At 69.0% G+C, this 57,671-nt stretch carries 45 protein-coding genes (2 of these 45 only partly in view); 24 read left to right on the top strand and 21 right to left on the bottom strand.

From position 1 onward, the window contains the following. On the top strand, positions 1–847 hold the 3' portion of the coding sequence (locus tag BO221_RS06125) for a hypothetical protein (RefSeq protein ID WP_143195280.1). 434 nt of this gene lie to the left of the window's left edge; 847 of the gene's 1,281 nt are visible here — the last part of the coding sequence; its start codon lies off the left edge, out of view; its stop codon occupies positions 845–847. A 44-nt stretch (positions 848–891) separates the two neighbouring features. Here the strand turns inward: BO221_RS06125 and BO221_RS06120 are convergent, their stop codons facing one another. Next, positions 892–1,758 carry a hypothetical protein gene (locus BO221_RS06120; protein ID WP_073559301.1) on the bottom strand — a complete coding sequence of 289 codons (867 nt, stop codon included), beginning with the start codon at positions 1,756–1,758 and terminating at the stop codon, positions 892–894. A 25-nt stretch (positions 1,759–1,783) separates the two neighbouring features. Continuing rightward, positions 1,784–2,866 (bottom strand): hypothetical protein, encoded by a 1,083-nt coding sequence (locus BO221_RS06115; RefSeq protein WP_233165701.1) that lies wholly within the window; start codon positions 2,864–2,866, stop codon positions 1,784–1,786. Between the two features lie 232 nt (positions 2,867–3,098). Between BO221_RS06115 and BO221_RS06110 the strand changes: the two genes are divergently transcribed. Next, the gene (locus tag BO221_RS06110) at positions 3,099–4,118 is read left to right on the top strand and encodes a CHAP domain-containing protein (protein ID WP_073559300.1); all 1,020 of its coding nucleotides are present in this window, start codon (positions 3,099–3,101) and stop codon (positions 4,116–4,118) included. A gap of 21 nt (positions 4,119–4,139) precedes the next feature. Continuing rightward, positions 4,140–4,571 carry an NUDIX hydrolase gene (locus BO221_RS06105; RefSeq protein ID WP_073559299.1) on the top strand — a complete coding sequence of 144 codons (432 nt, stop codon included), beginning with the start codon at positions 4,140–4,142 and terminating at the stop codon, positions 4,569–4,571. Positions 4,572–4,769: 198 nt separating this feature from the next. Here the strand turns inward: BO221_RS06105 and BO221_RS06100 are convergent, their stop codons facing one another. Beyond that, complete coding sequence (locus BO221_RS06100) at positions 4,770–6,563, bottom strand: hypothetical protein (RefSeq protein WP_073559298.1); 1,794 nt, start codon at positions 6,561–6,563, stop codon at positions 4,770–4,772. A gap of 550 nt (positions 6,564–7,113) precedes the next feature. On the opposite strand from BO221_RS06100, the gene BO221_RS06095 reads away from it, so the two are divergent. The 12 genes from BO221_RS06095 to BO221_RS06040 are packed head-to-tail and all read left to right on the top strand — an operon-like array spanning position 7,114 to position 16,946. Continuing rightward, positions 7,114–7,962 carry a CoA ester lyase gene (locus tag BO221_RS06095; RefSeq protein WP_073559297.1) on the top strand — a complete coding sequence of 283 codons (849 nt, stop codon included), beginning with the start codon at positions 7,114–7,116 and terminating at the stop codon, positions 7,960–7,962. A gap of 58 nt (positions 7,963–8,020) precedes the next feature. After that, positions 8,021–9,253: an aminotransferase class I/II-fold pyridoxal phosphate-dependent enzyme gene (locus tag BO221_RS06090; protein WP_073559296.1), complete on the top strand. Its 1,233-nt coding sequence runs from the start codon at positions 8,021–8,023 to the stop codon at positions 9,251–9,253. A gap of 33 nt (positions 9,254–9,286) precedes the next feature. Beyond that, a complete protein-coding gene (locus BO221_RS06085) occupies positions 9,287–9,817 on the top strand; it encodes a MaoC family dehydratase (RefSeq protein WP_073559295.1) in 531 nt (176 codons plus the stop codon). A 5-nt stretch (positions 9,818–9,822) separates the two neighbouring features. Beyond that, positions 9,823–10,803: an NAD(P)H-quinone oxidoreductase gene (locus BO221_RS06080; protein WP_073559294.1), complete on the top strand. Its 981-nt coding sequence runs from the start codon at positions 9,823–9,825 to the stop codon at positions 10,801–10,803. Then, positions 10,796–11,254, top strand: coding sequence for an aminoacyl-tRNA deacylase (locus tag BO221_RS06075; protein ID WP_073559293.1), 459 nt, complete (start codon positions 10,796–10,798; stop codon positions 11,252–11,254). The genes BO221_RS06080 and BO221_RS06075 overlap by 8 nt, the downstream gene beginning before the upstream one ends. 25 nt (positions 11,255–11,279) lie before the next feature. Next, on the top strand, positions 11,280–11,549 hold the full coding sequence (locus BO221_RS06070) for an acyl carrier protein (RefSeq protein WP_073559292.1): 270 nt from the start codon (positions 11,280–11,282) through the stop codon (positions 11,547–11,549). After that, positions 11,546–12,943 carry an aminotransferase class III-fold pyridoxal phosphate-dependent enzyme gene (locus tag BO221_RS06065; RefSeq protein WP_073559291.1) on the top strand — a complete coding sequence of 466 codons (1,398 nt, stop codon included), beginning with the start codon at positions 11,546–11,548 and terminating at the stop codon, positions 12,941–12,943. Before BO221_RS06070 ends, BO221_RS06065 begins: the two co-directional genes overlap by 4 nt. Next, entirely contained in the window at positions 12,943–13,356 is a 414-nt protein-coding gene (locus tag BO221_RS06060; RefSeq protein ID WP_073559290.1) for a thioesterase family protein, read from the top strand. The genes BO221_RS06065 and BO221_RS06060 overlap by 1 nt, the downstream gene beginning before the upstream one ends. Further along, positions 13,353–13,847 (top strand): 3-hydroxyacyl-ACP dehydratase FabZ family protein, encoded by a 495-nt coding sequence (locus tag BO221_RS06055; protein ID WP_073559289.1) that lies wholly within the window; start codon positions 13,353–13,355, stop codon positions 13,845–13,847. The genes BO221_RS06060 and BO221_RS06055 overlap by 4 nt, the downstream gene beginning before the upstream one ends. After that, on the top strand, positions 13,841–14,962 hold the full coding sequence (locus tag BO221_RS06050; RefSeq protein ID WP_073559288.1) for a beta-ketoacyl-[acyl-carrier-protein] synthase family protein: 1,122 nt from the start codon (positions 13,841–13,843) through the stop codon (positions 14,960–14,962). Before BO221_RS06055 ends, BO221_RS06050 begins: the two co-directional genes overlap by 7 nt. Next, positions 14,959–15,537, top strand: coding sequence for a coronafacic acid synthetase (locus BO221_RS06045; RefSeq protein ID WP_073559287.1), 579 nt, complete (start codon positions 14,959–14,961; stop codon positions 15,535–15,537). Before BO221_RS06050 ends, BO221_RS06045 begins: the two co-directional genes overlap by 4 nt. 2 nt (positions 15,538–15,539) lie before the next feature. Next, a complete protein-coding gene (locus BO221_RS06040) occupies positions 15,540–16,946 on the top strand; it encodes a class I adenylate-forming enzyme family protein (protein ID WP_073559286.1) in 1,407 nt (468 codons plus the stop codon). Between the two features lie 105 nt (positions 16,947–17,051). Here the strand turns inward: BO221_RS06040 and BO221_RS52365 are convergent, their stop codons facing one another. Both BO221_RS52365 and BO221_RS06025 read right to left on the bottom strand, forming a co-directional pair. Next, entirely contained in the window at positions 17,052–24,800 is a 7,749-nt protein-coding gene (locus tag BO221_RS52365) for an amino acid adenylation domain-containing protein (RefSeq protein ID WP_083680761.1), read from the bottom strand. A gap of 121 nt (positions 24,801–24,921) precedes the next feature. Continuing rightward, positions 24,922–25,461: a DUF1697 domain-containing protein gene (locus BO221_RS06025; RefSeq protein WP_073559285.1), complete on the bottom strand. Its 540-nt coding sequence runs from the start codon at positions 25,459–25,461 to the stop codon at positions 24,922–24,924. 49 nt (positions 25,462–25,510) lie between these two features. On the opposite strand from BO221_RS06025, the gene BO221_RS06020 reads away from it, so the two are divergent. The 5 genes from BO221_RS06020 to BO221_RS06000 are packed head-to-tail and all read left to right on the top strand — an operon-like array spanning position 25,511 to position 32,192. Next, positions 25,511–26,446 carry a pirin family protein gene (locus tag BO221_RS06020; RefSeq protein ID WP_143195279.1) on the top strand — a complete coding sequence of 312 codons (936 nt, stop codon included), beginning with the start codon at positions 25,511–25,513 and terminating at the stop codon, positions 26,444–26,446. 39 nt (positions 26,447–26,485) lie between these two features. Continuing rightward, positions 26,486–28,102: a hypothetical protein gene (locus tag BO221_RS06015; RefSeq protein ID WP_073559283.1), complete on the top strand. Its 1,617-nt coding sequence runs from the start codon at positions 26,486–26,488 to the stop codon at positions 28,100–28,102. A 56-nt stretch (positions 28,103–28,158) separates the two neighbouring features. Then, a complete protein-coding gene (locus BO221_RS06010; RefSeq protein ID WP_233165699.1) occupies positions 28,159–29,193 on the top strand; it encodes an SIS domain-containing protein in 1,035 nt (344 codons plus the stop codon). Further along, a complete protein-coding gene (gene nagA / locus BO221_RS06005) occupies positions 29,193–30,356 on the top strand; it encodes an N-acetylglucosamine-6-phosphate deacetylase (RefSeq protein ID WP_073559281.1) in 1,164 nt (387 codons plus the stop codon). Before BO221_RS06010 ends, nagA begins: the two co-directional genes overlap by 1 nt. 51 nt (positions 30,357–30,407) lie before the next feature. After that, complete coding sequence (locus BO221_RS06000; RefSeq protein ID WP_073559280.1) at positions 30,408–32,192, top strand: hypothetical protein; 1,785 nt, start codon at positions 30,408–30,410, stop codon at positions 32,190–32,192. A 59-nt stretch (positions 32,193–32,251) separates the two neighbouring features. Here BO221_RS06000 and BO221_RS05995 read toward each other — a convergent pair whose 3' ends face one another. Next, positions 32,252–32,839: a superoxide dismutase family protein gene (locus BO221_RS05995; protein ID WP_083680791.1), complete on the bottom strand. Its 588-nt coding sequence runs from the start codon at positions 32,837–32,839 to the stop codon at positions 32,252–32,254. Between the two features lie 87 nt (positions 32,840–32,926). Next, on the bottom strand, positions 32,927–34,585 hold the full coding sequence (locus BO221_RS05990; protein WP_073559279.1) for an N-6 DNA methylase: 1,659 nt from the start codon (positions 34,583–34,585) through the stop codon (positions 32,927–32,929). A gap of 70 nt (positions 34,586–34,655) precedes the next feature. Between BO221_RS05990 and BO221_RS05985 the strand changes: the two genes are divergently transcribed. Then, entirely contained in the window at positions 34,656–35,561 is a 906-nt protein-coding gene (locus BO221_RS05985) for a hypothetical protein (protein WP_143195278.1), read from the top strand. 38 nt (positions 35,562–35,599) lie between these two features. After that, positions 35,600–36,283 (top strand): hypothetical protein, encoded by a 684-nt coding sequence (locus tag BO221_RS53490; RefSeq protein ID WP_073559277.1) that lies wholly within the window; start codon positions 35,600–35,602, stop codon positions 36,281–36,283. Between the two features lie 15 nt (positions 36,284–36,298). Here BO221_RS53490 and BO221_RS05975 read toward each other — a convergent pair whose 3' ends face one another. From BO221_RS05975 to tssJ, 14 genes are all read right to left on the bottom strand, one after another. Beyond that, positions 36,299–37,300, bottom strand: a complete 1,002-nt coding sequence (locus BO221_RS05975) for a hypothetical protein (protein ID WP_073559276.1) — start codon at positions 37,298–37,300, stop codon at positions 36,299–36,301. A gap of 8 nt (positions 37,301–37,308) precedes the next feature. After that, on the bottom strand, positions 37,309–39,960 hold the full coding sequence (tssH, locus tag BO221_RS05970) for a type VI secretion system ATPase TssH (RefSeq protein ID WP_073559275.1): 2,652 nt from the start codon (positions 39,958–39,960) through the stop codon (positions 37,309–37,311). A gap of 68 nt (positions 39,961–40,028) precedes the next feature. Then, entirely contained in the window at positions 40,029–41,009 is a 981-nt protein-coding gene (gene tssG, locus BO221_RS05965; protein WP_073559274.1) for a type VI secretion system baseplate subunit TssG, read from the bottom strand. Between the two features lie 23 nt (positions 41,010–41,032). After that, positions 41,033–42,784, bottom strand: coding sequence for a type VI secretion system baseplate subunit TssF (gene tssF, locus BO221_RS05960; protein ID WP_073559273.1), 1,752 nt, complete (start codon positions 42,782–42,784; stop codon positions 41,033–41,035). 10 nt (positions 42,785–42,794) lie between these two features. Continuing rightward, a complete protein-coding gene (gene tssE, locus BO221_RS05955) occupies positions 42,795–43,193 on the bottom strand; it encodes a type VI secretion system baseplate subunit TssE (protein WP_073559272.1) in 399 nt (132 codons plus the stop codon). Positions 43,194–43,255: 62 nt separating this feature from the next. Beyond that, positions 43,256–43,747 carry a type VI secretion system tube protein TssD gene (gene tssD / locus BO221_RS05950; protein ID WP_073559271.1) on the bottom strand — a complete coding sequence of 164 codons (492 nt, stop codon included), beginning with the start codon at positions 43,745–43,747 and terminating at the stop codon, positions 43,256–43,258. A 113-nt stretch (positions 43,748–43,860) separates the two neighbouring features. Then, positions 43,861–45,345, bottom strand: a complete 1,485-nt coding sequence (tssC, locus tag BO221_RS05945; RefSeq protein ID WP_073559270.1) for a type VI secretion system contractile sheath large subunit — start codon at positions 45,343–45,345, stop codon at positions 43,861–43,863. A 21-nt stretch (positions 45,346–45,366) separates the two neighbouring features. After that, positions 45,367–45,864: a type VI secretion system contractile sheath small subunit gene (gene tssB / locus BO221_RS05940; protein WP_043392293.1), complete on the bottom strand. Its 498-nt coding sequence runs from the start codon at positions 45,862–45,864 to the stop codon at positions 45,367–45,369. Positions 45,865–45,946: 82 nt separating this feature from the next. Beyond that, complete coding sequence (gene tssA, locus BO221_RS05935) at positions 45,947–47,668, bottom strand: type VI secretion system protein TssA (protein WP_073559269.1); 1,722 nt, start codon at positions 47,666–47,668, stop codon at positions 45,947–45,949. 13 nt (positions 47,669–47,681) lie between these two features. Then, positions 47,682–48,611 (bottom strand): type VI secretion system-associated protein TagF, encoded by a 930-nt coding sequence (gene tagF, locus BO221_RS05930; protein WP_073559268.1) that lies wholly within the window; start codon positions 48,609–48,611, stop codon positions 47,682–47,684. A gap of 2 nt (positions 48,612–48,613) precedes the next feature. Beyond that, the gene (gene tssM / locus BO221_RS05925) at positions 48,614–52,240 is read right to left on the bottom strand and encodes a type VI secretion system membrane subunit TssM (protein ID WP_073559267.1); all 3,627 of its coding nucleotides are present in this window, start codon (positions 52,238–52,240) and stop codon (positions 48,614–48,616) included. After that, on the bottom strand, positions 52,237–52,929 hold the full coding sequence (locus BO221_RS05920) for a DotU family type IV/VI secretion system protein (protein WP_073559266.1): 693 nt from the start codon (positions 52,927–52,929) through the stop codon (positions 52,237–52,239). Before BO221_RS05920 ends, tssM begins: the two co-directional genes overlap by 4 nt. Before the next feature lie 9 nt (positions 52,930–52,938). Then, positions 52,939–54,306 (bottom strand): type VI secretion system baseplate subunit TssK, encoded by a 1,368-nt coding sequence (gene tssK / locus BO221_RS05915; protein ID WP_073559265.1) that lies wholly within the window; start codon positions 54,304–54,306, stop codon positions 52,939–52,941. Beyond that, on the bottom strand, positions 54,303–54,920 hold the full coding sequence (gene tssJ, locus BO221_RS05910; protein ID WP_233165692.1) for a type VI secretion system lipoprotein TssJ: 618 nt from the start codon (positions 54,918–54,920) through the stop codon (positions 54,303–54,305). The genes tssK and tssJ overlap by 4 nt, the downstream gene beginning before the upstream one ends. Before the next feature lie 359 nt (positions 54,921–55,279). Here tssJ and BO221_RS05905 point away from each other — a divergent pair, with 359 nt between their 5' ends. Both BO221_RS05905 and BO221_RS05900 read left to right on the top strand, forming a co-directional pair. After that, positions 55,280–57,100 carry an OmpA family protein gene (locus BO221_RS05905; protein WP_073559263.1) on the top strand — a complete coding sequence of 607 codons (1,821 nt, stop codon included), beginning with the start codon at positions 55,280–55,282 and terminating at the stop codon, positions 57,098–57,100. A 16-nt stretch (positions 57,101–57,116) separates the two neighbouring features. Next, positions 57,117–57,671, top strand: the 5' portion of a protein-coding gene (locus tag BO221_RS05900; RefSeq protein WP_143195277.1) for an Ig-like domain-containing protein. It continues 5,163 nt past the right edge of the window; the window shows 555 of its 5,718 coding nt (coding positions 1–555); the start codon lies at positions 57,117–57,119; the stop codon falls past the right edge of the window.

Raw genomic sequence — 57,671 nt, 5'->3', positions numbered from 1 at the left:
GTTCCGCTCGCGGGATGGCGGGGAGACGTGGACGCCCACCGCGCTGAGCCGTGAGGCCGTCTTCTCCGCGGTGCGCGTGGCTCACTCCGACCCGAAGCGCCTCTACCTCAGTGGCTGGAAGGGCTACGCCATGTACCTCTTCCGCAGCGGTGACGAGGGCGAGACGTGGGAGGACCTGCCCCAGACATTCCCCGCGGGGCTCGAGGGCGCGTATGACTTGAAGCTGCTGGCGGTGAGCCCGGCCAATCCAGACGTGCTGTGGATGCGCGTGTCCTCACGGACTCCGGCGGGCGGCATCCTCTACACCGTGCTGCGCAGTGACGATGGGGGCCGCACGCTCACGACCGTGCTGGCGCAGGAGGACCCGCTCGTCAACATGGACGTCTCGGCCGATGGCCGGACCACCTGGGTGGCGACCTACAATCACCTGTTCCGGGGCCGCGAGGGAGAGTCCATGCTCCCGTTGCCGCTGCCCACGGGCAACGCGTGCGTGACGCGTGAGGGCGGCACCCTCTTCGCTTGCGGCTCCACCTGGGTGCACGAGTGGGCCCTGGCGCGCAGCACCGACGAGGGCACTTCCTGGGAGCCTCTCTTCAGCCTTCGCGACCTCCAGGGCGTCCACCAATGTCCAGCGGGGACGCCTGTGAAGGATCTGTGCACGCCCCTCTGGCCCCAGCTCGCGCAGCAGCTCGGTGCACCCGTCTACCCCGTGCCACCGGACGCTGGAACGCCAGACGGGGAAGTGCCTCCGAAGTCAGACGGGTGCGGCGCCACGGCCGGGAGCGCGGGGATGGCCCCGCTGCTCCTCTCCATCCTGCTGCGCCGGCGTGGGCGGCGCGCGCGGTGAGCGCCGCGCTCCAGGTGAGTCCTGGAGCGCGGGTCCTTCAATCGCTACGGGCAGGGCGAGCCCAACACGTAGCCCGCCTTGCAGATACACCGGCAGAACGCATCCTCCCCGGGCACGTTGCAGGCGGGACGTACCATGAGGGTCTTCTGGAGGACCTTCTGGCCCAGACGATCCTTGAGGATGACGATGAGCTCGTAGTTCTGATCGTATATGTCCTTGTTGGACCACTGGTTGGGACACAGCGTCACGTTGGAGAACGAGGCGTCGTCCAGGTCGATGTTCGATCCCCGGCCGTCCGGACCTCGCTGCAGGTTGGCGGTCCGTGAGTCGAGCGTGAGCCTGCCGGTCTCGGGATTCTTCAGCGCGCCCAGGATGCTCACACCACAGGGATCGATGTTGATCACGTCGTACACTCCGACGAACGACACCCGCCCGCCCTGGATCGGTTCGATGACCGTGAGGGTGCTCCCCGTGGTGAGCGGATAGGACGTCCAGTCAGGCCCCAGCGCCTTGATCTTGAAGTCGAGCGCCCCATTGGGATCCCCCAGGTAGGGGACGCCGCATGGTGTGTCGGGAATGGTCCCCGCGTCGGGCGTCGTGCCCGCATCCGGAGTCGTTCCCGCGTCGGGGGTGGAAGTCCCCGCGTCAGGAGCCGTGCCCGCGTCAGGAGCCGTCCCAGCGTCGGGGATGCCCGCGTCCTCGGCCGTGCCCGAGTCGGGAGCCGTGCCCGAATCGGGGATGCCCGCGTCCTGGTTCGTGCCCGAGTCGGGGATGCCCGAATCGGGGATGCCCGCGTCCTCGGTCGTGCCGGCGTCCTGACTGGTCCCCGCGTCCGGCGTGGGGTCGCCGCCATCCGGGTCACAGCTCATGACCAGACAGAGCGACAGCAGGACGACGGGGATGGACTTCATGAGATGCACTCGCATTGCGGCCCTGTCAGAAGCAGTTCACGTTGTCCTGCTTCGGGTAGTAATAGATGAAGGCATTGCAGTGCTCGTTCTGATCCACCTGCGGTCCGAAGGTGTAGCAGCAGTCGAGCAGCCGGTCGGGCGTCGAGTACTTCTCCTTGTCGAACGCATCCAGGGCCGCGCATCCAATGGGAGGAGGCGTCCACTCGTAGTTGCACGTGTACCAGATGCCTCCGCCCGCGGGCAGCGTGCGGTCCAGCTCGGGCGAACGCGTCATGGGCGGATCGTCCCACACATCCGAGGTGTAGAAGCGCTGATCCTCCGGGGGCCGCTCGAGGCTCATGCCATCCCAGGCGTAGATGCGGAACTGCTTGCCCCGGCTGTGGAAGTGGCCGTTGGCCCCGATGATCTGCACGGGGTTCGTGTTGTTGAGATTGCAGGTCCCATCGAAGGTGGGCGTGGGGTTCTTCGTGCAGACGCGGATGGACTGCTTGGTGGCGAAGATGGTCCCCAGCTCGTGCTTCACCTGCTCCTTGGGGATGGCCCAGAAGTTCACCCACACCCGGCCGTAGTTCTGCGGCGTCTTCTGGGTGGAGGCGTTGACGAAGTGCGACTGCAACATCAGCCACTCTTCCGGCTGGATGACATTGGCCACCCCCTCCGGATACGTCCAGTCGATGGTTCCATCCTGCTGTGTGTTGGCCAGCAGCGGCCAGTCCGCCCAGTTGGCGCTGTTGAAGCAGGGACCCGAGCCGTTGGAGGCCGGCTGGAACTCACCGTTGGCCGGATCCAGCCCGAAGATGGTGCGCACCCGGTAGATGTTCATGTGGTGCGAGCCATCCCGCTGGGAGATCTGGATGCGGTGCAGGTTGATGGGCTCGTTCGCCGGCATGCCGTTGGCCGCGGCGATGTCTCCCGCCTTGAAGAAGTAGCAGTCCTGCTGCTCGATGCCCTGGGGGACCTCGGTCTCCCGGGTGATGTACTGGAACCCCTGACCCGACGGGACAGGGTCCAGGGCGAAGTCATCCCTCGGCTCCGGAGGATCGACGGTGCCGGGACAGGCCGTGTTCGTCAGGGCGAGCAGCGAGAGCAGGGCGAGCGGTCTTCTCATGGGGCTCCTTCGGGTAGAAGCGGTCGGATCGACCCACGAGCATCCTGCACTTCCCCTCGAAAAGCACCCCCACACGGGGCTGGAGTGCTTCCGAGCGGGCAGCCTCCTCCCCGGTCCACCGAGGCCATGGACGGGGACTCTCGCGAATTGGGAAAAGCATATCCCAACTTGGGAATCGCTGGCATCCTGGAAAGCCCCGCTTCCGACCTCGCGGGCCAGGAGAGAACACGCCATGTCACGCTCCAGCACCCTCTTCAGTGCGATCGCCGCGCTCGTGTGTGGATGCACCACGGATCCGCGAGAGCTTCCCAACGCGCCCCTGGAGACGGGTGGCAACGCGGCGGCCCTGAGCTCGCCGGAGCTGGTCGTCTACGGCTGTCCACCCGGCGCGGTGGGCGTCGTGGGCGCCACGTTCAAGGGGATTCCCGCCTACTGTCAGCCCTCGGGCGGCGGCTTCTACCAGTGCGATGAGCTGGGCAACCGCTTCATGCGGGACGCCTACCAGCACCCCAACCTCGACAATGTCGTCACCGACCTCGCGGACGCGATGTGCCCGAACGCGGCGGCCATGCCCCAGTACAGCGTCTGGGGCCCCGGCTACCGCGATACCCGGGGCAAGGCGCCGCTCCCCGGTGATCTGATCGTCTTCTCGGGTCAACTGAACGGCCTGGCCATCGCGCATGTCGCGGTGGTCACCGGTATGGACGCCGGCAACGTCTACTACATGCAGCAGAACATGAACGACCCCACCGGCAGCACCGGCTGGGATGCCAGGAAGTCGTGGTTCTCCAAGTCGAAGGTGCTCTGCTGGATCCACCCCGAGCCGGTGGCGAGCCCCCCGCCGGCCAACCCGCCCGACTGTGGCTGTTTCGATGGCGAGGGGGACTACTGCGGACTCGCGATCGCCGACCACCAGGCGTGGTTCGGCTGCGGCGCCAACGTCACCGCCCCGCTGAGCTACGACAACGTCTACAACTGCCGCGGCGGCGTGTTCAGCCTGAAGTCCACGTGCTCCAACTGCGTGACCCAGCGCTACACCTCGACGGTGGGGGGTTACTGCGCCGATGGCAACCCCTGTGGCCACGTCTTCCGCTATACGAACGGCACCTATTGCGGCTCCTCGACGGACAACGGCTTCTCCGGCGGGGCGGCGGACACGCTCTACACCTGCACGGACGGCCTCGTGACCGCCACCTCCGCCTGCTCGGAGGGCTGCACGCCCCAGAAGGGTGGCTCCGACAAGTGTGACTGAGCGTCACGAGGGGGTGCGCACATGAGCCAGAAACCGGAGCACCCGGCCGTCGGGCTCGGGGTCATCATCCAACGGGGGGAGGAGATCCTGCTGGGCCAGCGCAAGGGCTGGCAGGGGGGCTTCTACTCCATTCCTGGCGGGCTGCTGGAGGTGGGAGAGAGCTTCGAGGAGGGCGCCATCCGGGAGGTCCGGGAGGAGACGGGCCTGGAGTTGATCGACCCGAGGGTCATCGCCGTCACCAACAACCTCGAGACCTTCCGGCGGACGGGCAAGCACCACGTCTCGGTCATCCTGTACACCCAGTGGTTCCGTGGAGAGCCCGTGGTGATGGAGCCCGGCAAGTGCGCGGGCTGGGGCTGGTACGATCCGCGCCAGCTTCCCGAGCCCCACTTCGAGGCGAGCCGGCGTGGGGTGGCGTGCCTTCTCCGGGGGAACTTCTACGAGCGCGAGTGACCCCGCAACGCACCGAGGCGCCAGCGGGCGGTGTACCGTCCGCTGGCGCCTCGATCAACCGCGTGGCTCGCGGCTTCAGGCCAGGACGTAGTCGCGGCAGTTGCCACCACCGAAATAGCCACCAGAGCTAGCCAGACCGCCGCGGATGTTCGTCTTGATCTTCATTTGTGTGTTCCTCGTGGGTTATCGACTTCATTCCTATTGAGAGCGGGTGGGCGCGGTTGTGATGCGCGTGGTTTCCTCCGTATTTTCGACGGTGATTTCCAGCGCATCCCGGAGCAGCTCCATGAGGTCGGGCAGCGGGCGCGTGATGCCGATGCGCAGCCGGTGGCTGAGGGAGAGAGCCGCACTGGAGAACTTCCGCTCCGGGTGGGGGCGCTGGAGCAACGCATTGACCTGGCTCTGAATACCCTCGAGGGCGCGCAGCACGGGGCGCTCGATGGACAGGTACTCCGCCAGCGCGTCCGCGATGGCCTCCAGGACGTCACTCCGGGCCTCCGGGGCCGCGTCCGCGCGTGAGCGGAGCAACTCGCGGAGCCTCAGACGCGCCCGCGCATCCACCGCGTCGTGCGCGGGGATGAAGGCGTCCTGGAGGTGCCGCGGCGTGTCCTCCCGGAAGCCCTTCAGGATGTGCAAGGCGTTCTCGTACTGCTCGACGCGGCGGGACTCGACCTGAGCCCGGGTGGAGGGCTGGTTCAGTCCCAGGGTCTCGATCATCCGCCAGTCGATCTCGACCCGGGCGCGCAGCCGCCCCAGGAGTCCATCAGGCTCGTCCTCCACCGGGAGGAGCGCCGAGCGGAGCGCGTCGTAGGCTCCGCACATGCGGCCCCAGAGGTTGAACTGGAGCGAATAGAGCAGGAGCCCCAGCATCGCGTAGTCCACGGCGGCGGGGATGTCCGCGGCCCACTCCGGCAGGGGCACGGGAGGACCCTCCACGGGCTTGCCATCCATCAACGTCGCGAAGAACTCCTCCACCATGTGCGGGGGGCCGGCGCAGACGCCGCGGCTGGAGAGGAACTGGTTCTCATGCTCGCTGATGCGGTACAGCTCGGCGGGCGTGATGGGCGTGTCGTACGGCCTCGGCTCTTCCGGGTGGTAGAGCAGATAGGCCGCCACCATCCGCACTCCATCCGTCACCCGGAACATGGAGGACAGCACGGGATCCAGCTCGCCATTGGGGACGGGGTTGTTGCCGCGCATCAGCAACAGTGTGGGGAGGGCCAGCACGGCCACGCAGAAGGCGTGGAGATCCCCGACCCGCCAGCGTCCATCCGGGAGCAGGGGACGGCGGCGCAGGTATTCCTCCCGGACCGCGAGCACTCCCCGCAGCACGGACTTCCAGTGCCGTGTCATCGACCGGAGCGCCGTCACGTTCATCATCGCCTCGTCCCGGAAGCGGCTGCCCGGGTAGGGGCACGGCTTCCACTCCGTCGGAAGCTTCATGCGCATGGCCACGGGGAAGACGTTCATCTCCCCGACATGGCGTCCCTCCGCGTCGAGCGCCGGGTGGGCGATGCGATGCAACGGGAGCACCGCCTCGAGGAAGCCCAGCTCCAACGGACGTCCCGTCAACCGCTCCATCACGCGGGGACAGTCCGGGTTCCACCACAGGGGCTCGGTGGGGGCTTCTCTCAGGGCCTCGGCTTCCAGGAACCGCTGATGGATGTCTCCCCGCGACGAGGGCTTCGGGGCCTCGCGCGAGAGGATCTCCTCGGACAGGAGGGCCTCGAGCAGTTCCCTCACGCGCTCCCAGGGATAGGGCTCTCCGCCGCTCCAGGTGGTGGCGCTGCCGGCCATGAACTGGTCCTGCTGGAGCAGGGCCTCTCCGAAGGAGTGCAGGTCCGGCTCGTCGATGGTGATCTCCTTGATGCCGAAGAAGAGATGCAGCTCCCGGTTGCCCTCGGGGGTGGTGATGTACTCGCGCGTGAAGCGACGCCGCATGGGCACGTACAGCGTCTCGTGGGGATCAACGGGTACGGCTTCCTGACTCATTCGAGGGCTCCTGGGAGCAAGCCCGGGAGCTCCAGGCGCGGAGGGGCTGCTCCGTCTGGGTGTGGTTCATGCGGAGGGAGCGCGGGCGAGCCGTTCGTGATGAGCGCGGGGCCACCTTCTCAACGCCTGCCTGGAGGGCGGGCGGCAGGGCATGCGCTTGTGCGTCCAATGGGGCAACCGCTCAAACCAGACACAGACATCGTTCAGCCATCGCTCGCCGCTCGATGTCTGCATTTACAGCGCCGCGTGTCGTGAGCGACGGCGCATACCACAACTGCCTCGGCCCAGGTCAATGCGCGGTGCGTTGGCCGAGGGGGGCCGCACCCTGCGGAGAGCGCTGTCTGGAAGTGTAAAATTATATCAATACGTCACGGCGTGGACGTGCCTGAAGGAGGCTTGGGGCGTCCTTGACGCCGCGCGAAATGAAGGGTAGCCAGACAATCGGCAATTCAACGAATGCCCGGTAACCACCGCGCCGCGTATTCTCCGGCGGCTCCTGCCCTGGGGGGCGGGCAAGGCGGGGGCAGTCCTCTCACCCTCGGAGGCAGCCATGAGATTCACCACGTATTGCCGCTCCATCCTGTTCACTCCGGCGCTGGCGGTCGAACGCTTCGCCCGGGGGCAGCAGTCCGGTGCAGACATGTCCCTGGTGGATCTGGAGGACTCGGTGGCCGCGCCCTTCAAGGACGCCGCGCGGAGCAAGGCGGAGGCGTTCTTCACCGCGCCGCGCACCGCTCGCGGCCGCCGGGCCATCCGCATCAACTCCATCACCAAGCCCGAGGGCATGCGCGACCTGCTCGCCATCCGCGACTACGCCTCCAAGCCGGACGTCATCATGCTGCCCAAGACGGAGTCGCCGCGGGACCTGGAGATCGTCGAGCAGGTGCTCGGCTCCGAGTGTGCCCAGGTGGACCTGCTCGCCCTGGTGGAGACGGCGCGGGGCATCGAGAACGTCGACGCCATCTCCCGCGCCACGCCGCGGCTCAAGGGTTTCGTCTTCGGCTCGGCGGACTTCTCCTTCAACATCGGCGCGTCCCTGTCCTGGGAGCCCCTGTACTACGCGCGTGCGCGGCTCGTCACCGCCGCGCGTGCCGCCAACCTGCACGTCATCGACTCGCCCTTCTTCGACATCCCCAACGTGGAGGAGCTGCGCCGCGAGGTCTCGCTCGCCCGGAACATGGGCTTCAGCGGCAAGGTGGCCATCCACCCGGGGCAGATTGAAATCATCCAGCCCGGTTTCTCCCCGGACGAGCGCATGCTGGCGAAGGCCCGGAAGATCCTCGCCGAGAGCCAGGCGAAGGACTTCAACATCGCCGTCGTGGATGGGACCATGATGGGGACCCCGTTCATCGAGGCGGCCCGGCGGATGCTCGAGGAGTTCGGCAATCGCGAGGGCTGAGCCCCGCGCACCCTGGCAGCACCACACATACGTCAGCCAACCCGTGAGAGGAGTCTCCATGGAGTCGAGCACCGCCCAGAACGTCGTGGGCCCCCGGCAGTACCGCAACAACGAGAAGATGATCGCCCTGGGCGACCGCGGTTGGTTGCGCGCCGCCGAGGACGGGCTCATTGGCATCAAGGTGGACTTCGACTCCAACAACCGGCTCATCGACCGGCAGCACGACCATGAGTTCATGGTGCTGTGCTCGTGCTCGTACCTCGGGCTCAACCACCACCCGAAGATCATCCAGGGCGCCATCGACGCGCTGAAGGAGTGCGGCACCACCAGCCTGTCCCTGTCCACCGTGCGCATCCGGCCGAACCTGCTGGTGCGCCTGGAGGAGGAGCTGAGCTCGCTCTACGGCGGCCCGGCGGTGCTCGGCGCCACGTGCAGCGCGCTGTCCGCCGGCATCCTGCCGCTGATCGCCTCGGGCCACCTCACCGAGGATGGCAAGCCGCGCGTCATGGTCTTCGACCGCTTCTGTCACTTCTCCATGGCCTACATCAAGCCCATCTGCGGCGATGAGAGCCTGGTGCTGACGAGCCCCCACAACGATCTCAACTTCCTGGAGGACGTCTGCAAGAAGTACCCGCGCGTGGCCTACGTGGCCGATGGCGCCTACTCCATGGGCGGGTTGACCGCGCTCGAGGGGCTGCTCCAGCTCCAGGAGCGCTACGGGCTCTTCCTCTACTTCGACGACTCGCACTCGCTGTCCATCACCGGCAAGAACGGTGAGGGCTACGTGCGCTCGCGCATCAAGATGAACCCGCTGACGCTCATCGTCGCCTCGCTGGCCAAGGCGTTCGGTACGTCCGGTGGCGTGGCCATGCTGGGCAGCGACAAGATCTTCGACTTCGTCAACCGCAACGGCGGTCCGCTGGCCTGGTCGCAGAACATGCAGATCCCCTCCATCGGCGCCTCGCTGGCGAGCATCGCGCTGCACCGCTCGCCCGAGCTGGGGCAGCTCCAGGAGAAGCTCCAGCGCAACATCGAGTGCTTCGACAAGGAGTTCCCCACGAAGCAGGCCGGTAACGGCATGCCCGTGCGCCTGCTCCAGGTGGGCGAGGAGGAGAAGGCCGTCAGGCTGTCCAAGGAGCTGTACAAGCGGGGCTACTACTGCTCGGCGGTGTTCTTCCCCATCGTCGCCAAGGGCGAGGCGGGCGTGCGCCTCATGCTGCGCGCCGACATGGAGCTGGAGCAGGTCCGCACCTTCTGTGCGACCGTCAAGGAGATCACCTCCAACTTCTGACCACCGCCCGCGGTGGCGCGAGGACGAGCGCTCATGGATGGCACCGGCATCACGGGATACAAGCAGGTCGGACCTCAGCGGTACCGCGAGGTCATCGGCTTCTACTTCGATGACTTCACCGTGGGGGATGTCTTCGAGCACCGTCCCGGCCGGACGGTGACGGAGGCCGACAACCTCCTCTTCAACCTGCTGAGCATGAACCCGTCACCGCTCCACATCGACGCGGCCTATTGCGAGCAGACGCAGTGGGGCAAGCCTCTCATCTCGTCGCTGGTGACGTTCAGCATCGTGTGCGGCATGAGCGTGCGCAGCACGAGCGGCAGGGCCGTGGCCAACCTCGGCTGGGATAAAATCCGCCTCACGCATCCCGTCTTCGCGGGAGACACCCTCTACGCGGAGAGCCGCATCCTGGCGAAGCGGCTCTCCGAGAAGCGCCCGGGTGAGGGGATCATCACCTGCGAGACGGTGGGCCTCAAGTCGACGGGTGAGAAGTTCCTCTCGTTCGAGCGCAGCTTCCTCGTGCCCACCCGCGAGAAGGGTGTCGAGGAAAAGGCGGGGTACTGAGCACCATGCGAGCCGTTGTCTACGAAGGCCCTGGCGGGCCCGAGGTGGTGAAGCTGCGCGAGGTCCCCAAGCCGGTGGCCACGGGGGACCTGTTGTTGGTGAAGGTGCACGCGAGTGCGCTCAACCGCGCGGACATCCTCCAGCGCCAGGGCATGTACCAGGTGCCCGAGGGCCAGTCGCCCATCCCCGGCGTGGAGATCGCCGGCACGGTGGAGGACTGGGGCGAGAACGTGAAGGGCTTCGTCCGGGGCCAGCGCGTCTACGGCGTGGTGGAGGGCGGCGCGTTCGCCGACTACTGCCTGCTGGACCAGGGCATGGCCAACCCCATCCCCGAGTCCTTCGGCTTCCGCGAGGCCGCGGCCACCTCGGAGTCCTTCCTGACGGCCAATGAGACGCTGTTCACGCTGGGTGGGCTCCAGCCCGGACACACGGTGCTCGTCCACGCGGGCGCCAGCAGCATCGGCACCACCATGGTGCAGATGATCAAACACATCGGGGCCACCGCGTACTGCACCGTGGGCTCCCAGAAGAAGGTGGAGGCCCTGCGGGCGATTGGCGCGGATGAGGCCATCCTCTACAAGGAACAGGACTTCGCGCGCGAGGTGATGCGGCTGACCCGGGGCGAGGGCGTCGAGCTGGTGATGGACTTCGTCGGCGGCGCGTACCTGGAGCGCAACCTGTCCCTGCTCAAGCACGAGGGCTGTCTCGTGGTGGTGGGGTTGCTGGAGGGACTGTCGGCCGGGTTGGACCTGCTGCGGCTCGTGCAGCGCCGGTTGCAGATCAAGGGCTCGTCGCTGCGGCTGCGGCCGATGCACGAGAAGCGCCAGGTGAACGCGCACTTCCGCCGGCGTTGGGCGGAGGTGCTCGACCGGGGGCAGCTGCGTCCCGTGGTTCACGCGGAGTATCCGTTCGAGCGGTTCTCGGAGGCCCAGGCGGAGATGGAATCCAACCGCAACATCGGGAAGATCGTTCTGAGCCATGGTTGATTTGAAAGACTTCCTGGCGCGCGAGGGCGTGGACGCGCAGCTCATCGAGCTCCAGGTGCCCATGAAGACGGCGGATGCCGCGGCGCAGCAACTCGGCATTCCGGTGGGCGGCATCTTCAAGTCGCTCGTGCTCCGCGCGGACACCGGCGAGGTGCTGGTGGCCGTGCTGCCGGGCGACAAGCGCGTGGACTTCAAGGCCGTGGCCCGCGTGGCGGGGTGCGCCAAGGTGTCGTTCGCCAGCGAGGAGCTCGCCCTGCAGGAAACGGGGTATCCTCCCGGCGGCACTCCGCCACTGGGCTACCCCAAGCCCCTCCGCGTCATCCTCGATGAGGCGGTGCTCCAGTACCCCGAGGGGTACGGCGGTGGCGGCCGTCCCGAGCTGTTGCTCCGGATCCGGCCCCAGGAGCTGTTGCGTGTGACCAAAGGCACCCTCGGGTGCGTGAGCCGGTAACTCCCCAAGCGAGGATTCGCACACCATGAACGAAGCACTGACGTCGAGCATCAAGAAGATCCTGGTCACCAACCTCTTCGTGGAGCTTCCCGAGGATCAGATCGGTCTGGATGATGGTCTGCAGTCCGTCATCGGCCTGGACTCGGTGGGTTTCCTCGAGCTGCGCGTCATCTGCGAGGACCAGTTCAAGATCCGCATCTCCGACGAGGACTTCAACGCGGACAGCTTCCGGACGGTCAACCAGCTCGCGTCGCTCATCTCGAACCTCCAGACGGCGCAAGGGGTGGCGCGATGAAGGTGCCCGCCGTGGGTGAGAGGCTGAGCGCCCAGGACGTGGAGCGGCTGCGCGCCGGCATGGCGCTGCAGATGGACCACTATGCCGGTGGGCGTCTGCCGTTCTCCTGTCTCCAGGCGCGCGGGCTCGTGCAGCACATGGTGCCGCTCGAGGGTCCGGACGCGGGGCTGGTGCTGGAGGTGATGGATGCGAGCGGCGGTTACGCCAGCGCCTGTCTGGGCGCCGGTCACCCCCGCATGCAGCAGGCGCTGCGCGATGGCCTGGAGAGCACCGGCTACGTCACGGACGAGCTGGGCTCGCTGGCGCGCGTGCAGTTGCTGGAGGAGCTGTTCGGCCCGGGTGGTCTCTGGGCGGACCGCTTCCCGGGCGACCAGTACCACGCGAGCGGCCGCAACTCCGGTTCCGAGGGCCTGGAGCTCGCGCTGCGGCTGGTGTTGGAGACGGGTTTCGACCGGCGCCGGCTGTCGCCGAAGGCGGGCCGTGAGGGCCGGCGGACCATCCTGGCCTTCGAGGGCGCCTGGCACGGGTGGACCGGTGGTCTGCTCAGCCTGCTCAATCGCCGGCACTACCGCATCGGCCTGCCCCAGCCGAGCACCGAGGCTCCCTACGGCCTGGACGTGTCCTTCCTGCCGTACGCCGAGCCGGAGATCCTCGAGCGCTTCTTCGCCGAGAACGGCAGCAAGCTGTCCGCCGTCTTCGTGGAACCCGTCCAGGGTGATGGCGGCATCATCGTGCCTCCTCCCGGCTACCTGCGGCGGCTGGCCGCGCTCTGCCGTGAGCACGACGTGCTCCTCGTGGCCGACGAGGTGCTCACCTTCGCCAAGACGGGCCAGTTCTTCGGCATGACGGACGAGCAGGGGCCCATCCCCACCGACATCACCGTCATCGGCAAGAGCCTCGGCATGGGCGTCGTCTCCACGTCCATGGTCATCGCCCGGCGCGAGCTGTCCGTCCGCTCCAGCGGCGCGGTGTCCACGTCGGACCTGCGGCCCCTTACCAGCGCGGTGCTGCGTTCTGGCCTCAAGTTCCTGGTGGAGGAGCGGCTCATCGAGCGCGCCGGTCCCCTGGGCGAGGAGCTGCGCGGCCGGCTGAAGCAGGACGTGGTGGATGTCTTCCCCGAGCTCTTCCGCGAGGTCCGTGGCCTGGGCTACATGAACGGCATCGAGCTGACCGACAAGTCCGCGGGCGGCCTCGCGAAGATGCGCAACCGGCTCATCGAGTCCGGCGTCTTCGTGGAGTTCATGGCCGGCGCGGGCAAGCGCTCGCACGGGCTGCGCTACACGTTCCCCGCCATGCGCATCGCGCCGCCCCTCATCGCGGGCTCGGATGACCTGCGCGAGCTGGTCACGCGCATCCAGAAGGGCGTCCGGAAGTTCGCCGAGGGGGGCGCGTAATGGAAGTGCGTCACCGCGTCGAGCACGTCGACACCGATGCGGCCGGCGTCGTCCACTTCTCCCGCTACGCCTCGCTGATGGAGACGGCGGCGCTGGACGAGCTGGAGCACCGGGGCGCCGGGCTCGGCGTGTTCGAGGCCCAGGGGCTCGAGCTGCGCGTGCGGGATTTGCGCGTCACCTACCGCAACGCCGCGCGTTTCCGGGACGGGCTGCTGCTCGCCCCGGCCCTGGAGAACGTGGGGCCCGCGAGCCTCAAGGTCGTGGTGAAGGTGTACCGCGAGGGCACCGCACCCGAGCCCGTGTTGCTCGCCTCCGGCAGTTTGGACTTCGCCGTCGTCAACCATGAGAGTGGAGCACCCGTATGCATCCCGGAAAACCTGAAGGCCGCGCTGCAGCAGGCCCCGTCCCCGTGAGCGCCGCGCCCGCGAACGAAGTCCGTCAGCCCAAGCCCCTGGGCTTCACCGACCTGCGCAAGTGGCTGCGGCACCGCCACCCGATGGTCCTCCTGGATCGCATCACGGACCATGAGCCCGGCAAGTTCCTCGAGGCGCTCATCTCCATCTCGGGCAACGTGGACTGCATCGCGGGCCACTTCCCCGAGCGCGCCATCTACCCGGGCAGCAACCTCATGCAGGCCAATGCCCAGGCGGGCATCATCCTCTACCAGATGAGCACGTCCATGCTGGCCGAGGACGAGCTGACGCTCATCGGCTCGGTGGACTCGCGCTTCTTCAAGGTCGTCGTGCCGGGAGATCAGATCGTGCTGCGCATCACGGCCAACCGCCTGGTGGGCAACATGTTCCAGTACTCCGGCAAGATGACGGTGGAGGGCAACCGCGTGGCGGCGTTCCGCGCCAGTCTGGTCCGCACCAAGGTCTCGGATCTGGGCTCGCCCCTATGGTAACGCCCGTCGCCGTGACCGGCGCCGCGTGGAGCACGGCGCTCGGCAATGGGCTCGACGAGGTGTGGCGCCGGCTGCTGGCCGGTGAGCACGGCTTCGTCGAGGTCCCATCTCCTCATCGTCTGCGCAACGGGCTGGCCGCGGTGGTCCGCCCCTCGGAGGACGCCCCCGCGCTCCGCCTGCGCCGTCTGGCGGTGGAGACGCTGGGCCGTGCCCTGTCCGAGGCCGGTCTGGCGACGGGTGGTGACAAGACGCGTCTGGTGCTGGGAACCAGCCTGGGCGCGTATCTCGATGATGCGCAGGAGCGGGAGGGTCCGCTCCACGCCTGGGTGGAGGAGGTCGCGCGCACGGTGGGCTCGGCCGCTCCGCCCGTTTCCATTTCCACCGCCTGCTCCTCGGGCGCGGATGCCATCCTCGTGGGCGCGGAGCTCATCCGCGCGGGTATCGCCGAGGTGTGTGTCTGCGGCGGTGTGGATGTGCTCGCCCAGAGCAAGCGGCTGGCGCACTCGGCGCTCTCCACCATGTCTCCCACGCGGCTGCGCGCCTTCGACCAGGGCCATGACGGCATGCTGCTCGGCGAGGGGGCGGGATTCCTCGTGCTCGAGTCCATGGCGCATGCGCGGGCCCGTTCGGCTCCGGTGTTCGCCGTCTTCCGGGGCGCTGGCTCGGCCAACGATGCGGCGAGCATGACGTCTCCCGACCCGTCCGCCGCCGGCGCCCGGTTCGCCATCTCCCGCTCCATCACGGACGCGGGGCTGACTCCCGGGGACATCGGTCTCATCAACGCGCATGGCTCGGCCACCCCGCTCAACGACCGGGCGGAGGCGGAGGCGTTCCGGGCTGTTTTCAGCGCGGGCGCGTGCCCGCTCGTGTTCGCCACCAAGGGGGCCTTCGGGCACAGCCTCGGCGCCACCGGTGCGCTGGAGGCCATCGCGCTCATCCTCGGGCTGCGTGAGGGCGTGGTTCCCCCCGTCGTCGGCCTGGAGCAGCCGGACCCCGACTTCCCCTGTCCTCTCCCCGTGGGCAAGCCGGTCCGCCATCAGGCCCGGTTCGGCTTGAGCCTGACGCTCGGGTTCGGAGGCTTCGATACCTCCCTCGTCTTCGAGGTGCCGCGATGAGCCAGCCCATTGCTGGAGAGAGCGCGCTCGTGCTGTCTGGCAGCGCGGTGGTGCGCGGGGATGTGCCCAACCCGTACGCGGCGCGGGTGAAGACGATCGTGCGGTACGCGGACCCCATGGCCTGGGCCCTGGTGCTCGCCGTCGGTGAGGCCACGGCGCCCCTGGGCGAGGCCTTCGAGGCCGTGAAGGACCGGTGCTCGCTGATTCAGTTGGGTCCCGAGGGCCCGCGCGAGGCCATGGCCCAGGTCGCCAGCGAGGCGCAGCGCGGCTTCGCCTCTCCCATCCGTTTTCCCTCGTCCACTCCGAGCGCTCCCGCCGGCCTGGCTTGCATCGTCCACGGCCTCCGGGGGCCGACGCTCGCCCTGACCCTGCCCGTGCAGGACGGCGTGGGCATTGCCCTGGCGCTCTCCGCCTCGTGGCTCTCGCGCGGCGTCGTCGACTACGCGCTCATCGGAACCGCGGCCTCCGTCCCCGGGGGGCCGCCGCACGCCGGCTGTGTCGTACTCACCCGGGGAACAGGACCGGGCGTCGCCCCGGAGCTCGTCGTACGGACCCTCCTTCCTCGAGCCTCGTGACCATGAACGAATCGCCCGCTGCCCTGGCTGGTGTGTCCCTGTCTTCCATTCAGGGGTTCCTGGACCGTATCCAGGACCTGACCGACTCCGGGCCCCTGGAGCACTCGGTGGAGCAGCTCGCCGCCTCGTGGCGGGAGCACGGCCTGCGGCCGGGAGATGTCGTCCTCGTGGCCCTCCCGAATGGTGCCGGGCTGCTGGCCCATGTGTTCGGCATCCTGCTCGCCCGGGGCGTGCCCGCGCTGGTGTCCCCGTCCGCACCGGCTTCCCGGCAGCAGTCGCTCGTGGAGGCGCTCCCGGCTCGCGCGCTGGTGGCCATGCGCCGCCCGGCTCCCCAGGCCCAGGACGTGGAGCGTTTCTCCCTGGGCAGGGCCGAGGTGGCCTTGTTCTCCGATGCGCTGCCTCCGGGGGCGCAGCCCGGGGAGATGGTGCTGCTGACGTCCGGCACCTCGGGCTTCGCCAGTGGCTGTGTGTTCGACCTGGAGGCGCTCTTCCGGAATGCGCTCCGGCATGCCGATGCCGTCGGGTTGCGCGCGGGGGACCGCGTGCTGGTGGACCTGCCGCTGTATTACTCGTACTCGATGGTGGCGCAGGCCTTCGCCTCGCTGCTGCGGGGCGCGGACCTCATCATCCGGGGGCCTCCGTTCCAGCCCGCCTCGTACCTGCGCATCCTTGCTGAGCGCGGCATCACCGTCTCCGCCCTGACGCCGCTCCTGGTGCGCTCGCTCCTCCAGCACGGCGCGCCTTTGCCCGAGGAGACGCGCTGTCTGGGCGTCGGCGGGGACGTGCTCTCCCCGCAGCACGTGGCCCAGTTGCTCCGCCTGCGGCCCAAGGGCGAGCTGTACCTCACCTATGGCCTCTCGGAGGCCGGGCCCCGTGTCGCGACGCTGGCGGCCCATGCGGAGCCGGAGCACCGCTTCGCCTCGGTGGGCCTGCCGCTGCCTGGAGTGCAGGTATCGCTGTCTCCCCGCTCGCCCGGTGGGCACAAGGAGCTCATCGTGTCCTCGGACACGGTGATGAAGCGCCGGATCGGCCACGTGGAGGGCGAGAAGCTCCTGGCCCTGCGCGCTCCCGGAGTGCTGGCCACCGGAGACCGGTTCGAGATCGACGCGGATGGCTACCTGTACTTCCAGGGGCGGTTCTCGGACTTCCTCGTGAAGGGCGGCGAGAAGATCTGCATGGCCTCGGTCCGCCGCCTGGCCACGACGTTGCCGGGCGTGATTACCGCGCGTACGCAGATCATCTCCGGCTCGGAGGGGGATGACTACGAGATGGTGCTGACGGTGGCGGGCACGCCGAGCCCCACCGAGCAGTTGGCCGGAGATCTCGCGCGCCTCCTGCGGATCGCGGAGCGCCCACGGCGCATCCAGGTCGTCTCCGCAGACGAGGCCACGACCTCGCTGCACAAGTAGGCGTCGTCCCCTCTCCCTCTGGGAGAGGGTCAGGGTGAGGGTCTACACGCGGCGAAGACCCTCACCCCCCGCCCTCTCCCAGAGGGAGAGGGAGCCCGCGCGACCTCACACCTCCCGCATGCCCGGGCCCACCGGCAGCTCCGGATTCGCCAGCACGGCGTCCAGCAACCGGATCACCTCTGAGCGAATGCTCTCGCCGGTCGCCGGCTCGAAGAGGTCGGTGTTGAACTCCAGCACGCCGGCGAACCCCTCGGACGTCTCCTGCAGCGACAGCGCGAGCTCGTAGGTGACGTTGCCGCGGTCCACCGCGTACGGCTGCACCGTGAGTCCCTTCATCTCCAGCGGCGACACCGGGGCGTTCTGCAGGACGAACATCACCTGGAACAGGGGAGACCGGTTCGGTGGAGACTGCGGCGCGACCGTCGCCGCCACCAGGTCGATGGGCACCTCCTGGTGCGCGAAGGCGCCCAGCGTCTCCTCGCGCACCCGCCGCAGCAGCTCGCGGAAGCCCGGCGTGCCCCGCAGGTCCACGCGCAGCGCCAGTCCGTTGACGAAGATTCCGATGAGCGGCTCGACATCAGACAGGAGCCGGTTGGCGATGGGCGAGCCGATCACCACTTCCTCCTGACCGGAGCGCCGGGCCAGCACCGTGCCGAGCGCCGACAGAATGGCCATATAGGGCGTCACCCGCTCCCGCTGGCAGAGCGCATGCAACGCGGCGCTGCGCTCCCGGCCAAAAACGACCTCGCGGTAGGTGCCCTGGAAGGTCCGCGTCGGAGGCCTCGGCTTGTCCGTGGGGAGCGCCAGCTCCGTGGGCGCGCCCGCGAGCGCCTTCCTCCAGTACCCGAGCCGTTGCTCCAGTTCCTCTCCCGCCAGCCAGCTGCGCTGCCAGACCGCGTAGTCCGGGTACTGGAATTGGAGCGCTGGGAGCGAGGGCGCGCGGCCATCGGCCAGGGCCGAGTACAGCTCACCCAGCTCGCGGGCCATGACGCCCATGGACCAGCCGTCCGACGCGATGTGGTGCACGCAGAAGAACAGCAGGTAATCCTCGTCCTCCAGCCGCAGCAGCGAGGCGTGCAGCAGCGGCCCGCGCGTCAGATCGAACGGGCGCGCGGCTCCCTCCGCCATGTGCTTCCGGGCCTCGCCCTCACCGTTCTCCCGCCCGCGCAGGTCCACTTCCTTCATCTGGAAGTCGACCGAGTTGGAGATCCGCTGCCTCGGGCGGCCCTCCTCCTCGAAGAAGGTGGCGCGCAGGGACTCGTGCCGGGCGATGAGCGCCTGGAAGGCTCCCCGGATGGCGCGGGGATCCACCCGGCCGCGCAGCCGGAACGCGCAGGGGACGTTGTAGGCGCTGGACTCGGGAGCGCGCTGGTAGAAGCGCCAGAAGCGCTCCTGGGTGAAGGACACCGCGAGCGTACCGCCGCGAGGCGCGTGGACCAGGGGCGGGATCGGGCGCTGGAGCTCCACGACGGGAACCACCTGTCCCGGCCGCTCGCCGAGGTGCTCCGCCATCTCGGCCACCGTGGGACCCGTGAACAACACCCGGAGGGGCAGTTGCACCCCGAACTCGGACCGGATGCGGGAGATGAGCTGGGTGGCGAGCAGCGAGTGGCCACCGAGGTGGAAGAAGTTGTCGTGGATGCCGACGCGCGACACCTCCAGCAGGGCGGCCCAGATACGGCACAGGGCCTCCTCGGTGGGCGTGCGCGGAGGGACGTGGTTCTGGTCGTCGCTCCGCGTGGGCTCTGCCGAGGGCAGGGCGCGGCGGTCCACCTTGCCGTTGGGCGTGAGCGGCAGCGCGGCGAGCTCGGTGAAGGAGGACGGGAGCATGTGCTCCGGCAGGCGCTCGCGCAGGAAGGCCCGCAGCTCGGACGCGGTGGGCGCCTGCTCGCGAGGAACGAACCAGGCGGCGAGCTTGCGGTCTCCACCCACCTCCACGGCCTGCACGGTGCACTCCTTGACGCCGGGGTGCAGGCGCAGCTGCTCCTCGATTTCACCCAGCTCCACGCGGAAGCCTCGAATCTTCACCTGGTGGTCGATGCGGCCCAGGTACTCGATGCGGCCGTCGGGAGTGAAGCGCGCCAGGTCGCCTGTCTTGTAGAGGCGGGCACCCGGGGTGGCGCTGAAGGGATCGGGCACGTAGATGCGGGCGGTGAGCTCGGGGCGGTTGAAGTAGCCGCGGCCCAGGCGCTCGCCGGAGACGTAGAGCTCACCGGGCACGCCCACGGGGACCTGCCGCAGGTTCTTGTCGAGGATGTAGACGGGGCCGTTGGACAGGGGCCGGCCGATGGGAACGGGAAGGCCGGCAGGAGGCGGCGAGGCGACGTGGTGGAAGGTGGAGAAGACGGTGCACTCGGTGGGGCCGTAGCCGTTGACCAGCCGGCGCGGAGGCCCGTGCATGAAGATCTCCCGAAGCGCCAGGGGATCCGCCGCCTCGCCACCGAAGACGAGGGTGTGGACGTTCTGGAAGGTGGCGGGGAACTGGCGCGCCAGGAGGTTGAGCACCGCCGTGGTCACGAACATGACGGTGATGCCCTGGTCACGCACCTGGGCGGAGAAGACCTCGGGCTCGCGGGCGGGGTTGGCGGTGATGCCCACCAGGTGGGCACCGTGCAGCAGCGCGCCCCAGAGCTCGAAGGTGCTGGGGTCGAACGAGGCGTTGGAGGCCTGGGCGACGCGGTCCGCCGGGGAGAAGGGGTGGAAGTCCCTGTCGTAGGACAGGGCGCAGATGCCGCGGTGGAAGATGGCGCTGCCCTTGGGCCTGCCGGTGGAGCCGGAGGTGTAGATGACGTAGGCGAGGTTGTCGGGGCTGGCGGTGGGAGGAAGCGGCTCGGAGGACTGGCGGCGGATGGTTTCCTGGTCCGCGCCGGCGTCGAGACGGACGACGGGCCCGGAGAAGGCGGGCAGGCGCTGGAGCTTGTCCTGGTGGACGAGCAGCACGCTGACGCTGGCGTCCTCGAGCATGAAGGCCAGACGCTCGGAGGGGTAGGACGAGTCCAGGGGCAGGTAGGCACCGCCGGCCTTGAGGATGCCCAGGATGCCCACGACGAGGTCCACGTAGCGATCGACGCACAGGCCGACGAGGACCTCGGGACCCACACCCTGGGCGCGCAGGTGACGGGCGAGCTGGTTGGAGCGCTCGTCGAGCTGGCGGTAGGTGAGGGAGTGCTGGCCGTAGGTGACGGCGGGAGCGTCGGGGGTACGGGCGGCCTGCTGGGAGAAGAGCTCATGGACGCACCGGTCGCGGGGGTAGTCGCGGGTGCCGGAGTTCCACTCGCGCAGGCTGCGCCGCTCGGCCTCGGTGAGGAGCGGAAGCGAGGAGATGGGCTGTTGGGGCTGGGCGACGATGGCCTCCAGCAGCATCTGGAAGTGGTGGGCCATGCGCTCGATGCGCTCACGGTCGAAGAGATCGGTGTCGTACTCGAAGGTGGCGCTCAGGCCTTCCGGATACCGGGCCATGAACAGCGTCAGGTCGCTCTTGGACGCGCCGCTGTGCAGCTCCCACGGCTCCGCGGTGGCGGTCATCTGCAGCGTGGCGGAGGGATCCGGCTCCAGCGTGGGCACGGTCTGCAGCACGAACGTGACCTGCACGATCGGCGAGTGGCTGAGGGTGCGCTCCGGCTGGATGTCCTCGACCAGCTTCTCGAAGGGCGCCTCCTGGTGCGAGTAGGCGCCGAGGGTGGTCTCGCGCACGCGAGCGAGCAGCTCCACGAAGGTCGGGTCGCCCGACAGGTCGCTGCGCAGCACGAGCGTGTTGATGAACATGCCGATGATGCGCTCGAGACCAGGCTGGTTGCGGCCCGCCATGGGCGAGCCGACGACGATGTCCTCCTGACCCGTGTAGCGCTGGAGCAGGACGTTGAAGCCGGCCAGGAGCGTCATGAACAGCGTGACGCTCTTCTCGCGGCAGAGGTTCTCGATGGCCCGGGTGAGCGTCTCGGTCAGGCGGATGGTGAGGATGTCGCCCTTGTAGCGGTGGACGGGGGGCCTCGGGCGGTCCGTGGGCAGCGAGAGGATGGGGGGAGCGCCGACGATCTGCTTCTTCCAGTAGGCGATCAGTTTCTCGAGGGTCTCGCCCTTCAACCACTGCCGCTGCCAGGCGGCGAAGTCCGCGTACTGGAAGGGGAGCTCGGGGAGGGACGAGGGCCGGCCCGCGGCGAAATCCCCGTAGAGGGTGCGCAGCTCGGGCATCATCACGCGCAGGGACCAGCCATCGGAGACGATGTGGTGGACCGTGATGAGGAGCTGGTGCTCCTGCTCGCCGAGCCGCAGCAGGGTCCCGTGGATGAGCGGGCCGGTGGTGACGTCGAGCGTCCGATGGAGCTCCATGAGGGACATGCGGGAGGCCTCGGCCTCGCGTTCCTCGGGGGGCAGGTGGCTCAGGTCGCTGACGAGCAGGGAGAAGGGCCCAGGAGGAGCGATCCGCTGGACGGGTGCCCCCTCGCCGGTGGCGACGAGCAGGGTGCGGAGCGCCTCGTGACGGCGGAGGAGCTCATCCAGGCTGCGCTGGAGCACGGCGACGTCGAGCGGCGAGGTGATGCGGTAGGAGACGAGGATCCGGTAGGCGAGGTTGCCCGGGTGGAGCTGCTCCATGAGCCAGATCCGCTCCTGGGTGGAGGAGATCTGGAGGTCGCCGCCGCGGGCGATGGGCCGCATCTCCGGGAGCAGCTCCGCCGTGCCGCTGCTCAGGGCGGCCTCGATGACCTCCGCCTGTTGCGCGAGGGTCGGGGCCTCGAAGATACGGCGCAAGGGGAGCTGGAGTCGGAACGTCTCGTTGACGCGGGTGAGGAGCTGGGTGGCGAGCAGCGAGTGGCCACCGAGGTGGAAGAAGTTGTCGTGGATGCTGACCTGCTCCAGCTCCAGCAGCGAGCTCCAGAGCCGGGCAAGGGTCTTCTCGGTGGGGGTGCTCGGAGGCTGATAGCTGCCCTCGTCTCCGCGGGTGTCGGGAGCGGGCAGGGCGCGGCGGTCCACCTTGCCATTGGGCGTGAGGGGCAGCTCGGAGAGGACGGTGAAGGAGGCCGGGAGCATGTGCTCCGGCAGGCGCTCGCGCAGGAAGGAGCGCAGCTCGGACGCGGTGGGAGCGGCGTGCTCGCGGGGGACGAACCAGGCGGCGATCTTGCGGTCTCCGCCGGCCTCCACGGCCTGCACGGTGCAGTCCTTGACGCTGGAGTGCAGGCGCAGCTGCTCCTCGATCTCGCCCAGCTCCACGCGGAAGCCGCGAATCTTCACCTGGTGGTCGATGCGGCCCAGGTACTCGATGCGGCCGTCGGGCAGGAAGCGCGCCAGGTCACCCGTCTTGTACATGCGGGCACCCGGGGTGGCGCTGAAGGGGTCGGGCACGTAGATGCGGGCGGTGAGATCGGGACGGTTGAAGTAGCCGCGGCCCAGGCGCTCACCGGCGACGTAGATCTCCCCGGGCACACCGACGGGGACCTGCTGAAGGTTCTTGTCGAGGATGTACAGCGGGCCGTTGGCCAGGGGCCGGCCGATGGGCACGGACGAGCCGGCGGGCGGCGACGTGGCGACATCGTGGTAGGTGGAGAAGACGGTGCACTCGGTGGGGCCGTAGCCGTTGACCAGCCGGCGCGGAGGGCCGTGCTTGAAGAGCTCGCGCAGGGCGACGGGGTCCGCCGCCTCGCCACCGAAGAAGAGGGCGTCGACGTTCTGGAAGGTCGCCGGGTACTGGCGGGCCAGGAGGTTGAGCACCGCCGTGCTGCAGAACATGACGGTGATGTTCTGATCACGCACCTGGGCCGTGAAGTCCTCGGGCGCACGGGCGGGGTCGGCGGTCATGCCGATGAGGTGGGAGCCGTGGTGCAGCGCGCCCCAGATCTCGAAGACGCTGGGGTCGAAGGAGATGTTGGATGTCTGCGCGACGCGGTCCGTTGGGGAGAAGGGCTGGAGTCTCCTGTCGTAGGAGAGCGCGAAGATGGTGCGGTGGTAGATGGCGCTGCCCTTGGGCCTGCCGGTGGAGCCGGAGGTGTAGATGACGTAGGCGAGGTTGTCGGCGCAGGCGGTGGGGGGCGGAGGCTGGGTGGACTGGCGGCCGATGACTTCCAGGTCCGAGCCGGAGTCGAGCCGGACGATGGGCCCGGAGAAGGGCGGCAGGCGCCGGAGCTTGTCCTGATGGACGAGCAGCACACTGACGCTGGCGTCCTCGAGCATGAAGGCCAGACGCTCGGCGGGGTAGGCGGAATCCAGGGGCAGGTAGGCACCTCCCGCCTTGAGGATGCCCAGGATGCCCAGGATGAGGTCCACGGAGCGCTCGACGCACAGGCCAACGAGGACCTCGGGGCCCACACCCTGGGCGCGCAGGTGGTGGGCGAGCTGGTTGGAGCGCTCGTCGAGCTCGCGATAGGTGAAGGACCTCGGGCCGTAGGTGACGGCGGGAGCGTCGGGCGTACGGGCGGCCTGCTCGGAGAAGACCTCGTGGACGCACCGGTCGCGAGGGAAGTCGAAGGTGGCGGAGTTCCACTCGCGCAGGGTGTGCCACTCGGCCTCGGTGAGGAGCGGGAGCGTGGAGATGGGCTGGGAGGGCTGGGAGACAGCGGCCTCCAGGAGCAGCTGGAAATGGCCCGCCATGCGCTGGATGCGCTCGGCGTCGAAGAGGTCGGTGTCGTAATCGAAGGTGGCGCTCAGGCCGTCGGCCGTCCTGGCCATGAACAGCGTCAGGTCGTTCTTGGCGCTCCTGGCGAGCACTTGCGCCCCATCCGTGAGCTCGTCCCGCAGGTTGAAGAGCACCTGGAAGATGGGCGCGTGGCCGAGGTTGCGCTCTGGATGGATCGCCTCGACCAGCGTCTCGAAGGGAAGCTCCTGGTGGGCCAGGGCACTGCGCGTGACCTCGCGCACGCGAGCGAGCAGCTCCACGAAACGCGGGTTGCCCGACAGGTTGTTCCGCAGGGCGAGCGTGTTGGCGACGGGGCCAACGACGTTCTCCAGCTCGGGCCGGGTGCGGCCGGTGACACGGGTGCCGACGACGACGTCTTCCTGGCCGGAGTAGCGGTGGAGGAGGGTGCTGAAGCCGGCGAGGAGCGTCATGAACAGCGTGGCGTCCTCCCGCTGGGCGAGTGCCTCGAGGCCCCGGGTGAGGGACGCGGGGAGCGTCACGGAATGGCTGGCGCGCTCCAGTCTCTGGACGGTACCCCGAGGGCGATCCGTGGGCAGCTCGAGGACGTTGGGGACTCCGGCGAGCTGTTTCCTCCACCAGGCGAGCAGGCCTTCCTTGGCCTCACCATGGAGGAACTCCTGCTGCCAGCGGACGAAGTCCTCATACCGGGTGGAGGGCTCGGGGAGGGGCGCGGGCTGGCCGGCGGCGAGCGCATCGTGGATCGTCCGGAGCTCGCGCTGGAGCACACCCAGGGAGTGGACGTCGGAGATGATGTGGTGGAGCGTGAGGAGGAGCTGGTGCTCCTGCTCGCCGAGCCGCAGGAGGGTGCCCCGGATGAGGGGACCGGTGGAGAGCTCGAAGGCCCCGCCTGCCTCCTGGGCGGCCAGGCGTGACGCCTCGGCCTCGCGGTCGGCGGGAGTCAGGTGGCTCAGGTCGATGATGGACAGGGAGAAGGGCCGCGGGGGCGCGATCCGCTGGATGGGCGTCCCGTCGACGGAGGCGAAGGTGGTGCGGAGCACTTCGTGACGGCGGAGGAGCTCATCCAGGCTGCGCTCGAGCACGGCGACGTCGAGGGCGCCCGGCAGCCGCACGGAGGTGGACAGGTTGTAGAAGGAGCTGCCCGGCTCGAACTGGTCCATGACCCAGAGCCGCCGCTGGGCGGCAGCCGCGGGAACGGCGCGGGCCTCGCCGGGAGTCGAAGAAGGGCGGGCTGCCGTGGCCTCGGTGGGGCGGGGAACTGACGTCATCTCGGGCTCCGTCTCGCGTTGAAGGGCGGGGGGCGGAGAATAGCGGAGCCGTGAGTGGAGAGGACATCCCCCCTTCACTTCGGTCCCTGCCTACATCGATGTCCCGGAGGCTGCCCCCCGCTCAGCCGTCGGCGAGCTCCAGGAGCTTCGTGACGGTGCTCCAGTTGCGGGCGGTCGGGATGACGCCCAGGCGCGTCCCGCTGAGCACGGTGGCCAGCTTCGAGTTCCCGATGCCATCCGGGAACCGGGCGTAGATCTCCCGTCCGGTCAGGCGGAACTCGTCCGGCAGGTAATCCGCCGGGTCGAATTGCGCGAAGCGCTTCGGATCCGGCGCCTCGGACAGGAACGTCACCAGGAACCGGGAGGGGGCGTCCTCGGCGCCGGGCAGGGGGTTGGCCTTGATCACCGCTTCCAGCTCGTCCCTCGTCCGGAGGAGGACGGAGACCTCGAATCCGAACTCCTTGACGATGGCCGCCTCGAGCTGCGCGCCAACCCTGGCCGGGTTCTTCTCCTTGCAGGTGAACACGGCGTTGCCGCTCTGGAGCAGGGTGGCGACCCCGGTGTAGCCGAGCCCTTCCATCAGTTCGCGGAGCTGGGCCATCGGGACCTTCTTGTTCCCACCGACGTTGATTCCGCGCAGCAGTGCGACATACCTGGGCATGGCCGCGAGTCCTAGCACACGCGTGACCTGCGCTATCATCCCGGAGCCCATGAGAACGACGCGCCGACAGTTCCTCCGCGATTCGATGCTGGCTTCGGTGTCCCTGGCGGCGGGATGCGCGTACATCCCCACGTCCGACCGGACCGTGGTGCGGACGCTGGCGGGCATCCCGGCGACGGACGGCGCGGGTGTGCGGCTGACGCGCGTCATCGGCCAGCCCGCCCTGCGGAACCTCGATCCGTTCCTGATGCTCGACCGCTTCCACTCGGACGACCCGAACGCCTACATCGCCGGCTTCCCGTCCCATCCCCACCGCGGCTTCGAGACGGTGACGGTGATGCTCGATGGGCACATGCGCCACCGGGACAGCCGGGGGAACTCGGGGCTCATCCGGGGCGGAGGCTCGCAGTGGATGACGGCGGGGCGCGGCATCATCCACTCCGAGATGCCCGAGCAGGTCCAGGGGCTGATGTCTGGCTTCCAGCTCTGGGTCAACCTGCCAGCGAAGGAGAAGATGTGCCCGGCGGCTTACCAGGACCTCGGGCCGGAGCTGCTCGCCGAGTCGGTGCTCTCGTCCTCGGGGAGCCGGCTCCGGGTCATCTCCGGCGCGCCGAACGGGCTCGCGGGTCCCGTGCGCGAGCGCCCGACGCAGCCGGCCCTCTTCACCCTGGCGTTGGAGGATGACCGGCCTTTCGAGCTCGAGCTGCCGGAGGGGCACACGGCCTTCGCGTTCGTCCATACCGGAGAGGTTCGCTTCGGCCCGGAGTCGAAGACGAAGCCGGTGCGAGCAGGCGAGCTTGCCCTCTTCAGCCCGGGCAAGCGGCTCCGCATCCATGCGCCGAGCCAGCGGAGCGCGGTGCTCGTCGCCGCGGCGAAGCCCCTCCGGGAGCCCATCGTCCAGCGCGGCCCGTTCGTGATGAATACCGAGGCGGAGATCCACCGGGCCATCGAGGACTACCGGAGCGGTATGTTGGACAAGGGGTGAGATCCATTCACCCCCGGTAGGCGTTAGGATGGCGGGGCAATGCGTACCCATCCCCTGCTCTCGCGTTTCTCCTCGTTGCTCGTCCTCCTCGCCGCGAGTGGTTGCAACACCGCCTACCGTGAAGCCATGGCCCAGGCCAAGGATGCGGCGGTGCGTGGTGACTTCCTGACCGCTGCCCGCGCCTACCGCTCGGCCTGTCAAGCCTCTCCCGATGACAAGGACGCGTGTGGCCGCTTCCCCATCTTCGCGAAGAAGGCGACGGGCGTGGCCCTCGAGACCGCCCGTCCTCCGTGCGAAGCGGGGGATCTCGACCGGTGCCTCCCTCCGCTGCTGGACGCCAAGGACCTCATTCCCGAGCATATCGAGGTCAACGGGCTGCTCGAAAAGGCCAGCCAGCTCCATGTGCAGAACTGCTCGCAATGGCAGCCGGAGGGGCCGCTGGGCACGGCGGTGGCCGGGCTGGCCTGTCTCCAGTCCCGCGCCCAGCAGCTCCCCGTCCCGAGCTTCCAGACGCTGCTCACCAATCAAGCGGCCGGGTTGTCCTCGCGCTTCGTGGACCTCGCCACCACCGCGCGGGGCGAGAACGCGCATGGCGCTTCCGTCGTGCTGATGTCCGCGGCGCAGTGCCTCGCGCCTTCCTCGGAGACGTCCTCGCGGATCGGCTCGGCCCGCTCGAGCTTCTACGCCCAGAGCGCCATCCCCGTCATGGCCCACCTCGACGGCTCGATGTCTCCCCGGATCGCCAACGGGCTCTCGGGTCTGTGCGAGCGCATGGCCTCGTCGCTGCCTGGCTGGGCGCGGTGCGCGTCCACGGGCACGGTGTCCGGCCAGCCGGATGTCTTCCAGGTCTGGGTGGATGCGCTCATCCAGCGCGCCGTGCAGACGAGCACCGAGGACGTGCGCACCCTGGATTACGTCAGTGGCAAGCGGGAGGTCCGCAATCCCGATTACCGGAAGGCCCGGGAGCGTCTCGAGCTCGCCGAGAGCGCCTTCGAGCAATCCAAGACGGTGAAGGATGACAAGCGGGCCGCGTGCGAGAAGGCCTCGGACGGCGTCCATGATGCGAGCTGCGTGGGTTGCACCCCGCCTCCGGACAAGAAGACCGTCTGCGACGAATTCGGGAGGGCCTCTGACGAGTACAACAGCAACTCCCGCGAGCTCGAGGCGGCGCGCCGCGATCTGTCCAACACCCCCGAGACGGTGATGGAGGACGTGTACGAAACCTTCACCTACTCGGTGTGGACCTACTACTGGTCGTCGCCCTACCGGTTCAAGCTCCGGGCGAGCACGCCGGGGTCCACCGAGCCCGTGAGGGCCGAGGGGGCGCTGCAGTTCCAGGACCAGGAGCACGTGGGCTTCCGGCCCGGTGGGCTCTCGCCGGATCCACTGGTGCCTCCGACCGAGCAGTCCTACGCGGACTCCTTCGTCGCGCAGCTCACGCCCTACGTGGTGGATGCGGTGAAGCGGGATGCCGCGGCCCGTGGCGCCTGGCGCCGGGGCCAGTGCGAATCGCTCCCGGCGGACTGGAGCACCCCGTGGGTGCAGTGCTGGGCGGAGTCCGCGCTCTGGTCCAGTGGCCAGGAGCCCCAGGCGATCGAGCTCCTCGGCCTCCTCGCCTCCAACGCGGGTGCCACCTCGCGGCCAGTGTGCCGTTGAGCACGCTCGCGGCCGTGGGGTCTCCCCGGGGCCGCCGCGGGGATTAGATTGGAAGGGTGGATACCTCCTCCCTTCCCGCCATGGCGCTCGAGGCCGCCCAGTCGGCCGAGGCCGCTCGCCAGCAGATCTCCCGTTGCGAGGGAGCCTTCGCCGGGCTGGGTGAGCGGCTGCGCCAGAGTCCTCCGCGTTTCGTCGTCACCTGCGCGCGGGGCAGCTCCGACCACGCGGCGAGCTACGGCAAGTACCTGATCGAGACCACGCTGGGCCGCGCGGTGGCCTCGGTGGGGCCAAGCGTGGCCTCGGTCTACAACACGCGGGGCTTCGATTTCCGGGAGTGCCTCTTCGTGGCCGTCTCGCAGTCCGGCCGCAGTCCGGACCTCCTGCGTCTGACGGAAGCGGCCCGAGCGGGAGGCGCGCTGGTCATCGGCTTCGTCAACAACGAGGACTCGCCGCTCTTCTCGCTCTGCGACATCGGGCTGCCGCTGTGCGCCGGTCCCGAGCGGAGCGTGGCCGCCACGAAGTCCTATATCCTCTCCGGTCTCGCCTTCCTGCAACTGGTGGCGCACTGGTCCGGGGAGGCGGTGCTGCGGGACGCTGTTTCCCGGCTGCCGGAGGCGCTGGAGACGGCGCGCGCGCTGGACTGGTGGCCGGCGCTGGAGCGGCTCACGGGGGCGCACAATCTGTTCGTGCTCGGGCGGGGAGTGGGGCTCGGCGCGGCGCTCGAGATGGCGCTGAAGTTCAAGGAGACATGCCGGCTGCACGCCGAGGCCTTCAGCACCGCCGAGGTCATCCACGGGCCGCTCGCCCTGGTGGGCCGGGGTTTCCCCGTGCTGGCGCTGGGGCAGGAGGACAGCTCGGCGGAGGGGACGCGGAGCGTGGTGCGCCGCATGGTGGAGCTGGGGGCGGATGTCCGCTCGGTGCTCGCGGTGCCGGGAGCCGAGCTCCTGCCCGTGGTCCCGGGTGTGCCGAGCGCCATCTCGCCCCTGTGCCAGGTGCAGAGCTTCTACATGTCGGTCCACAGGCTGGCGGTGGCGCGTGGGATGGACCCGGATGTTCCCGCGCATCTGCGCAAGGTGACGGAGACGGTGTGATGACGCGCATCCTCACGGGAGCACGCCTCTTCACCGGCGAGCGCATGCTCGAGGACCACGGGCTGGTGCTCGAGGGCGAGCGCATCCGTGCGGTGGTGCCTGTGGACGCCGTGCCGGCCGGAGCCCAGGTGGAGCGGTTGCCCGAGGGCACGCTGCTGGTGCCGGGCTTCCTCGATGCCCAGGTCAACGGAGCCGGAGGGGTGCTGTTCAACGACACGCCCACCCCGGAGGCCGCGCTCGCCATCGCGGCGGCGGCCCGGCGTTCGGGCACCACGGGGCTGTTGCCCACGTTCATCACCGATGCGCCGGGCAGGATGCGCGAGGCCTGCGAAGCCGCCCTCGATGCGATGCACCGGCCCGCGAGTGGTGTGCTCGGCATCCACCTGGAAGGTCCCTTCATCAGTGGCGAGCGGCCCGGGGTGCACGAGTCGCGCTTCATCCGCGTGCCCGATTCCGGGGAGGTCGATTACCTGAGCGCGCTGCCGGAGCGCCTGGCCGGGAAGGGGGGCCGGCTGGTGGTGACGTTGGCTCCGGAGTGCGTGGACGATGCTGTCATCGGGCGGCTCGCCGCGGCGGGCGTGGTGCTCTCGGCGGGCCACACGGCGGCGACGTATGAGCGGACGCGCGAGGCCCTGGCCGCGGGTGTACGAGGGTTCACCCACCTGTTCAACGCCATGCCGCCCGCGCAGAGCCGTCAGCCAGGGCCGGTAGTGGCCGCGCTCGAAGCGGACGAGGCGTGGTGCGGGGTCATCGCGGATGGCATCCACGTCCATCCGGCGATGCTGCGCCTGCTCCTGAAGGTCAAGCCGCCCGGCCGGGTCTTCCTGGTCACGGACGCCATGCCCCCGGTCGGCACGGAGGCGTCCTCGTTCACGTTGTATGGCCGCACCATCCTGCGCCGGGAGGGCCGGCTCGTGACCGGGAACGGAACGCTGGCCGGTGCCGACATCGACATGGTGACGGCGGTGCGCAACTGCGTCCGGCTGCTCGGGCTGCCGCTCGAGGAGTGCCTGCGCATGGCGTCGCTCCATCCCGCGAGCTACCTCGGGCTGGACGGACAATTGGGCCGGCTCGCGCCAGGCTATCGCGCCGACCTCACGCTGCTCCGGGAGGACCTCACGGTGCTCGCCACGTGGGTGGCGGGCCAGGAGCGGTGGTACTGAGCTTCCACTGGGAACCCGGTGCGTGGCTGCGTTGTCGGTGGCCACGCCACCATGGATGACTCCTCTTCGAAGCGCTGGTTCGATTCTCCCCGGGCTCTCTGGGTTTCACTCGCCGTGGCCCTGGTGTTGGCCCTGCCCACGTTGGGCATGGGTTTCGCCCTGGATGACAACCTGCACCTGCTCATCTTCGAGGGCAGGTGGCCCCTGGGCTCGCCCATGGATCTCTTCCGCTTCGCCGGAGGGGACCCCGAGGGTATGCGCCGCATCGTGCAGGAGGGGCCCTATCCCTGGTGGACGCTGCCCGAGCTGAAGATCGCCTTCTGGCGTCCCCTGTCGAGCGCGCTCGAGACGCTGGACTACCGCCTCTTCGGCCGCAACGCGGTGGGCTATCACGTCCACTCGGTGCTCTGGTACCTGGGGGTGGTGGCCCTCTTCGGGGCGCTGCTGCGGCGCGTGATGCCCGGTTCGCTCGCGGTGTTCGCGCTGCTGCTGTTCGTCGTGGACGACTCGCACCTGCTCCCGGTGGGGTGGATCTCCAACCGCAACGCCCTGGTGTCCACTGCCCTGGCGCTGGTGGGCCTGTGGATGCACCTCGAGTGGCGCGAGGGTGGAAGGCGTTGGGCCCTGCCGTTGTCGCTCCTCGCGCTCGCCGTGAGCCTGACGGCGGGGGAGTCGGCGCTGGGGGTCTTCGCCTACGTGCTGGCGTATGAGCTGTCCGGTGCCCGGGGGACGGTGGTGGAGCGGCTCCGGGCCGTTGCTCCCGCGGCGGTGCTCGCGGTCGTCTATCTCGGTGTGTACAAGGCGCTCGGGTATGGCGCGTATGGGTCCGCCATGTACCTGGATCCGGTGGGAGAGCCGGGTCGCTACCTGGTGGCCGCGCTCGGCCACGTGCCCGCGCTCATCGGTGGACTGCTGGGTGTGCCCGTGGACCTCTGGGGCATCAATCCCGCCAGCAGGCCCGCGCTGGTGGCCCTGGGAGTGGCCGGGCTCGGGGTGCTCGTCGTGCTGGTGCGCTCCGCCTGGCCCGGTCTCTCCGAGGAGGAGCGGAGGCACTGCCGCTGGCTCTCCGCGGGGGCGTTGCTGTCCCTGCTGCCCGTGACCTCGAGCATGCCCATGGGCCGGCTGCTGTTCGTGCCGAGCCTGGGCGCCTCGGTGCTCCTGGCCGTGGTGCTGCGCCATGCGTGGCGCTCGCGGGCGCGGGGCTGGCGTCCTCGGGGTGTAGCCGTGGCGGGGGCCGTGCTCGTGCTGTTCCACCTCGTGCTCGCGCCGCTGAGCTGGCCCGTGATGCCGATGATGATCCGTCAGCTCGGCGTGGACTCCGAGCAGATGGCCCAGAAGGTGAGGCGCGAGCTGGACCCGGCGCGCCTCGCGTCCCAGCGCGTGGTGGTGCTCGATGCGAGGGACGTCGGTGTGCTGCTGTACGTCCCCGTCCAGTGGGCCTTGCAGGGGCAGGAGATGCCCCGTTCGTGGTGGCCCCTGTCGCTGGTGCGGGAGCCGCCCATCGTCACCCGCACCGGGCCCAATGCGTTGGCGCTGGAGTTGCCCCGGGGAGGACACTTCCTCGCCACCGAGGCCGAGCAGATGCTGCGTTCTCCGGAGCACATGCTGGCGCGGGGCGCGGAGGTGAAGCTGGAGGGAATGCGGGTGACGGTGCTGGCCTCCGACGCCCAGGGCCCGACACGGCTGGGCTTCGAGTTCGATGTGCCGCTCGAGGACCCCTCGCTCGTGTTCCTGCACTGGCGGGAGGGGACGCTGCGCCGGTTCACGCCACCCTCGGAGGGAACGCGGGTGGATCTCTCCGCCGTGGCGGGAGGGCCCCAGGCGCGGCCGTTGTAGGCCGGGGCTGGGAACCCGATTCCGGCTCCCAGCCCCTCACGCCTCACGTCGCGACGAGGCTACTTCTGCACCTGCACGACGCCGCAGGCGATGCGGTCCCCCGCGTTGCCGGCGGGATCGCTCTTGTAGTCATCCACTCCCGCGTGGACGACGACGGCCGCACCGTCCTGGTCCTGCACGTCCTTCAGCTTGAGGTCGTGGGCGAAGGCGTCGAACTGCACCTTGCCGTCGGCGCCGACATGGAGGTTGGGCAGGTCACCCTCGTGCTTGCCCTCGGCCGCGAGGACTCCGTGCTTCTTCTTGTTCGGGTTGAGGTGGCCACCGGCGGTCTGGAAGGGGGCCTCGCACTTGCCCGCCTCGTGGATGTGGATGGCGTGCTCGCCCGGGGCAATGTTGGAGAGCGAGCCCTTGATGAGGACGCCGTGGGGCGTCTCGGTGAGGGTCACCTCACCCACGGACTGGCCCTTCTGGTCCTTCAGCTCGGCCTTGGCGGTGGCACCAGCGGCGGCGGCCTTCTCGTCCTTCTTGGCGGCGGCCTCGTCCTTCTTGGCGGCGGCCTTCTCCTTGGCGGCGGGGGACTTGCCCTGGGCGAACGCGGGGCCGGCGAGGCAGAGCACAGCGGCGGTGAGCAGCGCGCGAGTCTTCATGAACGATGTCTCCTTCACGGCGGGAATTCCCATTCCGGACTTCCGGAACGAGAGTGAAGGTGGACACTAATGCGCTGGGCGTGTTCCTCAAGGCTGGAGAGCGGCCAGGGGAACGGGCACGACGCGCGAGGCGCCGTATACGGGAGCCCAGCGGTGCTGCACGTCGGAGCTGTTGAGAAAGTGAACGATGCGCTGGTAGGCGGCGAGCGGGCCGCCGAGCCGTTCCGCCCAGGCCAGCCCTCGGGGCGAGAGGTTGGGCACGAGCGGCCCCAGGGCGGTCTCGGAGCGGGTGACGCGGGTGATGTCGAGTCCCTCGTCGCGCACGCGTTGGGGCACGAGCAGGGGAGCGAAACGGGCGTGGCGGTGATCGTGCACACAGCCCTCTTCTTCCAGGAGCGCGGCGGAAAGGGGCAGTTCTCGCACGTTGAAGAGGAGCTTCACGGCGCCGCGATGGGGATCCCACGGACCGCGGAGGCGGTGGTCGCCGCGAGGGATGAGGCGCCGGTCCAGATAGCAGAAGGCGCGGGACTCTGGGGGGAGGGTGCCGCGGTGGCGCGCACCGGCGTAGCGGAAGAAGGGGCGCACGCAGGAGGGGTCCACCGTGAAGGGAGGCCCGTCCTTCAAGGCGCGCAGCTTGGGCAGCAGTGCGGAAGGGATGGCATGGCGCAGGGAGAAGTCCTCGAGCGCCTCCAGGGGTGATCGTGCGAAGTCCTCGAGACGGGCGAGGAGCCGTTGGGGATCGTCATCGACGAGCAGCTCATCGAAGCGGGTCTTCACCCCCGGGAGACTGACGGGAACGAGGGCATCGAGGGGCTCTCCTTCGGAGCGCCAGCGGGCATCCAGCGCGGCGGCATCAGGAGGAGTGGGAGCGAGGCGCCACTCGGGGGCCTCGGGAGCGAATGACATCCCCTGCGTCAAACTCACCTCGCCCTCCGGGAGAGGGACGGGGTGAGGGTGCCGGGAGTACTCGGGCCGTGAATCCAAGGCCCGTGAATCCAAGGCCCGTGAGAACACGGGCCGGACCCCAGGAGCCGGAGGAGAGGTCCACACGGTGATGCAGGTGCGCACCTGGGTCCCAGCGAAGGCGCCGGGGCCGAGGTCCACGACTTCGCGCAGGGACAGCATGCGCAGCAGTGTTTCGCGCAGGGGGGCGTAGAGGAAGGCGTCGAGAAGACTGGTGGGGGTGATGAAGGCCAGCACGCCGGGGCGTGAAGAAAGCCGGTGGGCGGCGAGCAGGAGGAAGAAGGCGAAGTCATCGCGCAGGCTGGTGCCCTGGGGCAGCGCGAGGGGCAGCAGGGAGCGGAGGCGGGAGTAGGCGTCGCGGTCCTTCAGGAGCGAGGAGGTGCCGTTGTAGGGCGGGTTGCCGATCCACACTTCCTGGCGAGCGGGAGGGAGGCTCGCGAGCAGGGGCTCGAGCCCGCCGCGCAGGGCGTCCCCCACGCGGATGTCGGCACCGGAGACGCGTTCCTGGCACAGGCGGGCCACGTCGGGAGAGAGCTCGAGGCCGGAGAGGTGTGCCTTGGGGCGGGCGCGGGCGGCGGCGGCGAGGAAGGCACCGGCACCACAGGCGGGGTCCACCACGGCGAGCGGCCCGTCCCCGGCATGGGCGAGCGCGAGCGCGAGGGTGCGCTCCACGAGGTGCGCGGGGGTGTAGAAGGCACCGAGCGCGCGCCGGTCGAGACCGGGGAACTGATGGACGAGCGCCTCCTCGTCGAGGACGGGAGGAGCATGGGGGGCACGCGGCATCCGCCTCCATCCTACCCCGGGCGGCTTTGCTTGCCGTGCCATGCCGTAGCAACATGGCCCCAGGAGCCTCATGCCGCCACCTCCGCCGAAACCAAAGGGTCCCATCCGGGGCGTGCCGCTGGGGCAGGACGACGACGAGCCGACGACGATCGAGCCGCGCAGGCTCGGGCTGCCGAGAGTGCCCGCGCGCTCGCGAGGGGATGGCTTCGATACATCGGACGTGCCCACCAACCCGGGGCGCCCGGTCTTCGACAAGTCGCGTGGCAACGTGGGCATGCCGTCGCTCAACGGAGAGACGACGAGCCCGGGCTCTCCGGCCTTCACCGGGGTGGCACCGGAAGTCCGGCAGAGCCGTTGGCATGATCGCTCGGCCGCGCCCCGGGGCGTGCTCCCGGCCGAGGCCGTCCTGAAGGGCCTGGACGAGGCGCTCCAGAAGGCCGGGCAGGCCAGGGCCCCGGTGGCGCTGGTGCGCGAGCAGCTCAAGGCGGACTGGCTCCCGCTGCTGCGCCAGGTGGTGGAACAGGCCGGCGGGGATGGGATGGACGCCTACGTCACGCAGTTGCTGTCCCCGCCGGGCCGCCAGGCGGTGACGCCGTTGGTGGATGCACTGGCCGCGGGCATGGAGCGGCTGGAGGCCGCCACGGACGCGGAGGCCCTGCGCGCCAGGGCCCAGGAATTGCGGACCCTGGTGGCCAGGACGCTGGAGGATCCGGCGCCGAGCCCCATCTCCCTCGAGCTTCAGGAGCGCGAGCTGGATGGCCGTGTGGACGTGGACACGATGCTGTCCATCCGCTTCGCCTCGAACGCGGAGCTGGCCACGCGGCGGGCGCGGGCGGAGAAGACGCTGGAGGATCTCCGGCAGCAGATGCGCGCGTTGCAGGGCGTGCAGCCGGACGGGTTGTTCTCCAACTTCGCCCGGGTCAAGGTAGAGAAGCGCGTGATGGATGCCGAGGCCCGCCGCCGGGGCGGGCGCTGAAGCGGCACCGGACACCCAACACACAGGAGGCGCAGCGCATGGAAGGGGTGCAGCGGCTGGTCGCACGTCGCGTGGAGAAGATGCTGGATGCGCTCGCCGCGCAGGTGGCGCGTGGGCGGGCGGGGGAGGACGTCCCCACCTTCACGCTCACCCTGCACCTGGCGCAGGGCGTGAGGCTGTCGGGGGTGTTGTTGGACTACCTCCCGCGCGAGGCCATCCTCCTGGCGTCCGCGAAGGAGGGGCTGCTGTCGCGCAGCGAGTCGGTGACGTACGTGGAGTTCACCTCGGTCATCGCCGTGACGGTCGATTCGCCGGCGGTGCTCAACCAGGTGCCCTTCCTGCTGCGGCCCGCGCTCAACCGGGAGGATCTGCTGCGGCACGCGGACCGGCTGGCGCACGGCATCACCGAGCAGTTCTGGCCCGGAGAGCAGAAGCTGGGCGGCAAGCCGCTGAGCTTCGAGGTGGACTGGGTGGAGCTGGACACGGAGCCGGGGCGGCGCGCGCTGGAGGACGCGATGAACTCGGTGGCGCATGCGCTGCGGCTCATCGGCAAGGAGCCCAACGGCCGGGACAACCTGCGGCGCATCGCCCGGGTGGCTTTCGCGAAGGGCCGCAACACGGTGGCGGCCCTCGAGGGCGACACGGGGAAGGTCTCGGTGGATCCCTCCGCTCCCGTGCCGCCCGCGCAGGCGTTGCGCAAGGGGCTCGCCGCGGGCCTGTGAGCCGGCGGCGTCTCCTCAGGGGATGTCCTTGGCCGTGCCCGTCGCCTTCGGATCTTCCTTCGGAGGGGCGGGCACGACGGTGGGCGCGTCGGGCATCGCCTTGGCGCCGGCCTGGAGCTGCAGCTCCACCATGCGCGTCCACAGGGAGGGCGCGCTGCCCACCAGCACGTTCTCCTCCACCTTGAGCTTCCGCTCGTTCTGGGCGCGGCGGTAGAGGCGCTCGGGAATGGAGGGCTGCTTCGGGTCCGAGTCGCTCACCGACACCTGCTCCTGGACGGTGATGTCGCCGGAGTTGAAGACGAGGGTGGACGTCAGCTCGAACTTGCGGCGCAGGCCACTGGGCATCTCGAAGGTCTGCACGCGGCTGAGGGGGAACCAGCCGGGGCCCAGGCAGGCGCGCTCGGAGTTGGACACGGCCTCCGCGAAGAAGCGCCCGCTGCGCAGCGGCAGGATGCGAGCGGCTCGCCGGCACACCTGCGGCTCCTCCTTCGTGCACGAGTCTCCCTCGGCCACCAGCACGTCCGTGGAGCCCACATGCTCGATGCGCAGCCGCACGTTCTCCGTCATGCCGCGCAGCGAGCCCAGGCCGCGGACGATGAAGCCCAGCTTCGTGCGCTCCACCAGGGCCACGGGGCCCAGGCCCTCGCCATTGTCGAAACGGCGCGTGATGACCCACACCAGCCGCTCGTTGGCCTGGGTGGTCTCCAGAACCAGGTCCGTCTCGTCCAGCCGCTCCTTGGGGGGAAGCGGCTTGGGCTGGGGGCCGCCCTCGCCGCACTCGTCCGCCGCGGGCTCCTCCCAGGCCACGGGAGCGCCGGAGCAGTCCACGGACGGGCGGGGGGCGGCGCCGTGCTGGGGGTCGAAGCCGTGCAGCAACAGGCCGAACCACGTGTCGGGCGTGGGGTAGGAGCGCTCGCGGGCGCCGACCGTGGCCTCGCACAGCTGGGGTCTCGGAACGGTGGCGCAGCCCACCAGTGGGGTGAGTGCGAGGGCTGCGGCCAGGAGTCGTTGTTTCATGGGCTTCCTCATGCCTCGGCGAACCGGATATCCCAACCCCCCTGGGGGTCGAGCGAGATGTTCAGCCGCTTGGGGACCGAGCCGCCGGCCATGCGCTCGAGCAGCTCGCGCGAGATGGCGGGCATCAGCGAGCCCTGCAGGATGTGCTCGGCGTTGCGGGCACCTGTCTCGGCCTCGGTGCAGCGGCGGGCCAGCTCGTCGAGCAGCTCGGGCGCGAGTGTCGTCTCCACGCCGTGGGCGGAGAACAGCCGCTGGGAGAGCTTGTCGAGCTTCATCGCGACGATCTCCCGCATGATGTCCGTGGCCACGGGGGCGTAGGGGACGATGGTCATGCGGGCCAGCAGGGCGGGCTTGAAGTGCTTGCTGAGGGCGGGGCGCACCTTGGCGATCATCTCCTCGGCGGTGGGCGTGGCGCCCGTCTCGTGCATCTTCATGAGGATGTCCGAGCCCAGGTTGCTGGTGAGGATGACGACGGTGTTGCGGAAGTCGACGGCGCGGCCCTCGCTGTCGTTGAGCACGCCCTTGTCGAACACCTGGTAGAAGAGGTTCATCACCTCCAGGTCGGCCTTCTCGCACTCGTCGAGCAGCACGACGGAGTAGGGCCGCTGGCGCACGGCCTCGGTGAGCAGGCCGCCCTCGCCGTAGCCCACGTAGCCGGGCGGCGAGCCGATGAGCCGGGAGACGGTGTGCTTCTCCTGGAACTCGCTCATGTTGAAGGTGGTCATGAAGCGCTCGCCGCCGTAGAGGACGTCGGCGAGAGCCAGGGCCGTCTCCGTCTTGCCCACGCCGCTGGGGCCCACGAAGAGCAGCACGCCAATCGGGGTGTCCGGGTTGCGGATGCCCGCCTGGGAGATGCGGATGATTTCCGCCACCTTGCGCAGGGCGGGCTCCTGGCCACGCACGCGCTCGGTGAGCCGCGACTCGAGGCTCAGCACCGCCGTGAGCAGGTCGCTGCGCATCTTGCCCACGGGAATGCCCGTCCAGCTGGCCACCACGCGGGCCACGATGTCCGCGTCCACGTCCGAGTGCACCAGCGGCTCCTCGCCGCGCACCTCGGCCAGCTTCGCCGCGGCCTGCTCCACCGCGGCCTTCAGGGGCGCCTTGTCCGCCTCGGCCGGAGCGGAGAGCAGTGCCTTGCGCGCCTCCATCAGTGCGCTCACTGCGGTGCGCTCCGTCTCCCACCGGGCCTGCAGCGAGACGAGGTTGTCACGCACGGAGGCCAGCTTGTGCTCCAGCGCCTCCACCACGCTGGCATCTCCCGGGTGGCCTTCGGCGATGTCCCGCTGGCGTGCATCGCGCTCGCGCTCCAGGGCGGAGATCTCCTGCTCGAGCGCCACCAGCTCGTCGGGTTTGGTGGACAGCTCGATCTTCACGCGCGCGGCGGCGGTGTCGATCAGGTCCACGGCCTTGTCCGGGAGCTGGCGGCCGGAGATGTAGCGGCTGGACAGGCGCACCGCGGCGGAGACGGCCTCGTCGCGGATGGTGACGCCGTGGGAGGCCTCGTAGGTGGGCCGCAGGCCGCGCAGCATCAGCTCGGCGTCCTCGATGCCCGGCTCATCCACCTTGACGGGCTGGAAGCGCCGCTCGAGCGCGGCGTCCTTCTCGAAGTACTTCTTGTACTCGCCCCAGGTGGTGGCGGCGATGGTGCGCAGCTCTCCGCGCGCGAGCGCCGGCTTGAGCAGGTTGGCGCCGTCGCTCCCGCCCGCGGTGCCCCCGGCGCCGATGAGCGTGTGCGCCTCGTCGATGAAGAGGATGATGGGCGTGGGCGAGGCCTTCACCTCGTTGATGACGGACTTGAGGCGGTTCTCGAACTCACCGCGCACGCCCGCGCCGGCCTGCAGCGCGCCGAGGTCCAGCCCCATCAGCTCCACGTTCTTCAGCGCGTCGGGCACCTCGCCCTTCACGATGGCCCAGGCCAGGCCCTCCACGAGCGCCGTCTTGCCCACGCCCGGCTCGCCCACGAGGATGGGGTTGTTCTTCCGGCGCCGCGAGAGGATGTCCACCATCTGGCGGATCTCCCGGTGGCGGCCGAAGATGGGATCGATCTTCCCCTCGCGTACGCGGCCGGTGAAGGACGTGGCGAAGCGGCCGAGTGCCTCGCCGCCCACGGCGCCACCCTGGGCGGACGCGGAGGGCGTGGCGCCTCCGGCAACGGACTCGGGGCCCACCTCCATCGTCTCCGGAGAGGGCCGCAGCACCGCGTCCAGCGCGGCCATCAACTCGTCGCGGGAGATGGCGTCCAGCTCGGGGAAGAGCTCGGCGGTGTAGCGGTTGCGGCGGGCGACGAACTGGGCGAAGAGCGCTCCGGAGCGCAGGCGTGTGGCGCCCTGCTCGACGGAGGCGATCAACCAGGCGTCCTCGAACCACTGGAAGAGCGTCTCGGAGAAGACGGGCCGGCCCGCGCTGCCAGAGCGCAGGCCCTGGAGGGCGCGCTCCATGCTGGCGGCCAGCCGGCGGCGGTCCACCTGGAAGTGCTGCAGCAGGCGGGCGACGTCCGAGTCCTCCGGCTCGAGCATCTGCGCGAGCATGTGCTCGGGGACGATTTCATAGAAGCGCCCACTGCTGGCACGCGCGACGGCGGCCTCCAGCGTGCGGGTGGCCGTAGGCGTGAGGCGGCGGACGAGGGCTTTCGGTTCGACTCGGATGGCGGCACCCTCCAACAGGGGACGGCGGAATGTCTGGCGGGAGCGTCAGCGCCGTCGGTTGCCGGCGCTCCCGGGGCCGTGTTTCACACGACCGGAATCGAGAGGCGGATCTGCCTGCCCTTGCCCAGCCACGTGTCCCGCCCCAACTGGGCCGACTGCGTGCTGGAAAGGTTGAACGTCTGGGTGACGCCTTCCGTCAGGCCCAGCTCGAACTCGTACTCCAGGGGATCCTTCAGGAAGAGCCGCACCACCTCGCGGGCCTGGGGCAGCAGGTCTCCGCCCGGCATCATCTTCCGGTACAGGTGGGTGGGCAGGGGCTCGATGTGGATCTTGATCTTCCCCATGCGATCAAAGGCCTTGCCGCCCAGGACGGTATTCCTGCCGAGGATGTGGTTGTTGCGGCCCAGTTGCAGCCGGGCGTCGATGTCCACCCAGCGGCCCACGAACTGTTCCACCCGTACCCGGGCCCCCTCCAGGCTGTCGCCGAGTACGTCCTCGAGGGCCGCCTCCATCTTCTCCGCGGTGCGCGCGCGGGAGGTCAGCAGCGGGACGATGCGCAGCAGCTTGCGCGTGGGCAGCTTGCTGGTGCGCTGGCTCTCGTACGTGTCGAAACCGGCGAGCGCCAGCAGCCGGCGCGACCACTGGTCGGTGTTGGTGGAGTTGGACTCGCTGGTGACGCGGTACTTGGACTCGATGCGGTAGAGCAGCGACAGCAGCCGGTGGTGGAAGAGGTCCAGGAACTCCCGGCGCACGGCGTGGTCCGGGTCCTCCTGGGCGATCTCCTCGGCGATGTACATCGGCAGCGGGCTCACAGAGCCGGTGAGTCCGAGGAAGTGGGTGACGACCTCGAAGAGCTGGCGCCGGGCGTACGGCTCCTCCGGGCGCACGGGCACCTTGCGCAGCGTCACCTCGCTCACGTCCCCCGAGGAGAAGCCGAGCGAGGAATCATGCCGGAAGCGGATCATCTCCTCGATGACCGGCCCCACGCTGCCCACGCGGGCCGCCCCGGCGGTGAGCCGCTCGATGTACGCCACGAGCTGGAAGAAGCCGACTTCCTTGGCCATTCCCCCCAGCAACCGGGCCGCCTCTACAAGAGGGTCAGGAAGCCGTTCCTCGGAAGCCATGCGAACTCTGTCTGCGAGGGCTGGAGCCGGATGGCCAGCTCGTTGAAGGAGTTGAGGGTGACGTGGGAGGCCAGCAGCTCATCGAGAATGCACCCGAAGAGGAAGGCGTCTCCCACCCCCATGAAATTCGTCTCGTCGAGCTCCACCAGGGCCCGGTTGCCACGCACGGGCGAGCCTTCCAGGAAGCGGGTGAGGGCCTTGTTCTCCACGGTGCGGATGGCGTTGATGCGCAGGCGGCTGGCGCGGGCGGCGAGGTTGTCCGCCAGCGCCTGGAAGTTGTACAGGTCCAGCAGGCGGCGCAGCGCGGCGCCATCCGCGATGGAGTGCTGGTTGATGGCCAGGTGCGAGAGCAGCCGCCAGTGCAGCTCCGTGCCCAAAGGCGCGCGGGCCGGGCGGCTCACCGGGGTGATGTTCTTGAACTTGGCGTTGGTGGGCGAGGCCGGGGTGGACTGGGTGATGTCCCCCACCTGCAGCCGCGCGGGCAGCGAGCGGTTGGTGCAGGTGAGATCGATGGACAGCACCTCCTCGGTCCCGAGCGTGGGAGCCACGTCGCGGGGCGTCTCCAGGGTGAGGTAGGTGTCGATGCCGTCATCCACGGGGGAGTGGATGCGCCGCAGGCGGTAGAAGGAGGGCTCGGAGCCCTCGCCCTGGGTGTGCTCGAACTCGTGGAAGGGGCGGTAGGTGCGGCGCTCGCTGCGGCCCGCCGTCAGGCCCGTCACCGAGTCCACGGAGTACACCTCCGCGTGCGGGGGCTGCAGCTCCGCGGCCCGTACCAGGTGCTCCCGGCCCAGCGCGTGGTGGAAGAGCGGATTGGCCGGTGCCCGGAACAGGTTGATGACGGGGGCGCAGTGCAGCCGGAACATCTCCCGGGTGATGCGCGCGTCCAGGGGCGGCGGGCGCTCCAGGTGGAAGGAAATCTCGAAGCGCTCCTCCAGCGCGGACGCGGCGGCCTCCAGGCCATGCACCTCGAAGAAGAGAAACTTCTCCGGCAGGGTGAAGTACTCCTGGAGCAGGCGGTACCCGTCGAAGGCCCGGGGCCAGGGCAGCAGGCGGAAGTGCCGGTCGAAGCCCACCGGGCGGATGCTCCGCTTGGGGTCCAGCACCACCTCGTTCCCGCTGGTGGCGCCGCGCACGCGCATCTGGCGGCAGTAGCGCAGCAGCCACAGCATGATGAGCGCGCTGGCGGACATGTCGCCGTGGATGAAGAGGCGCAGTCCATGGGGCTTCTGCAGTTCCTCACGCCCCTGCTCCGTCGTCTGGAAGGACAGGCGCAGCACGGGCGAGGACACGGACGAGCGGTCCAGCAGGGCGTCCTGCACGCTGAGCGGCAGCAGGTCCACGTCATGCGTGGTGCGGAAGACACAGCTGGTGCCATCCAGGGGCGTCGAGGCCACCTCGGCGCCCGCGGCGATGCGCGAGCGGCCGCGCAGGGCGCGCATCTGGGGCGTGAACTCCACGATGGAGCACGCGGGCACGGGGCGCAGGTAGTGGGGGAGCAGCAGCTCCGTGAGCCCCTGCACCATCTCCGGAACGTCGTCCTCCACGCGCTCGCGGATGCGCGCGGTGAGGAAGGCGAAACCCTCCAGCAGCCGCTCCACGTCCGGGTCCGCGCCGCGCTCCACCAGCAGGCCGGCGACGCTCGGGTTGGCGAGCCCGAAGGCCCGGCCCATCTCCCGGAGGTAGTTGAGCTCGCTCAGGTAGTACTTGCTGAACATCCTCGCCCTTTCACCAGATTTCCATCCGGCCGCCGGGTTTCAGCTCGGTGTGGAAGCGGACCGTGCCGCGCGCGTCCTTGACGTTGAGCTGCGCGATGATGTCGAACCGCAAGGCGGTGGGGTCCTGCTCGTCGGGAACGTGCGTGACGACGACGTTCTTCAACCGCGGCTCGAACTCCTGGATGGCCGTGCGGATGGACTGCTGCATCCTCGGGATGGCCGCCGGGAGGATGTGGATGATGTCGTTGAAATCCATGATGCCGTAGGAAGGGGCCGCGGCGGCCTCTCCCTTCCGGGTGTTGAGCAGGGCCCGCAGGTGCTCGGAGATGGCGGCCACCGCGTTGCCGCGGGGCGCCAGCGAGCCGTGGCTGCTGGAGGCCAGACGTGTCAGGAGTCCTCGTTCGGCCATGGCGTGCGGGCTCGGCCCTGGAGCGCCCGGGATTCACCCGGGCGCCCCTCGGGCACGGCGGACTAGCGCTGGGTGTCCCAGGTGTCGGTGTGCGTCACGCCGCCGTTGGTGATCGTCCAGTCGATCGTGTGGAACACGAACGTGATCTCCTCCATGGCGGGCAGGTTGGTGCTGGTCGGCACGAAGCTGTCCGGCACGTGCTGCTTCACGCTGTTGATGCGGCCCTTCTTGATGGCGATGCTGTAGAACTGCTCGGTGGTGCCATCGCCGGTCGGGTTGGGGCGGAAGAACTTGAAGGTCGCCTCGATGACCTGGTTCTCGCACAGCGCCTTCATCAGCAGCGGCGAGGACTTGTCGATGCGCTTGACGATCTTCATCGGCGGGTACTGACGGCGGCCCGTCGCCAGACCGGAGCCGGACTCGCGCGCGGTGATGACCTCGTGCTCGAAGGACACGCACTCGATGGAGCCCTCGCGGCCCAGGCTCGTCTGGGTGCTGTCACCCTTGATCTCCGTGCCGTTCGCCTTCAGGTACAGGTGTACAGTCTCAGCCATTCGCCACCTCGTTGTATGCGCCGCGTACGGCGCGGAAATCCGGGCCCCTGGTGGGGGCCCGGCGTTGATGGAGCCCGGAATCAGCGGAACCACGTGTCACGGGTGCGACGGGCTCACTCCTTGTCCAGCTTGCCCACCAGGGAGAGGGTGAAGGACGCGCCCATGTACTTGAAGTGCGGGCGCACCTGCAGGCTGCAACGATACCAGCCGGGCTGACCCTCCACGTCCTCCACCGTCACGCGCGCGGCGCGCAGCGGGCGGCGCGAGCGCACGGCGGGCGCCGGGTCATCCATGTCGGCGATGTACTGGCTCATCCACTGGTTGAGCTCGCGCTCCAGGTCCGAGCGCTCCTTCCAGCTGCCGATCTGCTCGCGCTGGAGCACCTTCACGTAGTGCGCCAGCCGCGTCATGATGAACATGTAGGGCAGCTGCGTGCCGAGCCGGTAGTTCGTCTCCGCCGCCTTGCCCTCCGGCGTGCTGCCGAAGAACTTGGACTTCTGCGCCGAGTTGGCCGAGAAGAACGCCGCGTTGTCCGCGTCCTTGCGGAACACCAGGCCGATGAAGCCCTCCTCGCTCAGCTCGTACTCGCGCCGCTCGGTGAGCATCACCTCGGTGGGAATCTTGGTCTGGATCTCCCCCATGGCCTCGTACTGGTGCAGCGGCAGCATCTCCACCGCGCCACCGGACTGCGGGCCGATGATGTTCGGGCTCCAGCGGAACTTGGCGAACGAGTCCGCCACGCGGGTGGCGAACGCCGTGGAGGCGTGGCCCCACAGGTACTTGTCGTGCTGCCCGACCACGTCCTCGGTGAAGTTGAAGGCCTTCACGGGGATGGTCTTCTCACCGTACGGCAGGCGCAGCAGGAAGCGCGGCATGCACAGGCCCACGTAGCGCGCGTCCTCGCTCTCGCGGAACGAGTGCCACCGGGCGTACTGCGGGCCCTCGAACAGGGACTTGAGGTCCTTGAGGTTGGGCAGGTTGAGGAAGTTCTGCTCGCCGAACATCTCCGGGCTGGCGTTGGCGATGAAGGGCGCGTGGGCCATGGCCGCCACGGACGCGCACTTGCGCAGCAGGTCGATGTCCTGCGGGCCCGGGCCGAAGTCGTAGTTGCCCAGCAGCAGGCCGTAGGGCTTGCCACCGAACACGCCGTACTCGTTGGAGTACACCAGCCGGTACAGGCCGCTGCGCACCACCTCGGGCGAGTCCTCGAAGTCCTTGAGCAGGTCCTCCTTGGAGACGTTGAGCATCTCCACGCGGATGTTCTCGCGGAAGTCCACCCGGTCCACGAGGAACTTCAGCGAGCGCCACGAGGACTCCAGCTTCTGGACCTCCTCGTGGTGCATGATCTCGTTGACCTGGGACGACAGGCGCTTGTCGATCTCCGCGATCATCGCGTCGACGAGGGCCTTGTCGATGCGCTCCTCGGAGCGGTTGGGGGCCAGCATCTCGGCGATGAAGGCCTCCACGCCCCTGCGGGCGATGTCATAGCCCTCGTCCTTGGGCTTGATCTTCGCCTCGGAGAGGATTTCGTCGAGCAGGGAGGGCGAAACGGCGGCCGCGGCGCCCGCGGCATTCTGGGTCTGGGTCTGAGTGCTCATGATTCTCGCTCCCGCTCTGGACTACTTGGTCTCACCACCGTTGAGGCCGAGCTCGCTGATGAGGCGCTTGCGGCCCTCGTCGTCGGCGAGCATCGCCTGGAGCTTCTTGCGGAAGGCCGGGACGTTGCCCAGGGGCCCCTTGAGGGCGTTGAGCGCGCTGCGCAGCTCCAGCAGCTTCCGCAGCTCGGGCACCTGGTTGACGATGCTCTCGGGAGCGAAGTCCGCCAGGCTCTTGAACTGCAGGGACACCGGCAGGTTGGCGCCCTCCTCGTTGGACAGCTTGTCCGTGACGGAGATGTCCACCTTGAGGTTCTGCTGCGCCATCACCTCGGTGAAGTTCATCTTGTCCACGTTGATGGGGGCGCGATCCTCCAGCGGACGGTCATCCTGACGGCCGGTGAAGTCACCCATCATCAACATCTTCAGGGGCAGCTCGACCTGCTCCTGCATGTTGCCCGTAGCGGGCTTGTAGACGATGTTGACGCGTTCGGTAGGGGCGACGGAACTCTCTTTGCTCATCTGCTGCTTCTCCTCTCACGTGAGGTGGGTGATGCGTGGGGTCGTCGCCAGGTGACGCTTGTCCGTGAGTGCTGCCCGGATTTCAGGGTTGAACGCGCAGGGCGGCAGCGGGGTCGAGCTGGACGAGACGACGATAACGGATCCAGTAATCTCCTACCAGGATGTCCTGTGATTCTTTCGTGGCCAGGGTACAGGTGAGGAATCCCTCGAGACAGGCGGCGGCGAGTGCCGGTTCCCAGGAATCAAGAGAGTGCGCGGTGCACTCCGCATCCAGCACCTCGTAGAGCGCGCGGGCGGTGGTGAGTTGTCCTGCCTGGGCATGCATGCGCGCCAATTGCAGCCGCGCGACGAAGAGCGCGCGAGCCGTGGTGGCGGAGGCGAGCAGCGCCTGGGCGTCTCCCTCGGGAGCCGCACCCGGGGCGGAAGTTTCGAGCCCGCGAGGAAGGGGCATGGAGATGGCGGCACGTGGCGCGGTGCCGGGCTTCGCGAGCACCTCGCGCTTGAGCCACTCCTTCGTGGCCCCGTCCGCCATGGGCGTGCCATCCGATGCCACCAGCTCCACCATGGTGGGCAGGCGCTTGAGAAGACTGCTCAGCTCCAACAGCAATGCCTCACGCGCGGCGGTGTGGGTGTCACCCAGTGATGACAGGGCATGGACACTGAAACGTTGCAGGTCCAGTGCAAAGCGATACTGCGCCAGGGCGGACTCGGACTCGTCGAGCAGCTCCACCCAGCGTGAGTGGGTTGAGAGGGTTTCCAGCTTCGTGCGCAGATTGGTGGGCAGAGGCGGGAGGGATGTCCTGCCATTGGCGCCAGTGGGAGGCGGTTGTGTGATGTGCAGCCACAGCCCGGTGCGCAGCAGGCGATAGGAGAGCGGGTCGGCCGGGTTGGCGCGGCGGATGACTCCGGAGGCACTCGTCAGCGCCGAGCCGATGTTGCGCAGGAAGTCCGTGGCGGCATCCGCGCTGGTGAGGTCTCCGCCGGGCACGGCGGGGAGCTGAGAGGCATGGATGGCCGCGGCTGGAGCGGGAGGCAGCGCAGGGGGGGGCGGTGTGGCGGGAGGTGGCGCGGCGGGCGCGGGGATGGCGGCAACCGGCGCGGGCGGAGCCACGGGGGCGGGCTCCACGGGGGCGGGCGCGGCGGTGACTGGAGCGGCGGTGTCCGGTGCGGGCGTTGGAGCGGGGGCCGCCGGAGCGGAAGGCGTGGGCGCGGCCACGGCGGGAGGCGCGGCCTCGGTGGGCATGCTCGCGCGCAGCCGCTCGAGGGGGGTGAGGAGTGGTCCCATCGCCGGACCCTGGGAGGCGAGGCGCGTGCGCGTCACCTCGGCGAGCTTCGACACGGCAGTGGACAGGGCCTCCACCACGACGGGCGTGGTGCTGTCGGCCTGGATGGTGGGGAGCACGTGCTTCATGCGCTCCACGTACCAGGACAGCGCGAGGCCCCGGCTGCGCAGGCGCGAGGCCTCGGGAAAGAGGCCCTGCCAGTAGCGCTCGGTCAGCTCCGCCAGCAGCGTGGTCCCCGTGATGGCGCCGGGCAGGCCCTCCGTCATGTACAGCCCGTAGGCGAAGTAGGAGGCCAGCCACAGGTCCTTGGTGGTCGTCCGCAGCAGCTCTCCGGCATTGCGGACGACCTCGTCCCAACGCACGGCCTCACCCGTGGGGGACTCGAGCCGGGCCACCTCCGAGAAGACGCTTTCGTAGGCGGGGTGGTGCTTGGACGGGGCACCGGCGGGCGCCTCGGCGGAGATGGGCTCGAGCCACTGGCTGGCGCGCTCGCGAAGGCTGTCGGTGGAAGAGGGCGTCATGGTGGGCGCGCCTTCAGCGTGCGAGGGCACGCAGGAGCTGCTCGAGCGTGCTGTGGGAGGAATCGATGACCTGGCGCTGCGAAGCGGACAGGGCCTGCTTCGCCTGCTCCATGGCGGCGGGCTTGTCGGTGCGCAGGGGCCAGACGTTGGTGCCCGGACGCGTGGGTTGTGCGAGGTGCAGCAGGAGGGTAGGGGGCGCGGCGCCCAGACAAAGCAACAGCCGGGGCTGCTGCCCGTCGGACCAGAAGAAGGATGGAGGTTGGGCGGCCCAGCGCAGCAGCCGCGTGGAGAGCTCCAGCCAGGTGACGGGCCCCATGTGCGAGGGGTAGGGACAGTCCAGCATGACGCCGGCCATGCCCTGCTCGCGGTGGCGCTCGCCCGTGCAGGCGGTGAGGAAGGTGTGCAGCGCGTAGTAGCGCCCCTCGGCGGGACGGTCTCCGATGATGTGTTGGAGCAGCTCCGTGCAGCGCTTCTCGGACAGCAGGGCCTCCCGGAGCCGCTCGGCCACGCGGAGGTCGCCGGGCCGCGCGGTGGGCAGCTTCGCCGTGCGCTCTTGCAACCGGGGAACGTCGAGGGATGCGGCCTCGCGCAGCAGCGCCTCGCTGGCCCGGAGGAACGGCTGATGGGTCTCCGGCAGCAGCGCGTAGCGTCCGGCCACGTCGGCGGCGGACAGCTCCTGGAAGATGGCCAGCGGAAAGGCACGCCCCACACTGTCCGAGCTCGGCGCCAGCACGCCCACCAGCACCGAGCTTTCGCCGGGTGCGGTGAAGACGAAGCTGACGGGAGTGGTGGGCAACGCGCTCCGGGCCCCGTGCAGCCGGCCGGTGCTCTCCTCCATCCAGCGGAAGAGGTACCGCGCCAGGGGGCTGGCCGCGTTGTGCCGGACGAACTCCGCGTGGCGCGGAGCCTTGCCCAGCATCCCGATGTGAGGCGCCTGCGTCATCCTCAGGGGGCTCCGTTCGTGCTCACCATCTCGACGCAGCCCTTGCCGCCGCGGGCGATCCCCATCGGAGGAGACAGGCCCGGATCCCGGAAGATCTGCAGCAGCCGGGAAGTGTTGTTGCCCGACAGGCCGAAGAACGGGTTGGCGGTGCGCTCGGGCCGGAAGTCGATGGCGACGAGTGCTCCGTTCATGTCCTCGATCTCCCACACGGCGGTGAAGAAGCGGCCATCCCCGCTGGGCTCGATGCGCTTCACGCGCTCGAGCAGGCGGAAGAGGCCCCACTCCCCGGGCTCGTCGATGTCGGCGGTGGCCCCGGAGGCGTTCTCCACGTGGATGTGCGCGCCCAGCTTGCCGGCCTGGCCGGGCCAGCTCATCGGCTTCCAGACGTTGTCCGGGCCGTTGCGGTAGAGCTCATCCGTGCCGTCGATCGTCAGGGTGATGGCGGAGATCTCCGACGGCGCCGTGTCGGGCGACGTGCCCGCGCGCACACGCACCTGGAAGCGGACGAGCGGATCCACCGTGTCCCCCGGGTAGAGGGTGGTGGTCAGGTTGTTCGCCTTCTCCAGGAAGGTGAGCAGGTCGTCGCGGTACATCTCGCGCGTGTTGAAGTTGGCGAACGTGACCTTGCGGCCGGAGGTGATGACCTCGTCGGCCAGGTGCTGCTGGAGGAACTTGCGCAGCGTGCCGCCCGAGGGCCGCAGGAACTCGGACAGCTCGGCCAGGGGCGCGTCCTGCATCGACTCGCGCACGAACGGGTAGCGGTTGGCCATGATCGCGCTGAAGGGCTTGGCCACGGCCTCGCAGAAGTCGTTGCTCTTGTTCTGCGCCACGCCGGCGAAGACGATGGAGCGCATGTCCTGGAAGGGCGGCAGCAGCAGCTTCTCGAGGATGGGGGCGCCGCTCTCGTACTTCTTGACGAGCATGGCCACGCTCTCTCGCGTGGTCTTGATCTTATCGAGCAGTGCTCCGGACTCCTGGGGCTTCTCCTTCACACCCAGCAGGGAGTTGAGCACCAGCGCCAGCTGGTCCTGGTAGAAGTCCTGCGCCGTCAGCTGCTCCTCTCCGTCGCCCGAGGGGGACTTCTCGTTGTTGAAGCGGATGAGCGTGGCGAACTCCTTCTCCACGTCCCGGGGCCCGAGCGTGTACTCGCCCGTGGACGCGGCCGGATCCAGCAGCTTCTGCTCGTCCTGCTTGTCGGGCGGCATGACCCTTTCGAGCATCTTCCGCGCCGTGCTCTTCTCCTCCTCCTTCGGGGTGCGCACCAGCTGCACGTTGTAGGCGAGTGCCCGGAACAGCTTGCCGAAGGCGGCCGGCTTGCCGCGCGTGAGGCTCTCGAGCAGGGCCTGCATCTGGTCCACGTCATCCGGAGGCCGGACGGTGATGGACTGGAGGAAGTCCCGCCACTCCTGGATGTACTGCTGGTAGTAGCGCGTGCGCAGCTCGGCGCGGGATTGCTCCTCGTCCTCCTTGGCGTCCCGGTCCAGCACCCAGGCCTCCTTGTTCTTGAAGGCGGACTCCAGGCGCGAGCGCACCACCTGGTCCCAGGCGGTCTTGGTGAAGGCACCGCGGACGCGCTTGGTGGCTCGCATGGCGGGCACGGCGCCGACGATGTCGTCCAGCGTCTGATCCGGGTACTCGCGGCCCACGTCGGCGACGATGCGGTCCATCTCCAACGTGGTCACGGGGACGCGGTTGAGGGCCCGGCGCGAGGCGCGCACGATCTTGTTGTCGCGGGCGAAGCCCAGCTGCTCCGGATCCGCCGACAGCATCTCGATGTACGTGCGGGCGTGGCGGCTGATGGCCTGCTGCAGGTTGGCCTCGCCTCCCGCGCCCTTCACGTGCGTCCAGTGCCGCACCATCTGGTCCACCAGCCAGTCCTGATGGGCTTCGTCGAGCGACGGCTCCCGCTGAGCGTGCGGCCAGGTGATGAGCAGGTACATCTTCAGCGCATCGAAGTGGTGCGCGTAGTCCTCGGCGCCGGGCTTCCACTCCGGTGAGTCCTGGTTGTCCGAGAAGATCTTCAGGTTCTGCTCGATGCGCTCGTACTGATTGCCGAGCAGCACCCGGCGCAGGGCGGTGTTGTAGAAGGACTGCGCCAGCGGGAAGAGCTTCTCACCCTGGTACATGCCGAAGCGCAGCCAGAAGGGGGCACCCTCCGTCCTGTGCTTCGTCAGCTCCTGGAGTTGTGACTGCAGCGGGGACAGGTCCTTGATGCGCGCGAGGTCGTCGCGGTCATCGAGCTGTACGGCGGTGATGGCGTTGCGCACGTTGCGCGCCAGGGACCGGTTCTGGAAGTAGGAGACGATGGGCAGCACCAGCATCAGGGCCGCGGCCGTGAAGTAGGTGGCCGTGAGCACCAGTTGCCGCCGGCGGTAGCGCTGCTCCTCGATGGAGCTGCGGACGGCCATCTCCTGGTCCTGGAACATCACCTTGGTGAAGATGTCCCACAGGAAGTAGCTGCGGCCCTCCGCGCTCGTCTCTTGAGGGCGCGTGTCGCCGAAGAGCTCGCCCGAGGAGTTCGCCAGCCGCTCCATCGGCTTCACTTCCTGGGTGCCGCTGGTGAAGTACAACCCGCGCATCACCGGCGTGTCCTGGTACACGTTGTCCAGGAAGAGCGGCTGGATGAACTCGGCCAGGTTCTTGCGCAGCGAGTCGAACTTCTGGGGGAACTGGTAGATGTGCTCGCGCGCCTCCAGCCGGCGCTCCTGGCCCAGCCGCTTGAGCGTGCGCTGCTCCAGCACCGTCACCAGCTCGTCGAAGCGCTCCAGCAGCACGTCCGTGGAGGCCTCCGCCTGCGAGTTCATGGGCGAGGTGAAGCCCCAGATCTGCCCGCGCTCGGAGCGCGTCAGGTCCGCGTACATCTCCGTGAAGCCGGGGAGGAGATCACACTTGGTGATCATCAGGTACACGGGCACCAGCGTGCGCAGGCGCGAGGTGATCTCGTCCAGACGCTCGCGGATGCTCTGGCCCAGCTCGCCCGCGACCTGGGGATCCACGCCCATCAGCTCGCTGACGCTCACCGCCACGATGAGGCCGTTGATGGGCCGCTTGGGACGGTACTTCGTCAGCGTGTCGAGGAAGGCGAACCACTCGGGCTTGTCGTCCTCGCTGCTCACGTAGCGGCCGGCGGTGTCGAGGATGACGGCCTCGTTGGTGAGCCACCAGTCGCAGTTGCGCGTGCCGCCCACGCCGCGTACGCCGCCGCCCTTGGCGGACAGGTAGGGGAACTTCAGCCCCGAGTTGCGCAGCGCGGTGCTCTTGCCCGCGCCCGGCGGTCCGACGATGAGGTACCAGGGCAGCACCGCGAGGGCGTCCTTGCGGCCCCGCGACAGCTTGGAGGTCTTGAGCGCCTCCACCGCCTTGGAGAACTCGGCCTGCATGGCCTTGATCTCCGGCTGCAGGTCCGGCCGGACGGTCTTGATCTGCTCCTCGGCCTGCTGCTCCAGGGCGCCTTCGAGCTTCTTGGCCGCCTTGCGCGCCTTCACCTTGCCGACGATCCACCTGCCGAGCGCGAACAGCAGCAACAGGCCCGTGGTGGCGAGTCCGGTGAGAAGCGGGGGCAGTCCCAGCATGGTGATGGCACCCCATGCCAGGCCCGCCAGCATCGTGATGACGATGGCCCAGATCATTGCGTGCCCCCGCCGTTGGTGGCCATGTGGAGCTTGATCTCGTTCAGGAAGGTGTCGACGCTGCCGTCCAGGCCGAGCACCAGCCCGCCATAGACGAGCAGTGCGAGCATCATCGCCCCCAGCGAGATGACCATCGGCGAGAGCCTGCGCTTGCCGGCGAGCATGGACTCGGTGGGCCGCTCACCGTGGGGCGACAGGACGTCGTAGTCGAAGGGCTTGGCTCGCTCCAGGTCCTTCTGGACCGAGTCGATGAGCGTCATCAGCTCCAGCTCGCCGCCGCGGATGCGGTAGCGGCCCTGGAAGCCGAAGAGCATGCACAGGTAGTAGACCTGCAGCACCTCGGCACGGTGTGGATCCTTCCGGATGCCCTGGAGGCGGTGGAAGAAGCCGTCACCGGCGACGTTCTCGTTGAAGTACTGGAGTTGCAGCAGGTTGGTCATCCAGAACGAGCGGTAGGGCTCGGGCCGGGTGAGGGCGGCCTCGTCGAGCAGGGCGACAATGGCGTAGGCCATGTCCTGGGCGTCCTGGTGGCTGAAGCCCAGCACGGCGGCGCGCCGCAGCATCTCGTCCACGACTCCGCGCAGACGGTGGTGCAGCACCTCTGGAGGGGGGACCGAGGCGGCATCCGAGTTGCGGATCCGGATCGCCGCGTCGAAGCAGTCCTTGGTGGCTTCGGTGACTCGTTGCATGGCGTGAGGTCAGCGGCTGGCGGTGGGGACGGCGAGCAGCTCCACCGTCGTCTGTGCGGCGTCGAAGGGGTGCGGCAGGTAGAGGGCGAGCGTGCGATCCCGCATCGCGCTCCTCCAGTAGCCGTCCGAGGTGAAGAGAGAGAAGTAGAGCGTCCCCGGCTGGATGGGCACCTCGGGCGGGGGGCGGTAGTTGACCTGGATGGGGACGCCGGGCGAGGCCGCCTGCACGATGCTCTGGATGTCCACCCAGCTGGCCAGCTTGGCGAGCTTGGGCAGCTGCTCGGCCACCACCTTCTCCGGCAGCTCGCTGCGCACGGAGAGGAAGAACTGGCCGCAGCGATCCAGCCGCTCGTCCTCCAGCTTGCCGCGGTAGAGCCGGTCCTCGCCGGACTGCATCAGCACCGAGAGGCACTGCTCGAGGGCCACGGAGCGCAGCAGCGACTGGAGGCGGCGGAACAGCTCCTCGAAGGTGGCGCGCAGCTGGATGTACTGGAAGGGCGGCAGCGTGGTGGGGTCCGCATCCGCCACGAAGGTGCTCAGCTGCCCCGCGCACTGGCTGAGCGCCAGGTAGAGGGCGTGGGGCCTCATGTTGCCCGCGTCGATGGCGTGCTGCAGCAGCGGGATGATGCCGTTGAGCGCGCTGAGCTCCAGGAAGAGCGTCACGTCCGAGGCGGTGAACTCGAGCGCGGAAGCGTCCCGGTGCTTGCGCCGCGAAGCGAGCTGGCGCTGCTTGGCCACGATGAGCCGCAGCAGGTTGCGCAGCTCGCTCATGATGTAGGGCGAGGCATCGATGCGCAGCGCGGGCGGGATGTAGTTCTCGACGAGCGTCAGGCTGCCGGAGCGGTCGCGGGACAGCTCGGCGATCTTGATGGCGTCATAGTCCTCGCGCGGCTCGGTGCCGAAGAGCAGCTTTACGTTGCGCTGCGCGAAGGCCACCGGGACGATGGAGGTGGACGAAGTCAGGTCGTTCACCGGCCGGTTGGTCGGGGAGAAGCGGGGATTGCCACTGGTGCGCTCGCTGCCGCCGTAGCTCTCCACACCGCTGCGCTCACGCGGGACGCCGAGGTAGACGTCCAGCACCTGCTGGGCCGGCGGGAAGACGCCCTCCGTGGGGCGGGACGGCGGGGCCTCGGGGTCCCCATTCTGGAGGGCGAGGGGCATGCCATCGGGGAGCACGCCGTTGAAGTGGCGCAGCTGCACGCGGCCGGCGCGCAGCGCCTCCATGTCGAACTCCAGGGCGAACACGCCCCAGGGGTACGGTTCCAGCGCGCCCAGCCGGAGATCCAGCAGGTTCTCGTGATAGAGGTCGAGCTGCTGCATGTGGTGGGGACTCATGAACATCCCCTCCGACCAGACGACGCGTTGAGCGTTCTTCATGCACTCCCCTTGGGGTGGGATGGCACCTCGGCCGCGGACGGGACGGCGGGAGCCGGCTGCGTCAGCGTGAACTGGGTGCGAAGGATGTCGATCTGATAGCCCTGGAGCCGGTAGCGCAGCTGCACGTCACCGGGCCTGGGCTCGCCCTGGTCACCCGCGGGCCGCTCGACGCAGAAGAGTTCGGGTACGGGATCCAGGGCGGACACGGTGCGCCACGAGTAGCCGAGCGGCTGGCGGAAGTGGCCCATGGTCAGGATGAAGCGGGCCTTGGGATCACGCTGGATCCACCGCTGGAACTTCTGGCCGGGGGCGACGGTGAACTCGGCCACTGCCAGCAGGTCCTCCCCGAGGAACTCCTTGGGGCGGCCCCAGAGGTCGCGGAAGCCCGCGCGCTCCAGCTTCGCGCTGTCCTTGAGCTGGATGACCTGGACCACGGTGGGCAGCGAGCGCCCGCGCGGATCAGGATTCACCTGCTCGGAGACGTCCAGGAGGACCTGCATGGGAGGTGGGGTCTCGCACGGCTTGGGCGCCACGCGCTTCGCGCACGAGGTGCTGGCGGTGGCCGCGAGCAGGAGCGTGAGCAGCATCCCCTTGCCGCGACGACTGGAGCGCACGCATGCCCCGGGGCATGCGTGTGGCTGCGCCTTCACGAGTCCTCTTCGCACGTGCGGTAAGCCCCCCACAACAGGTCGGATTAGTGGTGTGAAACCTGCCAGAGTGTCGGACAGGCTGCAAGTCCACGATCAATGTCCACCCGGAGCGTAAGTGATTTCCCGCCCAGCGAGGACAGGCTTGTAGCGGTATGCAGCAACAGTCATACGGTCGTTTTCCAGGTCTTGCTCGATCCCTTCGGAAGCGCGAGGAAGACTTCAGGATCAGAGCCGGACACTGCTAGAGTCCTTCGGCCTTGCATTTGTGCTCTACGCAGTGGCGCGCACTCTCCGTGTCGCGACACATCTGCAGCGGGGGATCCATGGGACGAAGGTCGCTCTGGCTTGGCGCATTGGTGCTGTTCCTGGCGTTGCCAGGGATGACGGCCATCGCGCAGTCGCGCCTGCCTGCCTTCGAGTTGGAACGGTTGGAACTGAATCCCGGTGCCGAGGGCTCGCTGGTAGTGGGGATGGGGGAGTTGCTGCAGGCCGGGCAGTTCCGCCTTTCCGCCGTGAGCCACTACTCGCACCGGCCCCTGTTGCTGTTCGTGGATGGGACTACCCACGCGGTGGTGGGTGGACGAACCACGATGCACCTGGCCGGTGCCTACGCTCTGACGAACTGGCTCGAGCTGGGAGTGCAACTTCCGGTCGTGGCATCCCAGTGGGGTGGAGATCTGAGCTCGGAGAACATCCTGATGCCTGACTCCTTCGGTCTTTCGACCCCTCTGGCCGGAATTCGTCTCGGTTTGCTCACCCAGGATTCGTCCGGCGGATTGGACCTTGCGGTGGGCGGAGACGTGGGGTTTCCGGTGGGCAACCCCAACATCTTCGGGAGTGATGGCGCACTCCGCTATCTACCGAGGGTGATGGTGGGGCGGCGTTTCGGTTTCCTGCGCGCGGCACTGGATGTGGGAATGTTGCTGCGATCGCGGGTGGACGCGATCAGTCCATTGGGGGGGGGAGGGCTGGATCAGCTGGACAACGAGGTGCGCATCGGGGCCGCGTTGGTGACGACCGGTCGGCGGCTGCGGTGGGAAATCAATGCTCGGGGCTCGATACCCCTGGCCAAGAATCAGCCAGCGGCCGCGGAACTGATGCCGGGGGTTCGCTACCTGGTGAACCCGTCGCTGGAGGTGTTTGGGCTGGCAGGAGTCGGATTGGGCACTGCGCCTGGAACACCGCTGTTCCGGTTTCTCGCGGGAGGCTCTTTCGGGGATGTGACGCCGCGGCGTGGGCCCGGTGAGTCCTCTGTCCGGTGCGATCTGGGGTTGTCCCTCTCTCCAGAGGAGTGCCCGGACAGGGACGATGACGGTGATAGCGTGCGCAACATCCTGGACAAGTGCCCGCTGGTGCCGGGCGCCCCCGAGCGTGCGGGCTGCCCCCGGGCGGACACGGACAAGGATGGTATCGAGGATACGCTGGACGCCTGTCCCGCGGAGCCGGGCGACGCCGCGCGCCAGGGCTGTCCAGTGCGCGATCAGGACAATGACGGCGTCGAAGACGATGCGGACGCCTGTCAGACGCAGCCGGGTCCCGCTGAGAATCGGGGATGCCCCTTGAAGGACAAGGACAAGGACGGCATCGAGAACGACCAGGATGAGTGTCCTGAGGAGCCCGGTCCGGTGGAGCGGAAGGGCTGCCCCGAGGAGGATACGGACAAGGATGGTGTGCCCAACCGGGTGGACACCTGTGCTCAGTCGCCGGGCGTCGAGGCCAACCTGGGCTGTCCGGAGCACGAGGTGCCGCTGGTCGCGATCACGCACAAGCAACTCGAGCTGCGAGGCAAGGTGTACTTCGAGGCATCGCAGCCGCGCATGCAGTCGCGCTCCTTCGCGGTGTTGGACTGGGTGGCCAAGGTGATGCGCGAGCATCCGGAGATTCCTCGCGTGGTGGTGGGCGCGCACACGGACGACCGGGGCTTCGCGGACCAGAACCGTCAGCTGTCGCAGCAGCGTGCCGAGGGGGTGCGACGCTACCTGATCGAGAAGGGCGTGGCCGCCGATCGGCTGGAGGCCAAGGGATACGGGCCGGACCGGCCCGTCGACAGCAATGCCACCTCCATCGGGCGGGAAAACAACCGCCGGGTGGACTTCAAGATCATTCGTAGTGGCGACGAGAACACGGATGCGCTCCAGCGCTAGCGGGGGGGAGCCTCACATGCTCGTGATGAATTCGTTGATGAAGGTACTGACGCTTGGAGCCCTGCTCGCCACGTTCTCGGCACTGGCCGAGCCGGATCGTTTCCATCTGGGAACGGGACGCGATGGGGCTCTCGTGGTGTCTGGCTCGGACACCGTCGTGAACCGCCATGCCCTGGTGAGGGCGCCGATTGCTCCTGGGGATACCGCCATCCTGGTGGAGCAGTCAGAAGGGTTCGCAGCGGGAGACCTGGTGATGGTGCTGCAGACCACGGGCATCGTCCCCACGGCCACGCCGGGGGACGTCGCGCCCGTGGACCTCTCGCGCGATGCGGTGGGCCGTTGGGAGTTGGCTCGCCTGGTGTCGGTGGACGGAGAGTTCCTCTACCTCTCCGACCGTCTGCTCCATTCCTATGCGGCGGAGGTGAGCCAGGTCGTTCGCGTGCCAGAGTTCACCACCGTCGATATCCGGACGGGAGCCCGGATCGTCGCACAGCCCTGGAACGGTGCTACGGGAGGCATCATCGCCTTCCTGGCGACCGGCACCGTCACCAACGAGGGCGCCATCGATGCG

The sequence above is a fragment of the Archangium sp. Cb G35 genome (genome assembly GCF_001896145.1).
Lineage (GTDB): Bacteria > Myxococcota > Myxococcia > Myxococcales > Myxococcaceae > Archangium > Archangium violaceum.
Note: the sequence above shows the minus strand (reverse complement) of the source record. Positions and strands in the feature narration are given on the sequence as shown.

Bases quoted from the DNA above. Each gene is read 5' to 3' on its own strand.
- BO221_RS06120 (WP_073559301.1), bottom strand. From the start codon at position 1,758: ATGAAGTCCATCCCCGTCGTCCTGCTGTCGCTCTGTCTGGTCATGAGC.
- BO221_RS06115 (WP_233165701.1), bottom strand. From the start codon at position 2,866: ATGAGAAGACCGCTCGCCCTGCTCTCGCTGCTCGCCCTGACGAACACG.
- BO221_RS06110 (WP_073559300.1), top strand. From the start codon at position 3,099: ATGTCACGCTCCAGCACCCTCTTCAGTGCGATCGCCGCGCTCGTGTGT.
- BO221_RS06105 (WP_073559299.1), top strand. From the start codon at position 4,140: ATGAGCCAGAAACCGGAGCACCCGGCCGTCGGGCTCGGGGTCATCATC.
- BO221_RS06100 (WP_073559298.1), bottom strand. From the start codon at position 6,563: ATGAGTCAGGAAGCCGTACCCGTTGATCCCCACGAGACGCTGTACGTG.
- BO221_RS06095 (WP_073559297.1), top strand. From the start codon at position 7,114: ATGAGATTCACCACGTATTGCCGCTCCATCCTGTTCACTCCGGCGCTG.
- BO221_RS06090 (WP_073559296.1), top strand. From the start codon at position 8,021: ATGGAGTCGAGCACCGCCCAGAACGTCGTGGGCCCCCGGCAGTACCGC.
- BO221_RS06085 (WP_073559295.1), top strand. From the start codon at position 9,287: ATGGATGGCACCGGCATCACGGGATACAAGCAGGTCGGACCTCAGCGG.
- BO221_RS06080 (WP_073559294.1), top strand. From the start codon at position 9,823: ATGCGAGCCGTTGTCTACGAAGGCCCTGGCGGGCCCGAGGTGGTGAAG.
- BO221_RS06075 (WP_073559293.1), top strand. From the start codon at position 10,796: ATGGTTGATTTGAAAGACTTCCTGGCGCGCGAGGGCGTGGACGCGCAG.
- BO221_RS06070 (WP_073559292.1), top strand. From the start codon at position 11,280: ATGAACGAAGCACTGACGTCGAGCATCAAGAAGATCCTGGTCACCAAC.
- BO221_RS06065 (WP_073559291.1), top strand. From the start codon at position 11,546: ATGAAGGTGCCCGCCGTGGGTGAGAGGCTGAGCGCCCAGGACGTGGAG.
- BO221_RS06060 (WP_073559290.1), top strand. From the start codon at position 12,943: ATGGAAGTGCGTCACCGCGTCGAGCACGTCGACACCGATGCGGCCGGC.
- BO221_RS06050 (WP_073559288.1), top strand. From the start codon at position 13,841: ATGGTAACGCCCGTCGCCGTGACCGGCGCCGCGTGGAGCACGGCGCTC.
- BO221_RS06045 (WP_073559287.1), top strand. From the start codon at position 14,959: ATGAGCCAGCCCATTGCTGGAGAGAGCGCGCTCGTGCTGTCTGGCAGC.
- BO221_RS06040 (WP_073559286.1), top strand. From the start codon at position 15,540: ATGAACGAATCGCCCGCTGCCCTGGCTGGTGTGTCCCTGTCTTCCATT.
- BO221_RS52365 (WP_083680761.1), bottom strand. From the start codon at position 24,800: ATGACGTCAGTTCCCCGCCCCACCGAGGCCACGGCAGCCCGCCCTTCT.
- BO221_RS06025 (WP_073559285.1), bottom strand. From the start codon at position 25,461: ATGCCCAGGTATGTCGCACTGCTGCGCGGAATCAACGTCGGTGGGAAC.
- BO221_RS06020 (WP_143195279.1), top strand. From the start codon at position 25,511: ATGAGAACGACGCGCCGACAGTTCCTCCGCGATTCGATGCTGGCTTCG.
- BO221_RS06015 (WP_073559283.1), top strand. From the start codon at position 26,486: ATGCGTACCCATCCCCTGCTCTCGCGTTTCTCCTCGTTGCTCGTCCTC.
- nagA (WP_073559281.1), top strand. From the start codon at position 29,193: ATGACGCGCATCCTCACGGGAGCACGCCTCTTCACCGGCGAGCGCATG.
- BO221_RS06000 (WP_073559280.1), top strand. From the start codon at position 30,408: ATGGATGACTCCTCTTCGAAGCGCTGGTTCGATTCTCCCCGGGCTCTC.
- BO221_RS05995 (WP_083680791.1), bottom strand. From the start codon at position 32,839: ATGAAGACTCGCGCGCTGCTCACCGCCGCTGTGCTCTGCCTCGCCGGC.
- BO221_RS05990 (WP_073559279.1), bottom strand. From the start codon at position 34,585: ATGCCGCGTGCCCCCCATGCTCCTCCCGTCCTCGACGAGGAGGCGCTC.
- BO221_RS05985 (WP_143195278.1), top strand. From the start codon at position 34,656: ATGCCGCCACCTCCGCCGAAACCAAAGGGTCCCATCCGGGGCGTGCCG.
- BO221_RS53490 (WP_073559277.1), top strand. From the start codon at position 35,600: ATGGAAGGGGTGCAGCGGCTGGTCGCACGTCGCGTGGAGAAGATGCTG.
- BO221_RS05975 (WP_073559276.1), bottom strand. From the start codon at position 37,300: ATGAAACAACGACTCCTGGCCGCAGCCCTCGCACTCACCCCACTGGTG.
- tssG (WP_073559274.1), bottom strand. From the start codon at position 41,009: ATGGCCAAGGAAGTCGGCTTCTTCCAGCTCGTGGCGTACATCGAGCGG.
- tssF (WP_073559273.1), bottom strand. From the start codon at position 42,784: ATGTTCAGCAAGTACTACCTGAGCGAGCTCAACTACCTCCGGGAGATG.
- tssE (WP_073559272.1), bottom strand. From the start codon at position 43,193: ATGGCCGAACGAGGACTCCTGACACGTCTGGCCTCCAGCAGCCACGGC.
- tssD (WP_073559271.1), bottom strand. From the start codon at position 43,747: ATGGCTGAGACTGTACACCTGTACCTGAAGGCGAACGGCACGGAGATC.
- tssC (WP_073559270.1), bottom strand. From the start codon at position 45,345: ATGAGCACTCAGACCCAGACCCAGAATGCCGCGGGCGCCGCGGCCGCC.
- tssB (WP_043392293.1), bottom strand. From the start codon at position 45,864: ATGAGCAAAGAGAGTTCCGTCGCCCCTACCGAACGCGTCAACATCGTC.
- tssA (WP_073559269.1), bottom strand. From the start codon at position 47,668: ATGACGCCCTCTTCCACCGACAGCCTTCGCGAGCGCGCCAGCCAGTGG.
- tagF (WP_073559268.1), bottom strand. From the start codon at position 48,611: ATGACGCAGGCGCCTCACATCGGGATGCTGGGCAAGGCTCCGCGCCAC.
- tssM (WP_073559267.1), bottom strand. From the start codon at position 52,240: ATGATCTGGGCCATCGTCATCACGATGCTGGCGGGCCTGGCATGGGGT.
- BO221_RS05920 (WP_073559266.1), bottom strand. From the start codon at position 52,929: ATGCAACGAGTCACCGAAGCCACCAAGGACTGCTTCGACGCGGCGATC.
- tssK (WP_073559265.1), bottom strand. From the start codon at position 54,306: ATGAAGAACGCTCAACGCGTCGTCTGGTCGGAGGGGATGTTCATGAGT.
- BO221_RS05905 (WP_073559263.1), top strand. From the start codon at position 55,280: ATGGGACGAAGGTCGCTCTGGCTTGGCGCATTGGTGCTGTTCCTGGCG.